At 49.6% G+C, this 56,996-nt stretch carries 56 protein-coding genes and 6 tRNA genes (2 of these 62 running past the window's edge); 37 read left to right on the forward strand and 25 right to left on the reverse strand.

Annotation, left to right across the window (positions count from 1 at the left end; all coding sequences use genetic code 11):
* The 3 genes from CDA54_RS06550 to CDA54_RS06560 all read left to right on the forward strand — a co-directional run.
* A protein-coding gene (locus CDA54_RS06550) for an efflux RND transporter permease subunit (RefSeq protein WP_099034189.1) crosses the window boundary here: on the forward strand, window positions 1-1,208 show its 3' end. 1,861 nt of this gene lie to the left of the window's left edge; only the last 1,208 of its 3,069 coding nucleotides appear in the window; its start codon lies off the left edge, out of view; it ends in the stop codon at window positions 1,206-1,208.
* On the forward strand, window positions 1,198-1,524 hold the full coding sequence (locus CDA54_RS06555) for a DUF3240 family protein (protein WP_099034190.1): 327 nt from the start codon (window positions 1,198-1,200) through the stop codon (window positions 1,522-1,524). The genes CDA54_RS06550 and CDA54_RS06555 overlap by 11 nt, the downstream gene beginning before the upstream one ends.
* Before the next feature lie 208 nt (window positions 1,525-1,732).
* The gene (locus tag CDA54_RS06560) at window positions 1,733-3,619 is read left to right on the forward strand and encodes a cation:proton antiporter (protein ID WP_099034191.1); all 1,887 of its coding nucleotides are present in this window, start codon (window positions 1,733-1,735) and stop codon (window positions 3,617-3,619) included.
* A gap of 27 nt (window positions 3,620-3,646) precedes the next feature.
* Here CDA54_RS06560 and CDA54_RS06565 read toward each other — a convergent pair whose 3' ends face one another.
* Together CDA54_RS06565 and nadA are read right to left on the reverse strand one after the other, a co-directional pair.
* Window positions 3,647-4,963, reverse strand: coding sequence for a M28 family metallopeptidase (locus tag CDA54_RS06565; protein WP_229748110.1), 1,317 nt, complete (start codon window positions 4,961-4,963; stop codon window positions 3,647-3,649).
* A gap of 194 nt (window positions 4,964-5,157) precedes the next feature.
* Window positions 5,158-6,216 carry a quinolinate synthase NadA gene (gene nadA, locus CDA54_RS06570; RefSeq protein WP_099034193.1) on the reverse strand — a complete coding sequence of 353 codons (1,059 nt, stop codon included), beginning with the start codon at window positions 6,214-6,216 and terminating at the stop codon, window positions 5,158-5,160.
* Window positions 6,217-6,421: 205 nt separating this feature from the next.
* Between nadA and CDA54_RS06575 the strand changes: the two genes are divergently transcribed.
* From CDA54_RS06575 to CDA54_RS06590, 4 genes are all read left to right on the forward strand, one after another.
* Entirely contained in the window at window positions 6,422-7,159 is a 738-nt protein-coding gene (locus tag CDA54_RS06575; RefSeq protein WP_099034194.1) for a ferredoxin--NADP reductase, read from the forward strand.
* Between the two features lie 264 nt (window positions 7,160-7,423).
* Window positions 7,424-7,499: transfer RNA gene (locus CDA54_RS06580), tRNA-Lys, on the forward strand.
* 143 nt (window positions 7,500-7,642) lie between these two features.
* A tRNA-Lys gene (locus tag CDA54_RS06585) sits at window positions 7,643-7,718 on the forward strand.
* A gap of 599 nt (window positions 7,719-8,317) precedes the next feature.
* A complete protein-coding gene (locus tag CDA54_RS06590) occupies window positions 8,318-9,163 on the forward strand; it encodes a hypothetical protein (RefSeq protein WP_099034195.1) in 846 nt (281 codons plus the stop codon).
* Window positions 9,164-9,269: 106 nt separating this feature from the next.
* Here CDA54_RS06590 and CDA54_RS06595 read toward each other — a convergent pair whose 3' ends face one another.
* From CDA54_RS06595 to CDA54_RS06615, 5 genes are all read right to left on the reverse strand, one after another.
* Window positions 9,270-10,076, reverse strand: a complete 807-nt coding sequence (locus CDA54_RS06595) for a PPK2 family polyphosphate kinase (protein WP_099034196.1) — start codon at window positions 10,074-10,076, stop codon at window positions 9,270-9,272.
* Between the two features lie 193 nt (window positions 10,077-10,269).
* Window positions 10,270-11,337, reverse strand: coding sequence for a 23S rRNA (cytidine(2498)-2'-O)-methyltransferase RlmM (gene rlmM, locus CDA54_RS06600; protein ID WP_099034197.1), 1,068 nt, complete (start codon window positions 11,335-11,337; stop codon window positions 10,270-10,272).
* A complete protein-coding gene (locus tag CDA54_RS06605) occupies window positions 11,331-11,702 on the reverse strand; it encodes a DUF423 domain-containing protein (protein WP_099034198.1) in 372 nt (123 codons plus the stop codon). Before CDA54_RS06605 ends, rlmM begins: the two co-directional genes overlap by 7 nt.
* On the reverse strand, window positions 11,699-12,313 hold the full coding sequence (locus CDA54_RS06610) for an alpha/beta family hydrolase (protein WP_099034199.1): 615 nt from the start codon (window positions 12,311-12,313) through the stop codon (window positions 11,699-11,701). The genes CDA54_RS06605 and CDA54_RS06610 overlap by 4 nt, the downstream gene beginning before the upstream one ends.
* Window positions 12,297-13,208 (reverse strand): transcriptional regulator GcvA, encoded by a 912-nt coding sequence (locus CDA54_RS06615; RefSeq protein WP_099034200.1) that lies wholly within the window; start codon window positions 13,206-13,208, stop codon window positions 12,297-12,299. Before CDA54_RS06615 ends, CDA54_RS06610 begins: the two co-directional genes overlap by 17 nt.
* 193 nt (window positions 13,209-13,401) lie before the next feature.
* Here CDA54_RS06615 and CDA54_RS06620 point away from each other — a divergent pair, with 193 nt between their 5' ends.
* Window positions 13,402-13,665 carry a hypothetical protein gene (locus CDA54_RS06620; protein ID WP_099034201.1) on the forward strand — a complete coding sequence of 88 codons (264 nt, stop codon included), beginning with the start codon at window positions 13,402-13,404 and terminating at the stop codon, window positions 13,663-13,665.
* A gap of 151 nt (window positions 13,666-13,816) precedes the next feature.
* Here CDA54_RS06620 and kdsA read toward each other — a convergent pair whose 3' ends face one another.
* The 8 genes from kdsA to hemA form a co-directional block, all read right to left on the reverse strand.
* A complete protein-coding gene (kdsA, locus tag CDA54_RS06625; protein WP_099034202.1) occupies window positions 13,817-14,668 on the reverse strand; it encodes a 3-deoxy-8-phosphooctulonate synthase in 852 nt (283 codons plus the stop codon).
* A complete protein-coding gene (locus CDA54_RS06630) occupies window positions 14,665-15,912 on the reverse strand; it encodes a DUF819 family protein (RefSeq protein WP_099034203.1) in 1,248 nt (415 codons plus the stop codon). The genes kdsA and CDA54_RS06630 overlap by 4 nt, the downstream gene beginning before the upstream one ends.
* Window positions 15,913-15,963: 51 nt before the next feature.
* Complete coding sequence (locus tag CDA54_RS06635; protein ID WP_099034204.1) at window positions 15,964-16,779, reverse strand: SirB1 family protein; 816 nt, start codon at window positions 16,777-16,779, stop codon at window positions 15,964-15,966.
* Window positions 16,780-16,867: 88 nt separating this feature from the next.
* On the reverse strand, window positions 16,868-17,245 hold the full coding sequence (locus tag CDA54_RS06640; RefSeq protein ID WP_099034205.1) for a SirB2 family protein: 378 nt from the start codon (window positions 17,243-17,245) through the stop codon (window positions 16,868-16,870).
* 157 nt (window positions 17,246-17,402) lie between these two features.
* Window positions 17,403-18,962, reverse strand: coding sequence for a DUF3369 domain-containing protein (locus CDA54_RS06645; protein WP_099034206.1), 1,560 nt, complete (start codon window positions 18,960-18,962; stop codon window positions 17,403-17,405).
* 102 nt (window positions 18,963-19,064) lie between these two features.
* Window positions 19,065-19,931, reverse strand: a complete 867-nt coding sequence (gene prmC / locus CDA54_RS06650; protein ID WP_099034207.1) for a peptide chain release factor N(5)-glutamine methyltransferase — start codon at window positions 19,929-19,931, stop codon at window positions 19,065-19,067.
* The gene (gene prfA / locus CDA54_RS06655; protein WP_099034208.1) at window positions 19,921-21,009 is read right to left on the reverse strand and encodes a peptide chain release factor 1; all 1,089 of its coding nucleotides are present in this window, start codon (window positions 21,007-21,009) and stop codon (window positions 19,921-19,923) included. Before prfA ends, prmC begins: the two co-directional genes overlap by 11 nt.
* A 7-nt stretch (window positions 21,010-21,016) precedes the next feature.
* Entirely contained in the window at window positions 21,017-22,270 is a 1,254-nt protein-coding gene (hemA, locus tag CDA54_RS06660; RefSeq protein WP_099034209.1) for a glutamyl-tRNA reductase, read from the reverse strand.
* 128 nt (window positions 22,271-22,398) lie between these two features.
* On the opposite strand from hemA, the gene lolB reads away from it, so the two are divergent.
* From lolB to CDA54_RS06720, 12 genes are all read left to right on the forward strand, one after another.
* A complete protein-coding gene (gene lolB / locus CDA54_RS06665; protein ID WP_099034210.1) occupies window positions 22,399-22,989 on the forward strand; it encodes a lipoprotein insertase outer membrane protein LolB in 591 nt (196 codons plus the stop codon).
* Window positions 22,974-23,843: a 4-(cytidine 5'-diphospho)-2-C-methyl-D-erythritol kinase gene (gene ispE, locus CDA54_RS06670; protein WP_099034306.1), complete on the forward strand. Its 870-nt coding sequence runs from the start codon at window positions 22,974-22,976 to the stop codon at window positions 23,841-23,843. Before lolB ends, ispE begins: the two co-directional genes overlap by 16 nt.
* 22 nt (window positions 23,844-23,865) lie before the next feature.
* Complete coding sequence (locus CDA54_RS06675; protein ID WP_099034307.1) at window positions 23,866-24,813, forward strand: ribose-phosphate pyrophosphokinase; 948 nt, start codon at window positions 23,866-23,868, stop codon at window positions 24,811-24,813.
* A gap of 592 nt (window positions 24,814-25,405) precedes the next feature.
* On the forward strand, window positions 25,406-25,795 hold the full coding sequence (locus tag CDA54_RS06680; RefSeq protein ID WP_099034211.1) for a hypothetical protein: 390 nt from the start codon (window positions 25,406-25,408) through the stop codon (window positions 25,793-25,795).
* 171 nt (window positions 25,796-25,966) lie between these two features.
* Window positions 25,967-26,620: a 50S ribosomal protein L25/general stress protein Ctc gene (locus tag CDA54_RS06685; RefSeq protein ID WP_099034212.1), complete on the forward strand. Its 654-nt coding sequence runs from the start codon at window positions 25,967-25,969 to the stop codon at window positions 26,618-26,620.
* A 5-nt stretch (window positions 26,621-26,625) separates the two neighbouring features.
* Window positions 26,626-27,204, forward strand: a complete 579-nt coding sequence (gene pth / locus CDA54_RS06690; RefSeq protein ID WP_373286085.1) for an aminoacyl-tRNA hydrolase — start codon at window positions 26,626-26,628, stop codon at window positions 27,202-27,204.
* Between the two features lie 16 nt (window positions 27,205-27,220).
* On the forward strand, window positions 27,221-28,312 hold the full coding sequence (ychF, locus tag CDA54_RS06695; RefSeq protein ID WP_099034214.1) for a redox-regulated ATPase YchF: 1,092 nt from the start codon (window positions 27,221-27,223) through the stop codon (window positions 28,310-28,312).
* A gap of 230 nt (window positions 28,313-28,542) precedes the next feature.
* Window positions 28,543-28,619: transfer RNA gene (locus CDA54_RS06700), tRNA-Met, on the forward strand.
* A gap of 8 nt (window positions 28,620-28,627) precedes the next feature.
* Window positions 28,628-28,712 (forward strand) — tRNA-Leu (locus tag CDA54_RS06705).
* A gap of 6 nt (window positions 28,713-28,718) precedes the next feature.
* Window positions 28,719-28,793: transfer RNA gene (locus CDA54_RS06710), tRNA-Gln, on the forward strand.
* Between the two features lie 31 nt (window positions 28,794-28,824).
* Window positions 28,825-28,899: transfer RNA gene (locus CDA54_RS06715), tRNA-Gln, on the forward strand.
* A gap of 320 nt (window positions 28,900-29,219) precedes the next feature.
* On the forward strand, window positions 29,220-30,650 hold the full coding sequence (locus CDA54_RS06720; protein ID WP_099034215.1) for an alanine/glycine:cation symporter family protein: 1,431 nt from the start codon (window positions 29,220-29,222) through the stop codon (window positions 30,648-30,650).
* A gap of 201 nt (window positions 30,651-30,851) precedes the next feature.
* Here CDA54_RS06720 and CDA54_RS06725 read toward each other — a convergent pair whose 3' ends face one another.
* The 4 genes from CDA54_RS06725 to CDA54_RS19840 form a co-directional block, all read right to left on the reverse strand.
* Entirely contained in the window at window positions 30,852-31,826 is a 975-nt protein-coding gene (locus CDA54_RS06725) for a Vgb family protein (RefSeq protein ID WP_099034216.1), read from the reverse strand.
* Window positions 31,827-31,938: 112 nt separating this feature from the next.
* On the reverse strand, window positions 31,939-32,565 hold the full coding sequence (ycaC, locus tag CDA54_RS06730; RefSeq protein ID WP_099034217.1) for an isochorismate family cysteine hydrolase YcaC: 627 nt from the start codon (window positions 32,563-32,565) through the stop codon (window positions 31,939-31,941).
* A 79-nt stretch (window positions 32,566-32,644) separates the two neighbouring features.
* Window positions 32,645-32,731 carry a pirin-like C-terminal cupin domain-containing protein gene (locus CDA54_RS19835; protein WP_342352407.1) on the reverse strand — a complete coding sequence of 29 codons (87 nt, stop codon included), beginning with the start codon at window positions 32,729-32,731 and terminating at the stop codon, window positions 32,645-32,647.
* Complete coding sequence (locus CDA54_RS19840; RefSeq protein ID WP_229748100.1) at window positions 32,725-32,889, reverse strand: hypothetical protein; 165 nt, start codon at window positions 32,887-32,889, stop codon at window positions 32,725-32,727. The genes CDA54_RS19835 and CDA54_RS19840 overlap by 7 nt, the downstream gene beginning before the upstream one ends.
* A 112-nt stretch (window positions 32,890-33,001) precedes the next feature.
* Here CDA54_RS19840 and CDA54_RS06740 point away from each other — a divergent pair, with 112 nt between their 5' ends.
* Window positions 33,002-33,910, forward strand: a complete 909-nt coding sequence (locus CDA54_RS06740; protein WP_099034219.1) for a LysR family transcriptional regulator — start codon at window positions 33,002-33,004, stop codon at window positions 33,908-33,910.
* 296 nt (window positions 33,911-34,206) lie between these two features.
* Here CDA54_RS06740 and CDA54_RS06745 read toward each other — a convergent pair whose 3' ends face one another.
* On the reverse strand, window positions 34,207-35,373 hold the full coding sequence (locus tag CDA54_RS06745; protein WP_229748108.1) for an FAD-dependent monooxygenase: 1,167 nt from the start codon (window positions 35,371-35,373) through the stop codon (window positions 34,207-34,209).
* Between the two features lie 195 nt (window positions 35,374-35,568).
* On the opposite strand from CDA54_RS06745, the gene CDA54_RS06750 reads away from it, so the two are divergent.
* The 9 genes from CDA54_RS06750 to CDA54_RS06790 all read left to right on the forward strand — a co-directional run bounded on the left by CDA54_RS06750 (window position 35,569) and on the right by CDA54_RS06790 (window position 44,622).
* Entirely contained in the window at window positions 35,569-35,889 is a 321-nt protein-coding gene (locus CDA54_RS06750) for a hypothetical protein (RefSeq protein WP_099034221.1), read from the forward strand.
* A 151-nt stretch (window positions 35,890-36,040) separates the two neighbouring features.
* Window positions 36,041-36,892 (forward strand): DMT family transporter, encoded by an 852-nt coding sequence (locus CDA54_RS06755; RefSeq protein WP_099034222.1) that lies wholly within the window; start codon window positions 36,041-36,043, stop codon window positions 36,890-36,892.
* A 190-nt stretch (window positions 36,893-37,082) separates the two neighbouring features.
* The gene (miaB, locus tag CDA54_RS06760; protein ID WP_099034223.1) at window positions 37,083-38,516 is read left to right on the forward strand and encodes a tRNA (N6-isopentenyl adenosine(37)-C2)-methylthiotransferase MiaB; all 1,434 of its coding nucleotides are present in this window, start codon (window positions 37,083-37,085) and stop codon (window positions 38,514-38,516) included.
* A gap of 9 nt (window positions 38,517-38,525) precedes the next feature.
* Window positions 38,526-39,590, forward strand: coding sequence for a PhoH family protein (locus CDA54_RS06765; protein ID WP_099034224.1), 1,065 nt, complete (start codon window positions 38,526-38,528; stop codon window positions 39,588-39,590).
* On the forward strand, window positions 39,587-40,048 hold the full coding sequence (ybeY, locus tag CDA54_RS06770; protein ID WP_099034225.1) for an rRNA maturation RNase YbeY: 462 nt from the start codon (window positions 39,587-39,589) through the stop codon (window positions 40,046-40,048). The genes CDA54_RS06765 and ybeY overlap by 4 nt, the downstream gene beginning before the upstream one ends.
* A gap of 52 nt (window positions 40,049-40,100) precedes the next feature.
* On the forward strand, window positions 40,101-40,976 hold the full coding sequence (gene corC / locus CDA54_RS06775; protein WP_099034226.1) for a CNNM family magnesium/cobalt transport protein CorC: 876 nt from the start codon (window positions 40,101-40,103) through the stop codon (window positions 40,974-40,976).
* Window positions 40,954-42,486: an apolipoprotein N-acyltransferase gene (lnt, locus tag CDA54_RS06780; protein ID WP_099034227.1), complete on the forward strand. Its 1,533-nt coding sequence runs from the start codon at window positions 40,954-40,956 to the stop codon at window positions 42,484-42,486. The genes corC and lnt overlap by 23 nt, the downstream gene beginning before the upstream one ends.
* An 85-nt stretch (window positions 42,487-42,571) precedes the next feature.
* Window positions 42,572-43,837: a Xaa-Pro dipeptidase gene (locus CDA54_RS06785; RefSeq protein ID WP_099034228.1), complete on the forward strand. Its 1,266-nt coding sequence runs from the start codon at window positions 42,572-42,574 to the stop codon at window positions 43,835-43,837.
* A gap of 152 nt (window positions 43,838-43,989) precedes the next feature.
* A complete protein-coding gene (locus tag CDA54_RS06790) occupies window positions 43,990-44,622 on the forward strand; it encodes a DUF2490 domain-containing protein (RefSeq protein ID WP_180237131.1) in 633 nt (210 codons plus the stop codon).
* A gap of 2 nt (window positions 44,623-44,624) precedes the next feature.
* On the opposite strand, the gene CDA54_RS06795 is transcribed toward CDA54_RS06790, so the two are convergent.
* Entirely contained in the window at window positions 44,625-45,536 is a 912-nt protein-coding gene (locus CDA54_RS06795) for a DMT family transporter (RefSeq protein WP_099034230.1), read from the reverse strand.
* Between the two features lie 98 nt (window positions 45,537-45,634).
* Here CDA54_RS06795 and CDA54_RS06800 point away from each other — a divergent pair, with 98 nt between their 5' ends.
* The gene (locus tag CDA54_RS06800; RefSeq protein ID WP_099034231.1) at window positions 45,635-47,077 is read left to right on the forward strand and encodes an aminotransferase-like domain-containing protein; all 1,443 of its coding nucleotides are present in this window, start codon (window positions 45,635-45,637) and stop codon (window positions 47,075-47,077) included.
* Window positions 47,078-47,234: 157 nt separating this feature from the next.
* Here the strand turns inward: CDA54_RS06800 and CDA54_RS06805 are convergent, their stop codons facing one another.
* The gene (locus CDA54_RS06805; protein ID WP_099034232.1) at window positions 47,235-47,906 is read right to left on the reverse strand and encodes a glutathione S-transferase; all 672 of its coding nucleotides are present in this window, start codon (window positions 47,904-47,906) and stop codon (window positions 47,235-47,237) included.
* A 55-nt stretch (window positions 47,907-47,961) separates the two neighbouring features.
* Entirely contained in the window at window positions 47,962-49,905 is a 1,944-nt protein-coding gene (locus CDA54_RS06810) for a RecQ family ATP-dependent DNA helicase (protein WP_099034233.1), read from the reverse strand.
* Window positions 49,906-50,168: 263 nt separating this feature from the next.
* Here CDA54_RS06810 and CDA54_RS06815 point away from each other — a divergent pair, with 263 nt between their 5' ends.
* Together CDA54_RS06815 and CDA54_RS06820 are read left to right on the forward strand one after the other, a co-directional pair.
* Window positions 50,169-52,091 carry a PrkA family serine protein kinase gene (locus CDA54_RS06815; protein ID WP_099034234.1) on the forward strand — a complete coding sequence of 641 codons (1,923 nt, stop codon included), beginning with the start codon at window positions 50,169-50,171 and terminating at the stop codon, window positions 52,089-52,091.
* An 18-nt stretch (window positions 52,092-52,109) separates the two neighbouring features.
* A complete protein-coding gene (locus tag CDA54_RS06820) occupies window positions 52,110-53,378 on the forward strand; it encodes a YeaH/YhbH family protein (RefSeq protein ID WP_099034235.1) in 1,269 nt (422 codons plus the stop codon).
* A gap of 97 nt (window positions 53,379-53,475) precedes the next feature.
* Here the strand turns inward: CDA54_RS06820 and CDA54_RS06825 are convergent, their stop codons facing one another.
* Entirely contained in the window at window positions 53,476-54,087 is a 612-nt protein-coding gene (locus tag CDA54_RS06825) for a PEP-CTERM sorting domain-containing protein (RefSeq protein ID WP_099034236.1), read from the reverse strand.
* Between the two features lie 257 nt (window positions 54,088-54,344).
* Here CDA54_RS06825 and CDA54_RS06830 point away from each other — a divergent pair, with 257 nt between their 5' ends.
* From CDA54_RS06830 to CDA54_RS06845, 4 genes are all read left to right on the forward strand, one after another.
* Window positions 54,345-54,971 (forward strand): hypothetical protein, encoded by a 627-nt coding sequence (locus tag CDA54_RS06830; RefSeq protein WP_099034237.1) that lies wholly within the window; start codon window positions 54,345-54,347, stop codon window positions 54,969-54,971.
* Window positions 54,964-55,710 (forward strand): DUF3307 domain-containing protein, encoded by a 747-nt coding sequence (locus CDA54_RS06835; protein ID WP_099034238.1) that lies wholly within the window; start codon window positions 54,964-54,966, stop codon window positions 55,708-55,710. The genes CDA54_RS06830 and CDA54_RS06835 overlap by 8 nt, the downstream gene beginning before the upstream one ends.
* Before the next feature lie 113 nt (window positions 55,711-55,823).
* Window positions 55,824-56,150 (forward strand): hypothetical protein, encoded by a 327-nt coding sequence (locus CDA54_RS06840; RefSeq protein WP_099034239.1) that lies wholly within the window; start codon window positions 55,824-55,826, stop codon window positions 56,148-56,150.
* Window positions 56,151-56,234: 84 nt separating this feature from the next.
* Complete coding sequence (locus CDA54_RS06845; RefSeq protein ID WP_099034240.1) at window positions 56,235-56,819, forward strand: CBS domain-containing protein; 585 nt, start codon at window positions 56,235-56,237, stop codon at window positions 56,817-56,819.
* A 70-nt stretch (window positions 56,820-56,889) separates the two neighbouring features.
* Here CDA54_RS06845 and CDA54_RS06850 read toward each other — a convergent pair whose 3' ends face one another.
* On the reverse strand, window positions 56,890-56,996 hold the 3' portion of the coding sequence (locus CDA54_RS06850; protein WP_099034241.1) for a saccharopine dehydrogenase family protein. Its footprint extends 958 nt past the window's final position; only the last 107 of its 1,065 coding nucleotides appear in the window; its start codon lies beyond the right edge, outside the window; its stop codon occupies window positions 56,890-56,892.

The following is a 56,996-nucleotide window of genomic DNA, read 5'->3' on the forward strand; positions in this document are numbered from 1 at the left end:
AGTGGCGATTTGACACTAAAGATGAGCTGGCCGGGGCTATCCGAGAAGTATTGCAGACCTTTCCTGGTATTAACTTTGGCTTTACCCAGCCGATTCAGATGCGCGTATCAGAAATGCTCACCGGCAGTACCGGCGATGTCAGTATCAAAGTCTTCGGTGATGATATTGCCGCACTCGCTACACTGACCGACAGCATTGCTGGCATTACCGGCAATACATCAGGAGCAGTAGATGTTAACGCCAGTATTATTGAAGGTGCCGAATTTCTGAATGTGCACCTCAAGCCTGAACTGGCCACCGAGTATGGGCTGAGTGTCGACGCGCTGGCACAGGGACTGCGCGCACAGGTTGAAGGCGTGCAGGTTTCTGAGCTGATACAGGGAAAGGTCAAAACTCCCATCATCATCGGTTATCAAGGCAACACCGCACAGCAACCGGCATCAACCAATGAGCTTGAAAATGCCATGCTCACGCTGCCAGATGGCCGTGTGGCAAGAGTGGGTGATGTGGCGTCATTGTCCTATGCCCAGGGCCCCTCGATCATTTCCAGGGAAAATGGCAACCGTTTTGCGGTCGTGACCACCAACGTCACAGGCCGTGACATAGTGGGTTTCGTCGAAGAACTGCGTGAGAATATTCACCAGCAAATCAGTTTACCCACCGGATACACCATCGAGTATGGTGGGGAATTCGAGAACCAGATACGCGCCTCTAACAGCCTGATGATGGTCATCCCCGCGGTAATATTACTGATCGTGATTATTCTGTTCAGTACCTTTCAGTCTCTCCCCCACTCCATGCTGATTCTGCTGAATGTGCCTTTTGCCCTGATGGGTGGCATTGTCGGCCTGTTTATCAGTGGTCAGTATCTCTCTGTACCAGCCTCGGTGGGCTTTATCGCCCTGCTGGGCATTGCCGTGTTAAATGGTGTGGTGATGCTGTCGCACTTTCAGCAATTACGGGCCAGGAGCCGCGATCTCAAAGAACTGGTATGCGATGGGGCCGCAGACAGACTCAGACCCATACTGATGACCGCCACCACAGCCATGTTTGGCCTGTTCCCTTTGGCGCTGGCCACAGGCCCCGGTGCCGAGATCCAAAAGCCGTTAGCCATTGTGGTGATAGGAGGTTTGTTAACCTCCACTATTACCACCCTGTATCTGTTACCCATGCTCTACTACAAACTGGAGAATAAACATGGAAAGTAAAGAACAAATACTCAACCTGATGTTATCCGAAGATCTTCGCGATGATGTGGTCGACATTCTCATCTGCCTCGAGGGTATCAGCGGCTTTAACCTTTATACCGTAGATGGATTCAGCCTCGAACATAGTCAGTTTGATTTAACCGAACAGACAGAAGGATATCGCAGGCTATATCGTCTGGAGCTGTTGCATGCGCCTGAGCAACTGGACGATATTACTCGCGCCCTGGCCCCCCTGGGCCAGGCAAGTTCACTGCGATATTGGGTTACCCCGGTCCTGCAAAGCGGTCGAGTAGGACAGGATAGTAAAACACCGTGAACTCAATATATCTTTCAGTACTATATATTTTTCTCACAAAACGTCGCTTCGGGCATTATCGACTAGTCTGGCATATCATACGGCTTTGCGCGACAACTCGCTTCACCCTTCTGTAAACAGCCAGAAAATCACAAAAGAGATTTGTTTCGCCTATCATTCCAGAGTAAGTTCTTAGCTTGATTCGAAAAACGGAGCAATACGGCTTTTTATGCATGTAGCCACCCTTGTACTGATTATTCTCTCCGCCGGTATTGCGAGCCAGTGGTTAGCCGCGCAATTGAAAATTCCGGCCATCGTAGTACTGATTGCCTCTGGTGTGACCCTCGGACCGATCACTGGCGTCATAGAACTAGGCTTGTCACAAACAGAAATCAGCGAACTGATCGGTCTGGGTGTAGCAATTATTCTGTTTGAAGGCGGCATGGATTTAAAACTCAGTGAGTTTCGCCGGGTGGGGCGTGGGATCCGTCGTCTGACCATCCTTGGCCCACCGGTAGGTTGGTTGTTCGGTGGCCTCGCAGCACATTATATTGCCGGGCTGAGCTGGCCAGTGGCCTGGGTCCTGGGTGCCATTCTGGTGGTAACAGGGCCTACCGTCATATTACCCTTGCTGCGTCAGGCTAAACTGAACCAGGAGTCCGCGTCTCTGCTTAAATGGGAAGGGATTGTTAACGATCCTATCGGCGTACTGCTGGCCGTGCTGACATTTCAGTATTTCACCCTCGCAGATACCGGTTGGGTCGGAGCCATTAGTGGTATGGGTGCGGCGATTTTTGCCGCCGCCTTATTTGGCGGGCTCGGCGGCTGGATAACAGGCTGGCTCTATCGCCGGGGCTCTGTACCGGTGCATTTGAAAGCACCGATGCTGATGGTGCTGGTGTTAATCGCCTACTGGGCAAGCAATCTTATTCAGCACGAAGCAGGTCTGTTGACGGTTACTGTGATGGGCGTTGTGATCGGCAATATGAATCTGGTGGAGCGCGAATCGCTGCAACATTTTAAAGAAAACCTGACGGTGATCCTGCTGTCGGTATTATTTATCATTATTCCATCGCAACTTAAATTCAGCCAGCTGGATGAAATTAACTGGCAGGTATTACTGTTTGTATTAGTCGTTCTGCTGGTTGTTCGCCCGCTGACTATTTTTCTGACCACACTGGGCGGTTCAATTCGTAAGCAAGACAAATTGCTGCTTGCATGGGTGGCCCCGAGAGGGATCGTAGCAGCAGCGTCCGCCGGCATTTTTGGTCCGGCACTGGTCAGTGCAGGCTACGCCGATGCTGAAAAATTACTGCCGATTGTGTTTCTGATTATTATCGTCACTGTACTGGCTCATGGTCTGACTCTGGGCAAACTGGCTCGTAAACTGGGCCTGGCTGCACAGTCAGAGAACGGCTTGTTGATCATCGGTGCATCCCGCTGGACCCAGGTTCTGGCGCAGGCCCTGAAAAAACTTAATATCGATGTATTGGTGGCCGATGGAGCCTATCATCGCCTTAAAGCGCTGCGTATGGACGGTACAAAAATCTACTACGGCGAGCTGCTCTCCGAACACGCTCGCCATGAGCTGGAAATCGAACATCTCAGTCACCTCCTCGCGGCCACTGACAATGACTATTACAATGCCTTGGTCTGTAAGGCTCAGGGGAATGAGTTCGGCCACCATCGCACGTTCCAGTTTGCTATCCATAAAGAGTCTAATCAGGCACAGAAGCGTTTATCTTTGCAACAGCGAGGCTACGGGGCGTTTAACCCTGACGCCACCTTTGAAGCTCTTCATCAATGGCTGGACGACGGTTGGACCATGCAAACCACTAAGCTCAGTGAGAGCTTTGGCTTTGATAAACTCAAAGAACGTCTCGGCGAACCCGGCAATGAATGGTTGCTGATTGGCGGACTGTCGTCTCAGGGCAAACTATGGCTACAAACCGCAGAGCGCAGTTTAAAACTCACTGCCGGAACGACATTGTTGTACTTTGCACCGAAAAACGTTGAAAAAGAGCTTAAAAATCTGAAAAAAGAAATCGTAGAGACTGAAGATTCAGACGACGCCGAAGACAACGCTGACCAGGCAACTAAAAAAGCCGGTGAATAACACCGGCTGTTCCACCTATACTCTTAACTACTCTCCAAACGAGCCCGCTGCCCCCGGAAATACCACAGGGCTTTCCAGCCCATTTTTTGCCACACTGGCTACACCGAAGAAGTAATTGTCAATAACCACATTCTCAAGAGTAAATTCCTTCACATTGCCCACATAGCGACTGAATTGCCATTGTGGCTGATCCGTATAACGCCAGTATATGCGATAGCCCCTTATCAGTTCTTTCTCGCTATCACGCACAGGTGCCCAGCTCAGAGTGGTGCTGGGTTTTACCGCCCCCTTTATTTCAACATTGGAAGGCGGCCCCGGGGCCCAGGCCATGCTGGCCAGTGACACCGCGTTAAGCGCGGTCAGCTTGGCGGCATAGTCAAAATCGACCCCACTGAGCGTATCTCCATATTCAGTGCCGTTTTCAGTGCGTAAGTCCTGATGCTGACGATCGTAATGCTCATTGGTTTCCATGATCCGAATTGCCGCAAAACCCTCGTCGTTGAAAGGCCGGTGATGACCGCCACGACCAAACCGGTCGAGACGATAGATCATCATTGTATTGAGGTTGGGAATATAACGATCCGCAATCTGATCAATATAGCGGGCCAGATTACGTGAGGGGGAGTCTACTTCACCACCGGTAAAACGGCGGATACGGGCTTCTTCAGCTGTTTCAGTCTTGCGGGTGCCCTCAGAGAAAAGCCGCGCGGTAGTATTATTGGTTACACCATTAATACCGGAGATATTACCAATCATGTCATTGTTCAGTACTGCTTTAACACGCCAGCCATCTTCTTTAGCTTTGCGGGCCATGATTTTACCGCCAAACAGCCCCTGTTCTTCACCGGCCAGTGCGGCATAGACAACAGAGCCATGAAACTGATACTGCGTCAGCACTCTTGCAGCTTCCAGCGCGCCAGCAACACCAGAGGCATTGTCGTTGGCCCCCGGCGCATCAGAAACCGCATCCATTACATCAGACACCCGTGAATCTATGTCGCCTGACATCACCACATAGCGGCCGGGGTCGGTCTGGCCTTTTTGTACCGCAATTACGCTTACCACTTCGGTGGCATCGGGGATCCGTTTCTCACCTTCAACCACATCGGACTGAAAGCGGACCTCAAGGCAGCCACCACATTTGGCTGAAATACGTTCAAACTCTGCCTTTATCCAACGCCGGGCCGCACCGATACCCCGTGTATCTGATTCAGTTTCAGACAGCGTGTGGCGGGTACCGAAACTCACCAGTTTACGAATATCCCGCTCAATGCGTTCAGAAGAAACGCTGGCGGCGATATTATGTAACTGCTGCTCATCTCCCCTGAGATCATCAGAAAACACTGGTGCGCTCAGTGCCAGGGGAAGTAACGCTAATGTAGAAAACCTGTTCAACACTTTTCACCTCAACTCATATTGGTTCAGGTAGCCAAGTTAGCATGAATAAAAAAACGAAGAACAGACGCAGAGATAAGAGGCGGGATTGGCAGGTTCAGCGCCAGCCAAACCTGCGACAGTGCAATTCAGGCAGATGTCATTCAGGCATTGCCTTTAACTTTCATTTTATGCGCGGCTGCAAAATCCAGCATCCTGTCCAGCGGAATCAGTGCTTTGAGGCGAGTGGCCTCATCCACAAACACTTCATGGCCGGTGTTATCGGTCAGAGACTCATGAATAGCCTCTAAACCATTCATGGCCATCCAGGGGCAGTGGGCGCAGCTACGACAGGTGGCGCCATTTCCTCCGGTGGGCGCTTCAACAAAGGTTTTACCCGGTGCGGCCTGCTGCATTTTGTAGAAAATGCCTCTGTCGGTGGCCACAATAAGATACTGATTAGGCAGGCTTTGTGCCGCCTGAATCAATTGTGACGTGGAGCCTACAGCATCTGCCATCTCAACCACATTGGCGGGTGATTCAGGGTGAACCAGTATGGCCGCTTCAGGATGCTGCGCTTTAAGCGCTTTAAGCGCCCTCGCCTTAAACTCATCATGTACCACACAGGCACCTTGCCACATTAGCATTTGTGCGCCCGTTTGCTTCTCAATATAGGCCCCTAAATGGCGGTCAGGCCCCCAGAGAATCTTCTTACCCTGGCTATCCAGATGCTCAACAATTTCCAGTGCGATGCTTGACGTAACCACCCAGTCAGCTCTCGCTTTTACCGCTGCTGAGGTATTGGCATAGACGACCACGATGTGGTCGGGATGCTGATCACAGAACTCGCTGAATTTATCCGCCGGGCAACCCAAATCCAGTGAGCAGGTGGCTTCCAGTGTCGGCATCAGCACCGTTTTCTCAGGGCTCAGAATTTTGGCTGTTTCGCCCATAAAGCGTACCCCGGCCACGATCAGCGTCTGTGCATCCGCATCGCGACCAAACCTGGCCATCTCCAGCGAATCAGCCACACAACCGTCTGTTTCCTCAGCCAACGCCTGAATCTCGGGATCAGTGTAATAGTGCGCCACCAATACCGCATTTTTCTCTTTCAGCAAGGCCTTTATTTGATCGCGATAAGTCGCTTTTTGCGCATCATCAAGCGGCCGCGGCTTTGCCGGAAAAGAATAATCAAGCGTGTCTATGGTCTGCATCTGGCTCATACTGCTGCCCGGTATCGGCTAAAATGGGCGCAGATTATACCGCTCCTGAATGGTAAATGGTATGGGGAGATAAACCGGATAATATGTATTTCTCCTTGTCTTGTATTACTGATGTCTTACCCTGAGACAACAAAGAAACAGAATTTCTCAATTTTTCCGGCCTGATGCAGTGATGACCGGTAATATCCCCTCAAGGAGTCGAATAATGTGGACACAAGGTAAGGTAGTAAAACGGATCGACTGGAACGATGAATTGTTTTCACTCTTTATTGAGGCACATATCGGCGATTTTACGGCCGGGCAATTTGTTAAGCTGGGACTGGACATAGACGGTAAACGGGTGGGCAGAGCCTATTCCCTGGTAAATGCCCCAGACAGCCCGCTATTGGAAGTATTATTGATCAGTGTTGAAGACGGTAAGCTCTCCCCTGCTCTGAACCAACTGCAACCTGGCGATAACCTGAATGTCAGTGCTAAAGCCAGCGGCTTTATGACACTCGACTGGGTGCCGGAGGCCAGTCACTTATGGTTGATGGCAACCGGAACGGCCATAGGCCCCTTTATTTCTATGTTACGCACGCAGGAACCCTGGCAGAGATTTAAGCAAATTGTACTGGTTTACGGTGTCAGGCTTGCAGCGGATCTGGCTTATGAACAAGAATTGCGTTCTCTGGCGACAAAGTACGGTGAACGTTTTACCTATATCGCCAGCATAACCCGGGAATCAGTCGCCGGAGCTTTGACATGCCGTATTCCCGATGCATTACAGCAAGGTCTGCTGGAAAAACGGGCAGAGTTAACCATCAGCCCGGAACATAGCCAGGTAATGCTATGCGGAAATCCAGCCATGATTGCCGATACCCAGTCGCAATTAACAGCCCGGGGGCTTACCAAGAATATGAAGCGCAAACCTGGTCATATCAGTATGGAAAGATACTGGTGATAACCCGCCCTTTTTCCGTATAGATAACTACTGATTTCAGCGCTTTGGTGCTAAATTTGTTCAATCAGGCTAGTTTTACAGCATTCAGACAGAAAAATGTCATTTAAATCCATAATTGGCTTGCACCAGGTCAGGATTTCAGTAATATATGCGCCCGTCGCGACAGACGGCAAAAAGTGTTAGCAAGTGGGTCGTTAGCTCAGGGAGTAGTGGACATTAAAAGTCAACTGCGGAGCCAACGGAGCGCAAAAAATTTTGAAATGTGGGTCGTTAGCTCAGTTGGTAGAGCAGTTGACTTTTAATCAATTGGTCGCTGGTTCGAATCCAGCACGACCCACCACTTCTTCTCCGGGTACTCAGCGGTGAAGATAAAACAAGATTTCTGTCCTTTCCAAGTAAAATTGTGGATCGTTAGCTCAGGGAGTGGTGGACGTTAAAAGTCAACTGCGCAGCCAACGAAGCACAAAAAAGTTGTCAGATTGTGGGTCGTTAGCTCAGTTGGTAGAGCAGTTGACTTTTAATCAATTGGTCGCTGGTTCGAATCCAGCACGACCCACCACATTCCTTCAAACATACGAATATTTCTCAAACAGCTCATTAGTCACATCAAGCACTTTGTCGTGCCGGATGAGAACCAGCGATCTGGTTCGACTAAAACGCCGGGAGCGTTTTTATTCGCTACATCCCTGTATCTCACCTGCTTCGCAGGCCAGCTAAAGCTGTTCTGTATTGTTCCTACAATACATGGTGAACAGCCGCAGGCTGGCCCGAAGGGCGGAGGACAGGATGTCCGGAGTAAAAATACAAACAAAAAGACGTTCTCACCGCTGAGTCGCGGAGTTCGCAGAGAAGAGAAGGGACAACGTCTCTGCGTCCTCTGCGGCTCTGCGGTAAATTTACCATCAGCAAAGGTCACTGGATGACCGATAACGACACTCGGGCATGACCAAACGTCTTTCTAGTTTTTGGAGAAAACCCATAGACATTTAAACTGAGCAGACAGAACAGTTTGCTTTGAGCTCCCGTCTTGCCTGGGGGTCTCTCCCTGGACAGTAAACATCATGAAACAAATTCTGCTGCGGATTAATAAAAAACCGCTGTTGAATCCGATCCGGGTACAATATCCTGTATCTACTGCAAATGGCTCAAGGGATCACCATGTTACGGATAAAAAACAGTCTCACTCTATTAGTATTGATTGGCACAATGCTGTGTTCGTCAACGAGTCTGGCAGATGGATTAACTGATTTACAACAAGCGCTGGAGAGTCTTAAGGGCACGACGCCAATAAGTGCCACGTTAACCAATACCTTCACAGAAAAACGTGGTGAAGGTAAGGATTTAAAAGAGCAGCAAGGCTCAGCAGATATACTGCTCAACGACAACGGACAAGGCCTGCAGATTACCTACAGCAAAGCCATACTGGATGCGATGGACGAAGAAGCCCGGCAGAAGTTAGAAGATGAAGACGTGCCGACGCCAACCCAGGATGCAGTGAACAACCTTGAAGCGAGCGAACTCAAAACAACACTCTCTGCGGCCGGGAACCTGCAACGGTTTATTCAAAAGGCTACTTTTCAGGGGGAAAAAGAGCAGCAATGCGAGAACGGCCAGATCCGTGAACTCAATTTTGACCTGCCCCTTGAGGCGGTAATCAGCAACAAAAAAGTACGCGGCTACGTGAATGATTTTGATGGCCAGTATCAAATCTGGATTGATAAAAAGGGCTTCCCGCTGAAATCCAGACTCAGCTTCTCCGGAAGTGGCCGTGCCTTTATCTTTTTCTCTATGCAGGCCCAGACTCATGCCACAACCTACTATCAGGTAGCTGGCAATCGTTTAGTGATTCTGGACCGGGAGTATCATCGTGCCTACGACTCGAGCTGGGATACCAGTGAGACACAGGGCAGGGAAAGTCTGGTGCTGCACCAACCACAAATCAGCACCGATAGTACCCTGGTTGCACAATGCAATGTTACTGATCAACAACGCTCACAGGGGTGACTCACAGAGTAAAAGAGTAGGCCTCGAAAACAATAAAAAGCGCTTTTAGTCCTGTCTCACCCTGTAAGGAAAACCTCAGGGCTCAGCCGATTACACAACTACTGAGTCAGATCAGTTCAATATCCCCGGGATCAAACTTCGGTTCCGGATACGTCATTTGCAACGAATCCAGTGCATCCACAACCGTCTGCAATACAATAAGATCCCGATACCATCGTCTTTCGGCCGGCACGACATAAAAGGGAGCGTTATCTGTAGAGCAGCTCTCAATTGCCTCACTATAGGCATGCATGTATTCATCCCAGTATTTGCGATCATTTATGTCACCGGGGTCAAACTTCCATACTTTGTCAGGACGATCGAGTCGTCGTTGTAAGCGCTCTTTTTGGTAGTCTTTAGAAATATGAAGGAAAAACTTCAAAATTAGCGTGCCCTCTGTGCTCAGCAACCGCTCGAAGGCGTTAATATGCTCAAATCGTTTCTGCCAGACTTCCTGAGGCTGGCGCTCTCTGACACGAACAGCCACCACATCTTCATAGTGAGAGCGATTGAATATTGAGATATAACCACGTCGGGGCGCGTGTTGGTGGATACGCCACAGAAAGTCATGCAACTGCTCTCTCTGGCTGGGCTGTTTGAAGCTTTTAACCCGCATACTGGATGGATCGAGTAGGCGAAATACCCTTCGGATGGTTGAGTCCTTGCCACCTGCGTCCATAGCCTGGAAGACCACCAGTAAACCCTGTGAGCGCTGTGCATAGAGTAACTCCTGTAACGCCGCTAGACGCTTAGTCAGCTCATGCACCATCTCTTTGCCTGTTTTCTTGCTAAGGCCCCCATCCTCGCGTGTGGCGAAATCGCACAGTTCTACCCTCTTTCCAGGGGCGATACGGTAGGGCCTGGTGTCTATCACTTAATCGATCTCCGGGCAAAACAGAAAATAAGGTCGATTCTTTTATGTTTCGCAGTCACAGGTTGAAGTTTGCAAAGGAAAGCCTAAACGCTGCTCTTACATTATGCAAAAACCGGCAGACCATTACATACCCAAACGGGTATGAGCGCTGACAAAACTGTGGTCAATTAAAACAGACTTAATGCACGTAGCGTCAGCGTCCACCACACAGGTGCAGCGTGATTTCTTCCCGGTCATGGTAAAGATGCTTGGCTCGCAGGCGGTAAGGTGTTGCATGTAACACTTCAGCGATTTCCCGCTCTGCCTGTTGCCATGATTCGTAACGCCGTTTCATCGGCAACTTGAGATTAAAAATGGCCTCCTGGCACCAGCCTTTTGTCAGCCAGCTGGCCATCAGTCTCGCCACTTTTTGTGGTTGTTCCACCATATCGCATACCAGCCAGTGGATATTCTTCTTTTTTGGTTCGAACTTAAAACCATCTTCGGCAAAGTAACGCACCTGACCGGTCTCCATCAGGCTTTGTGCCATTGCACCATTATCCACCGCCTGCACAAACAACCCCCGTCTGACCAGCTGATAGGTCCAGCCACCGGGACAAGCGCCCAGATCCACAGCCTGCATTCCCCCCTGCAAGCGGGATTGCTGTTCATTTTTACTCAGAAACACCTGGATCGCCTCATCCAGTTTCAGGCTGGAACGGCTGGGTGCTTCCGGTGGCGCTTTCAGTCGCAAAATACCCTGTGGCCACGGCGAGATCTGTCCAGGCTCTGCATAGCCCAAAAACACCTCATCACTTTGGGTAAAAAATGCGAAAAAGACATTTTCAGAGGAATTCTCCTTTTTACTCAAGGTGCCGGATTTTCTCAGGGCCTGGCGTAAAGGTACGGTAAACTTGCGACAGAATCGCGACAGTTCACGCCCCTCTGTGGTGTCAGGATATTCCACCCTGAGCTCTGAGCACTGAGGGAAGTTACTGCACGCCTCCAAAATAGGACTGATTCTATCCTGCGCATTCAGGCTCACCAGCCTGGCATCACAGACAAACATCTGCCGGGCGAAAACAAGTTGCTGCACTGAGTATTGCTTTGCCAGTTTCTGTGCATCACCACTTTGGTAGCATTCAAACAATACAAAACCACTTCCATTCTGGGTGCGGGCAAAACCATAGGCTTCTGCGCTCGTGGCTTTGTCCTGAAGCTCCTTGGCCAGGTCCCCTTCAAAACCCGGACGACAATAGGCCAGCAGTGACGCGGTCAAAATGTGCTCCGGATACTGGCAATCACTAGCAACAGCCAGCCGAAAATCATAATCAGCCCACCCAATGGGGTGATGGGGCCAAAAAAGCGCATACCGGTTAAAGCCAGCATATACAGACTGCCGCTAAACAGAACCACGCCCACCAGAATACTGATGGCGGACCATTGCAACATAGGCTGGGGCTGGTGACGGTATAACAACACCAAAAGAATCAATGCCAGGCTATGCCAGAGCTGGTATTGCACACCCGTCTGAAAGGCAGACATCAGGCTCTCGTCAAGACGCCCCTTCAGACCGTGTGCAGCAAAGGCACCCAACATGACACCGGTCATGGCCAAAAAAGCTCCTGACGTTAGGATCCAGTTCATAATTGCTCCTGAATGAAGTTGATACTTTGCTGCACAGCGAAGTCCATATTTTGCTGCAGAGATATTCCTGAAGCTTTACGTGGTTTAAAACTATGCTCACCGTCAGGCACATAGACCCGCTTTACACGAGAGTGCAACGGGTAACGCTCACTCTCAACTCTGGTGCCAAACGGATCCCTTTCACCCTGCAGTATTAACACCGGCTTGCCATCCTCAAGCAGATGCTCAGTGCGCAACTTTTCCGGCTTGCCAGGAGGGTGAAAAGGATAGCCATAACACAAACAGCCTTTGATATGCTCATGTTCACACAACATAGAAGCCACCCGGCCTCCCATAGACTTGCCCCCTATAAACAAGGGTAAATCGTGGCCTGCTTCAGCGATGGCTTCAACAAATTCAATTGTTAATTTTGGCACACGCTCAGGGGGGCGACGCTTACCTTGTGTTTCACTGCGCTGCATGTAGGCGAAATTAAAACGGTGCACTGTTACCCCCTGGCGGCACAATTGCTCTGCAATTTGCTGCATAAATTCACTGTGCATACCCGCACCGGCACCATGAGCCAGCAATACGCTGGCAATGGGACTTTCGGCTTTATTGGTCAATAACATCGTCTTGTTGTTCTTCCTGTACCTGATTGATCACCCACTGACGGAAGGTGGCAATTTTTCCAAGCTCAGCCTGAGACTCATGGCAAACAAGGTAATACGCATTTTTAGTTATCAGCTTCTCATCAAAGGGGCAAATCAGACGGCCAGCCTGAATCTCAGGCCTCGCCAGCACGCTATGGCCAAGCGCAATCCCCTGCCCCAGCGCTGCGGCCTGCAATACCAGCATGGAATGACTGAACACCGGCCCCTGGTTCACGTTGACACCCAGTACATTAAAATGCCGGATCCAGTTTTTCCAGGCTTCTCTTGAGGCATCATGCAATAAAGTGTGATGGCGCAAATCATCCAACTCTTCCAGCGGTTTACCTGACTGAAACAACATAGGAGAGCAGATAGGCGTGAGATATTCGGTATGTAATTTATCGGCATGCAGACCACCCCAACGGCCTTTCCCGTAATACACTGCAACATCGACATCGTCAGTCAGGTGACCCTCATCAAAATCCACTGCCTTGATGCGCACATCTATGTCCGGATGCTCGGCACTGAACTTATTGATTCGCGGCACCAGCCATTGAATTGCAAAGCTGGGGGGCAGAGCCACAGTGATGGCACCTTTTGCACCTCTTGCCAGCAGACGCTGGGTGGCGTCCTGCAATGAACTGAAAATATCCTTTATATCCAGATAATACCCCTGCCCCTCCTCTGTGAGCAGCAATGTTCTGTTTTTACGCAGAAACAGCTTCATCCCCAGGAAAGACTCAAGAGACTTAATCTGATGACTGACCGCAGCCTGAGTTACAAAAAGCTCGTCAGCCGCTTTAGTAAAGCTTAAATGCCGCGCCGCAGCTTCAAAAGCCTTAAGAGAATTCAGTGGTGGCAGTCTGCGTGACATAAGGGTGACACATCCATTAGTTTTTTTAATGAACTTGACTCAATTAATGTCAATTTAAGTCGAGTCAATAACAGGTTATATTTTAACCGTGAGAGAAAAAAAGCCTTAATGCTTAACCAGTTAAGAAAACAATATTTTAACAACTCCATCACAAAAGCGTAATTTTAACATTAATTTAACTAGAGGTTCGCAGATGAAAAACTTTACCAGACTTATTACCCTCAGCCTAGCGTTGATTGCTGCACAACAGGCCAGTGCTGATCAAATTACCAACAAAGAGTGGGTGCTACAACAAGGCAATGACTATATCAGGGAAGCCGTAATCAATCTGGATATTCCTGTTCTGGCAGAGCTGAAACGTCAGATTAAAACCACAGTAGTTGAAAAGAACTCATCTATGCTGGCCAAAAACGAAACACGTACAGCCCCCCCAGTTAAAACATCGGCGTCAGAATAACCTTCATTTCTGCAACCTGATGGAGACGAATAACAGATTCGTATTGGTATGGACACTTGTAGTTGCCCATTGCGTCCGCGTGATTGGTTGACTATCTGATAATTACGCGTTCAGGCGGACTGTTCTGTCCGTCTGAAACCTGTATCGCCAACTAATTTGCACTGGTATCCAGTGGTGCAAAGCCCTTGATCATGTCGTCCAAATCCTTCATTTGCTGCAGATAACCCTCTAATTTGTCGAGAGGTAACGCACAGGGCCCGTCGCATTTAGCCTGATTCGGATCCGGATGCGCTTCAATGAATAATCCAGCCAGACCCAGAGCCATACCACTGCGCGCCAGTTGCGCGGCCTGAGCACGACGGCCATCTGCCGAATCACTGCGCCCACCAGGCTTTTGCAAAGCATGAGTCGCATCGAAGATAACCGGCCCATAGGCCTTCATTTCATCCATCCCCAGCATGTCTACAATCAGATTGTTGTAACCAAAGCAACTGCCCCGCTCGCAAAGGATGATTTTGTCATTACCGGCCTCCATAAACTTACTGATGATATGGCGCATCTCATGTGGGGCCAGGAATTGAGGCTTTTTCACATTGATCACTGCCCCGGAGTTCGCCATCGCCACTACCAAATCAGTCTGACGGGCCAGAAATGCCGGTAGCTGTAGCACATCCACCACTTCAGCAACCGGTGCTGCCTGCCATGGCTCATGCACATCGGTGATCAGCGGTATATCAAACGTTGCCTTAATTTCAGCAAAGATCTTCAGCCCCTCTTCCATTCCCGGTCCGCGATAGGAATGCACCGAAGAACGGTTGGCTTTATCGAACGAGGCCTTAAACACGTAAGGGATGCCTAAACGCTGAGTGACCTCTTTATAATGTTCAGCGATACGCATGGCCAGATCTCTGGACTCCAGCACATTCATGCCACCAAACAGTACAAAGGGTTTATCGTTAGCCACTTCACGGCCAGCGATAGTGATCAGCTGCTGATTATTCATCCTGCCACTCCTTTCATAATAATCCCACACAGATAAGCCATGTAGGTGCCAAGGCCATAGCCAACAACAGCCAGCAGAACTCCTACTGGTGCCAGCGAAGGATGAAATGCTGCAGCCACAATAGGCGCTGAGGCTACACCACCGACATTAGCCTGACTGCCCACAGCCATATAGAAAACAGGCGCGCGGATTATCTTCGCCACCAGTAACATCAGGCCGGCATGGATCAGCATCCACAGAATCCCCAACACAAAGAAAACCGGTGTATCGACGATTTTCGTCACATCCATCTGCAAACCGATAGTTGTTACCAGAATATACACAAACAGGCTGCCAATACGGGATGCACCCACATGCTCTAACTGACGAACACGGGTAAAAGACAGTGCTATACCGATCGTGGTTGCAAATACAACCAGCCAGAAAAAACCACTATGCAGACTGAACTCTTTACCCCAGGGTGCATACTCCTGCATAAAGGGCACGGTCACATCGGATAAAAAGTGTGCCACTCCACAGGCACCAAAGCCCACGGCAAATATCATGATCATATCCCGCAGTTGCGGTATACGCATATTCTCAGTCTCAAACTTCTGTACTTTGGTGATCATCCCTTCAATAGCGGAGGTGTCAGCACCACTTTTTGCATCCAGCCGCTTTGCATTAGATGCCATGACCAGTAATACGGCCAGCCAGATATTGGCGATAATAATATCCACAGTAACCATAGTGGAGAAAATCCCCCCACCCACTTCGAAGATCTCTTTCATAGCGGCCTGATTGGCACCGCCACCGATCCAACTGCCCGCTATAGTAGTAAGACCGCGCCATACTTCATCCGGTCCCTGGCCTCCCATAGCTTCCGGTGCCACCGAAGACATAATTAACAGAGCGATGGGGCCACCGATCACAATGCCGATGGTACCGGTAAAAAATAAAATCAAGGCCTTTGGGCCAAGGTTAAATACCGAGCGCAAATCCATACTGAGAGTAAGCAGGATAAGGCACGCAGGGAGCAGAAAGCGCGACGCAACATAATAAGCGTTAGAGCTTGATGCATCCACGATACCAAAGGTGGTCAGCAAAGATGGCAGGAAGTAACAGAGGATCAACGTAGGCACAAAACGATAGAATTTCTGCCAGAAAGGATGAGAACTGCCGGCGGTGTAGAATACCCCCCCAAGAATTAGCGCAAGCAGGCCTATCACCACTGCGTCGTTAGTGATCAATGCTGTTTCTGTCATTTTAACTCCTTATTTTTTATTTTAAGCAGCACAGGATGGCCGTCGATGTCCTCAGTGCAGAATTTCTGATTTCAGACTGTGACTGCGCAACTGCAATTTCAGTAAATGGGCGGCAGGATCCTGCGGACACTGACGAATATAATATTGATAGTCGGCATACGCGCCGCCATAGCAGTTAAGTTGCTGTAACACCCAGCCCCTGCCCCGGCGTTCATAAGGATCATCCGGGTTCAGGCTCACCAGCAGCTCACTGGCGATCAGCGCTTGTTGAAACTGGTCCTGGTCGATAAACGCCGCTTTTAAATTCTGCACCAGACGCATCAACACATCGCGGCTACTGGCCGGCCTGACAACATCATCGCTGACACTCATTTCCGGCTCTTCAATGCTCATCTGGCGGTAAAGTTGCTCCAACTGGTTCCAGCTCAATTGCTTGCCGGTCAGCGCATCAAAAAACAGGCTTTGCTGCTCATTGACTTTCACCCTGTTCAGAAAATGCCCCGGAAAACTCACTCCTTTAACGTCAAGGCCTATGGCCCTGGCGAGATGGCAATACAGAATACTCAAACATACTGCACAGCCATTACGATAGAGTATTACCTGATCCATCAGTGCATAATCCGATGCCAATAAACTCCTGGGCTGTCCGGCAAAGGCCAGTTCAGTGAAGAAAAACTGGTTCAACGCTCGTACCTGCTCCTTTACCGGCCCCCGCAGATCGATTTTCAGACGCAGGCGTTGCTCCCACTGGCGGATCACAGAGATGTAAAAAGGTAACGAGATATCAGCATCAAACTTTTGCGCCACCAACAACGAAGCCGTCAACAAATCATCGTCGTCAAGAGCGAGCTGTATGGAAGTCATCATCGAAGAATTCTCACTTTGAGGAAATACACGCCGGGCTCAGAGATGCCTGATGAAACGCAGGAATCTCAGCCAGACCAAAGCTGTAATCTCAACCGAAAAGCAGGGGCTGCTTCATGATCGCCACTTTGGCCGCAAACACCAGCCAGGCCAGTGCACCAACAAAACCGACCCAACGAATGAAGACTGTACGCCCCAACTTAAGCGCGACCAGCCCCATCAGAATGTATAGCAGTACGGCAAGCAGTTTTTCGGTCACCCAGGCATGCACGAACGGATATTGGGCAATCAGAACACACAACCATATGGCTGTAATCAACAACAATGTGTCAATGACATGAGGCACTACTTTAACCCACTTTTTCTGCAACATGGCTGAGCCACGCATGGTCCAGAAAAAACGCAGAATAAACAGCGCAAGGCTGATGGATATAACAGTAAGATGAAGATGTTTAACCATAGCGTACATACAATGGACCTTATTATTCTAGTTATCTGAGCAGCAAATTTACTGTGTTCGGGAAGGAAAATCGAGTCAAGAATCAACCTTTACGGTTAATTCCATGCCTGACAGGTTAATTTATACCAATATCCGGATAAATTTAGCGCTGAAACCGACTGGTTGATTACTCCATATCCAGATCATCCGGATAGGCCAACGCTATTGCTTCTAACTTATCCTTGTTTGCAATCAGAATATCCACCAGCTTGGGATCAAACTGCTTACCCCGTTGCGCCTGAATATTATCCAACACTTTCTGCAGGGGCCAGGCCTCTTTATAAACTCGTCTGGCCTGCAACGCATCAAAAACATCCGCCAGTGCCGCAATACGGCTGAAAATAGTGATTTCTTCCCCCTTAAGTCCCTGAGGGTAACCGTTACCATCCCAATATTCATGATGATCTCTGGCCATTTTCGCCGCCGCCTGAATAATCGGTCGACGCGAATCTTTTAACAACTGATAACCAAATTCAGTGTGATGGCGTACCACCTCTTTCTCCTCCTCGCTCAACTGACCCGGTTTAAGCAGGATGGCCTCGGGGATTTTTAGTTTACCCACGTCATGCAGGGGAATCGCCAACTTAAGGATATTGATTTCCTCTTTTGCCAGGCCATACTCCCGGCCAAGCAGTTCACAAATCATGGTCATGCGCTGAATGTGCTTACCACCACCCATTTGGCGTTCAAGAGCCTGACCGAGCCTTTCGACAATCTCCCGCTGCGTATCTTCAATATCTTTGGTTAACAGCACATTATCGAAGGCAATCTGTACATTCTGAGAGAATATCTGCAGCAAATGCTTATCGGTTGCGGTCAGTTTGCGGGGTAAACCGGACAGATACAATAATGAACCATTGACCGTCTTACTATTGCAATAGGCCACCAGGTACTCGTCCTGATAAACAATGTCTTTTTCCTCCAGCGCCTTATTGCAGGACGCCAGTTGCTGACCATCGAGCACTTCATCCAGCGTTTGCCCCTCGCGCTCGGCAAAGTCCCCCTTACCGCTGAAAATGTAGAATTGCGACGACTCGTTGTTATCAATAGGTTTAGGCCCGGCAACGGCAGAGGTAATATAAGCAGCGTCCTGAGTGCCACCAATCAACGACGACAACTGCTGAACGATACCGTCGATAAAGTTTTCCAAAGAGTGGATACTGAAAAGGTCTGCGGAAGCGGAGATGATTTTTTCCAGCCCCTGACGGTTTTCCTCTATAACAATAATGTCCCGGTAAGAACGCAAAGTGGCAATCACCACGGTAAAGAGTTTTTGTGCCGTCAGCTCTGTCTTAGACTTATAATCGTTAATGTCATAGTTAATGATCACATCACGTTCAGGCGCCTGCCCCGGCTGCCCCGTACGCAGAATAATACGGGTGAAATGATTATTGGCTTCATTGCGGATAAATTCAGCCACCTGCAACCCCGCGTCATCGGTTTCCATCACCACATCCAGCAGCACGATGGCGATGTCGTTATGCCTGAGAAAGATATCTTTGGCTTCTGCGCCGGAATAGGCACTGATAAATTCAATGCCTTTATCCTGAAAAACGAAATCACTGAGTGCCAGTTTGGTTACTGCATGCACTTCCGGCTCATCATCTACAATCAGGACTTTCCAGTTGCTACGATCGCCGACTGCTTCATCTTCGGATTCATCCATAAATAACAACTCATCAGACATAGTGGAGGTCTCCTTATAATTCAAACGGCTAGCCACAACAGAAAAGGTGAAACTAATTTATAGTCGGGCCAGCTCCACTATGCCATTAAAATATATGGAATTTCACTTCTTTTTCAGCCACTTGCCAAAAGTAATGCGTTCAAGCCCTGCATAATCCCTTTCACTCCCCACTTCAGTAAAACCATGCAACAGCAGTGCATCCCGTACTTGCTGAGCTTGCTGAAAACCGTGTTCCAGCACCAGCCACCCAGCATCAAGCAGATATTTTCCGGCATGGGCAATGATATGCTCCAAAGCAGCCATCCCCTGCTGCTCAGCCACCAGTGCCGATAAGGGTTCAAAACGAACATCACCTTGCTCTAAAAAAGGACTGTCCGGCTCTACATAGGGCGGGTTGCTGACGATCAGCGAAAAATGATGGCCTTCAAGTTGTGCAAACCAGTCACTTTGCATAATGTGAACATTTGCAATGTTATTGCGCCGGGCATTGACCCGGGCCAGCTCTACGATATCGGCATCAAAGTCTGTTGCGGTCAGCTGCCAGTGGGGCCTTTCACTGGCCAGTGCCAGCGCAATGGCGCCGGTACCTGTGCCTAAATCCAGTACATCAAGGGGTGAGTCATAAAACAGCGATAGCGCCTTCTCCACCAGCACCTCTGTATCAGCCCGTGGGATCAGTGTCTTGGGACTCACCTGCAAAGACAAGCTCCAGAAGCCACGTTCTCCGGTCAGGTGGGCCACGGGAACCCCCTGCTTTCGTTGTTCAATCAGCTGCTGATATGCCTGCCACTGCTGCTTTGATAAGGTTCTTTCCGGCCAGGTATGTAAATACACCGCCGGCTTTTGCAGGCAATGACTTAACAGCGCCTTACTGTCAATCGTTGCATCCGCATCATTCGGTTGAGAGAGTTGTAACACCTTTTTGGCCCAGCTCAGCGCTGAGGCCAGTGTCGGTATTTCAGCTGTCATCAGATAGTGAGGCAAGGAGATCGGCCTGATGCTCCTGGCGAATCGGATCGAGTATCGTATCCAGTTCGCCCTGAACCACATCATCAAGCCGGTAAAGGGTCAGGTTTATACGATGGTCGGTTACTCTGCCCTGTGGGAAATTATAGGTACGGATACGCTCTGAACGGTCGCCACTTCCCACCAACAGGCGACGCGTACTGGCCTCTTCAGCAGTGCGCTTATCCTCATCCAACTGGTTCAGCCTTGCCTGTAACACTGACATGGCCTTGGCACGATTCTTATGCTGCGAGCGCTCATCCTGACATTCCACCACCAGCCCTGTTGGGATATGGGTCAGGCGAATGGCCGAGTCAGTTTTATTCACGTGCTGACCACCTGCGCCACTGGCACGATAGGTATCCACCCGCAGATCTGCCGGGTTGATGTCTATGGCTTCTGATTCAGGCAGTTCAGGCAATACGGCGACAGTGCAGGCAGAGGTATGAATGCGCCCCTGTGACTCGGTTTCAGGAACCCGTTGCACTCGGTGGCCGCCGGACTCAAATTTGAGTATGCCATAGCAACCTTCACCGACAATATTGGCGATAACCTCTTTATAGCCGCCGTGTTCCCCCTCACTGGCACTGACCAGTTCAACCCGCCAACCCTTGCTTTCGGCATACCGGCTGTACATACGAAACAAATCACCCGCAAAAATAGCGGCCTCATCGCCGCCGGCACCAGCCCGGACTTCAACAAAACAATTCAAATCGTCATTCGGATCTCTGGGCAACAACAGGATCTGCAGTTCACTTTCCAGCCGGGTAATGGTTTCCCTGGCCAGCCGGGCCTCATCTTCCGCCATTTCACGAATTTCAGGATCACTTTCCTGCTGCATCTCACGGGCGTTTTCCAATTCCTGCTGTGCCTGGCGGTATTCACGGAAACACTTAACAAGCTCTTCCAGCTGGGCATATTCTTTTGACAAACTGCGGAACTTGTCCTGATCGTTAATCACATCAGGCTCACTCAACAGCGCCTGCACTTCATCAAAACGTTCAATCAATGACTCGAGTTTGTGCAATACCGATTCTTTCATACCTTTCCTATACCTTGTCCAGGCCTAATGCCTGCCTGAGCAGCGCTAGTGTGCGCTTGTCTTTATCCACGGCCGCCTGCTTTATTGCCTTCGTGGGAGTGTGGATCAAACTGTTGGTGAGCTTATTGGCCAACTCGGTGATCACCACCTGAGGATCCTTGCCTTCCTGCAACTGCTTCAGAGCCCGATGTTGCAACTTCTGTTTGTGCGCTTCACTTTGCTCGCGATAAGAACGCACCAAATCTACAGACGCCAGCGAATCATGCCATTGCAGAAACTCTGTGACCCCCTGCTCAATCATTTCCTCGGCTTTTTCAGCAGCGGACTGCCGCGAGGCCCGGTTCTCCTGAACAATTTGCTGTAAATCGTCGACGGTATACAAATAAGCATCATCCAGTTCGCCCACTTCGCTTTCCACATCACGAGGCACGGCAAGGTCTACCAGGAACATAGGCTGATGACGGCGTTTTTTCAGTGCCCGCTCTACTACCCCTTTACCTAAAATGGGTAACTGGCTGGCCGTGGAGCTGATAATAATATCCGCTTCATGCAGATGATCCGGAATCTGAGCCAGCGTGATCACATCACCGCCCAGGGGCTGCGCCATATCACTGGCACGGCTCAGCGTCCTGTTGGCCACCCTGATACTCTGCACATGCTGCTCGTGTAAATGACGGGCCACCAGTTCAATGGTTTCTCCGGCGCCAATCAGCAGCACATTGACTTTATTCAGAGACGAAAATATATGCCTGGCCAATTGCACTGCTGCAAAGGCCACTGACACAGCATTAGCGCCAATCTCTGTGTCGGAGCGTACTTTCTTGGCCACTGAAAAAGTTTGCTGGAACAATCGCTCAAAGCCGCTACCAATCATACCGCTGTCCCGGGCGCTGGTGTATGCCTGTTTTACCTGGCCCAGGATCTGCGGCTCTCCCAGAACCATGGAATCAAGACCACTGGCGACCCGCATCAGATGACGTATTGCCTGTTCATGGGTGAAACAATAGCTGGCATTTTCAATCGCCGCTCCATCCAGTTGATGAAACGACGCCAGCCACTGACTCAGTTGCTCCCCTGACAGGTTAATATCAGCGTATATTTCGGTGCGATTACAGGTAGACAAGATCACAGATTCTTCACTGCCCAGCTGTTCTTTGAGGGCACGTAAGGCTTCAAGCTGGGCGTCTGTGGAGAAGGCAACTTTTTCTCTGACTTCCACTGGAGCCGTGTTGTGATTTATACCGAATGCAATTAGCGCCATTGGAGTCGTGTGTTAATGCCTGAGAGTGAGCGGTTACGGCGTGGCATTGTACGCAAAAGCCAAAACTATTGAAAGCATCGGCGCTTCTGTGTTCCCATACCGCTATTCCTATATTCCTCTGTAATCACATGCAAGCAGTTTACCTTTATCGCCTGTTGTTAGTTGCTGTTGTTCTGCTGCTCAGCGCTTGTGCAACCAGACCACCACCGCAGTACTCTGTTAATGCGCAGAATCATCAGCACCAGTTGCAACAAATCCGGGAATGGCAAATCAGGGGCAAACTGGCTTTTCGCTCAGAAAAAGACAAATTCAGCGCCAATCTTAACTGGCGCCAGCAGAATAAAAATTTTCACCTCAATCTGAGTACCTTTCTCGGCACCAATATTCTGTTGCTTGAAAAACAGCAGGGCAAGGTTGAATTACACTACGATGACAACCTTTATCACCACATAAACGCCACCGAATTACTCTATGAGTTGCTCGGCTGGAGCATTCCGGTGGAATCCATAAGTCGCTGGGTAAAGGGCCAGGCGAGTCATGAAGCCAATGCAGAATTTTCAGACAATGGACTGATCAGTAAACTGCAAACCGCTGATGGCTGGGTGGTCAGCTACAGCGACTATCGACTTACTGAAGCTGTTCTGCTCCCTCATCAGATTAACTTTCAGGCCGGACCAAACACAATCAGAATACGGGTGGATGCATGGCAAATGAACTGATTAGCTGGCCCTCTCCTGCCAAGCTAAATTTGTTTTTACATATTACCGGTCGCCGGCCTGACGGTTATCACCAGCTGCAAAGTTTATTTCAGCTACTCGATTACGGCGACACACTGCGTTTTGAAATTAACACTCGTACAGACATTGAACTGGTTTCCCTCCTTCCCGGCGTAGCAAACGAAGATAACCTGATTGTCCGGGCAGCAAGGTTGCTGCAACACGCAACAGGCACTAATAAAGGTTGTCGTATACACCTTGATAAACGCCTGCCTATGGGGGGCGGTATTGGTGGGGGGTCATCCAATGCCGCCACCACGCTGGTGGCACTGAATTATTTATGGCAATGCGGTTTAAGCACAGACAAATTGGCCGAACTGGGGCTTCGGCTTGGTGCCGATGTACCGGTATTTGTGCACGGTAAGACGGCGTTTGCCTCTGGGGTCGGAGAAACCTTAACGCCGGCTCCCCAAGGCGAGAAAACGTTTCTTGTGGTGAATCCGGGTATTGCAATTTCTACGGCCCAAATATTTAATCATCAGGATTTACCCCGCACCACAAAGCCCATTAGCTGGCGGGACTATGACTTTGACAACACCCAAAATGACTGTGAAAAACTGGTTTGCAACACGCATCCGCAAGTTGCAAATCTGTTACACTGGTTGTTAGAATACGCGCCGTCGCGGATGACGGGAACGGGATCGAGTCTGTTCGCCATTTGTGATAATCAGAACCAGGCAGAAAACCTGCTTTCTCAGCTACCAGAGGGGTGTCATGGCTTTGTCGCAACAGGGGTTAACCAGTCACCTCTGCAGCAAATGCTGGACAGATTGAGAAATGCCGACCAAAAAATTTAGACAGCTCATTGAGGATCCTACCGTGCCGGATATGAAGTTATTTGCTGGTAATGCCGTACCAGAACTCGCCCAGAAAGTCGCCGACAGGCTCTACACCAAACTCGGGCATGCCAGCGTAGGACGCTTCAGCGATGGTGAAATCAGCGTCGAGATTCATGAGAATGTACGGGGGTCTGATGTCTTTATCATTCAGTCAACCTGCGCGCCTACCAATGATAACCTGATGGAACTCATTGTCATGATCGATGCCCTGCGCCGCGCATCAGCCGGTCGCATCACCGCTGTACTGCCCTATTTTGGTTACGCCCGCCAGGACCGCCGCGTCCGTTCAGCCCGGGTGCCTATTACTGCGAAAGTGGTCGCCGATTTCCTGTCAAATGTCGGTGTTGACCGGGTACTGACAGTAGATTTGCACGCCGAACAGATTCAGGGTTTCTTTGATGTACCCGTGGACAATGCCTTCGGCACACCAATTTTGCTCGAAGATATGCGTGAACGGGAGTTCGTTAATCCTGTGGTGGTGTCTCCGGATATTGGCGGTGTGGTCAGAGCAAGAGCCCTGGCAAAAGTGATGAACGATTTGGATCTGGCCATTATTGACAAACGCCGTCCGAAGGCCAATGTCTCTCAGGTGATGCATATCATCGGCGATGTTCAGGACAGAGACTGTATTATTGTGGATGACATGATTGATACCGGTGGTACCTTGTGTAAGGCAGCCCAGGCCCTGAAGGATCATGGCGCTCGCAAGGTATTCGCCTATGCGACTCACGCCATATTCTCCGGTAATGCGGCGAAGAACCTGGAAGAGTCAGTGATGGATGAAATCATCGTCACCGACAGCATTCCTTTGTCACCACAAATAAAAGCATTGGGCAAGGTCAAGCAGCTGAGTCTCTGTGACATGCTGGCTGAGGCCATTCGCCGGGTCAGCAATGAAGAGTCTATTTCAGCAATGTTCGAGTACTAAGCAACATTGTATGATTTAAAGAGAATGCCGGACTCGCTCCGGCATTTTTGTTTAAAGCATTTCACCACGAAAAAACAATCCCCAAAATAATTACCTCTCGCGGAGGCGCTGAGACGCAGGGGCTTTATTGACCAACAACTCTGTATTTCTCTGCGTGCTCTGCGTCTCGGCGAGATAATGACATAGAATCAGCCCTGACCCGCAATCCGCTTCACTCCTTGCGGGCTACACCGTTGTCATGCCCGAATGTTGTTATCGGGCTTGTCCAGCACCTTTGATAGCACAGTGTTATCGAACAGCACATTGCTAATTCAATGGTTGCTGGGCATCCAGCGCCTTTGCGAAAGGTAAATTTCACCACAGAGTCACAGAGAGCACAGAGGTATCAACGGTTTAACCCCCCTTTTACTTCTCCGTGCCCTCCGTGCCTCTGTGGTTTAATTCTCTTTATATAAACCTGATAACTGAAAGCTGATGAATTTAGTAATCAGCCATCAGGATGACGAACTAGCGATAAAGGCCAGTGATACAATGACAGTGCCAGGACTATTGGGATAAGATGGCGCTCACAATGTGTTGCTAAGGATGCGCCATGAAAAACTCACTGATCGCTGTTATTTCTCTGCCGCTGATATTTGCCTGTCAGGCAGAGTCTAATGCATCGTCGCAATCACAACACGCCAGTCAGGCATCAGAAGATATGAATACGCAAGCACCTGGAAAAGACACTATTCGTTTTACCGCCGAAGTCGTGTTCAAGGATCTGGAAGGCGGCTTTTTTGCCCTGATTGGCAAAGATGGCAGCAAATATCAGCCTATGGGACTGGCGCTGGAATTTCGTCGCCATGGTCTGATCGTTGAAGTTGAAGCAGAAAAAGTCACAGACATGGTGACCTATCAGCAGTTTGGTACCCTTATACGCATCATTAATATCAGCATAGTGGACGAATCCGGCGTCCGGAGTAGCGGCAATACCCACTAGACCTTTGGTGGTGCATTCTGTCGGTTTCACTCCTCTCTTGTTTCACGCCGCGCCCGGTGTTAGAATTCGCCGCCCTTTTCTCGGGGCCTGCCTCTTCACAATGGACGAGGCCAGAGACTTTTCGGATTTTGGTCGCGAAGTCCGGATTCACTTAAATTTTGGAGTATTATTATGCCTGAAGCGATTTTCACCCTGGATGCAGAAGTCCGCACAGACATGGGGAAAGGTGCGAGCCGCCGCCTGCGTCATGCTGACAAAGTACCTGCTATCCTTTATGGCGCTGGCAAAGAGCCGGTTGCCCTGACTCTGGATCACAACAAAGTGAACCAGGCACAGGATTTTGAAGCTTTTTACAGCCATGTTCTGACCCTGAACATTGGCGGCAAAAAAGTTGAAGCCCTGGTTAAAGATATCCAGCGTCATCCTTATAAGCCTAAGCTGACTCACCTTGATTTTCTGCGTGTTGATGCCAAGCAAGCGGTTACCACTCATGTTCCTCTGCACTTTATCAATGAAGATAAAGCCAAAGCGATCAAACTCGAAGGTGGCCACGCAGAGCACCATATGGCTGACGTAGAAATTCAGTGTCTGCCACATGATCTGCCTGAGTACATCGAAGTGGATCTGCTTAACGTAGAAATGGATCAGACCCTGCATTTGTCTGACCTGGTCATGCCTAAAGGCTCCAGCCTGACTGAGCTGGCGAAAGGCGAAGACCACGATCTGGCTGTAGTTACTATCAAGGCAGCCAAAGTAGCGGCTCCTGAAGAAGACGAAGATACAGCAGCCGATGATGGCGAGGAAGAAGCCAAGACTGAGGAGTAATCCTCTTGGTAAAGCTGATTGTGGGCCTGGGAAATCCAGGCCCTGAATATGAAAATACCAGGCACAACGCTGGTGCCTGGTATCTAAATGCCCTCGCCAGACACTTTCATACTTCCCTTAAAGCGGAAGCCAAGTTCTTTGGGTATACTGCCCGTCTGACCATTGCCGGTCAGGATATCAGATTGCTCTACCCTACTACCTTTATGAATCGCAGTGGTCAGGCTGTATCAGCCCTGGCAAACTTCTATCGTATCGCTACAGATGAGATTCTGGTGGCCTATGATGAACTGGATTTACCGCCTGGCATTGTCAAACTGAAAACCGGTGGCAGCGCAAGTCAGAATGGTATCCGCGATATCGTCAGTAAACTGGGTAATGACAAAGGATTTCACCGTCTGCGTATTGGAATCGGTCACCCGGGGCACAAAAGCCAGGTTACCGGCCATGTTCTGGGTAAAGCCAGAGCCGAGGAGCAGGAAAAAATTGAAGCAGCCATCGATGAAGCGGTGCGCTGTACAGATATATTAATTAAAGATGGAATGACCAAAGCGATGAATCGCTTACATTCTTTCAAAGCAGATTAACGCAGAGGACACTTTCATGGGTTTTAAATGTGGCATAGTGGGTTTGCCAAATGTGGGAAAATCCACGTTGTTCAACGCCCTGACCAAGGCCGGAATTGAGGCCGCTAACTTTCCGTTTTGTACCATTGAACCGAATACCGGTGTAGTACCTGTGCCCGATACCCGCCTGGATAAACTGGCGGCGATCGTTAACCCTCAGCGTGTGATTCCCACTACCATGGAGTTTGTGGACATTGCCGGTCTGGTGGCTGGCGCGTCCAAAGGTGAAGGACTGGGTAACAAGTTTCTGGCCAATATCCGCGAAACCGATGCTATCGGCCATGTTGTACGCTGCTTTGAGAACGACAATATTGTGCATGTGGCTGGCGGTGTTAACCCGGCGGATGATATTGAAGTGATTAACACAGAACTGGCCCTGTCCGATCTGGATACCTGTGAAAAAGCACTGCTGCGGGTTGGTAAAAGAGCCAAAGGTGGAGACAAAGACGCCAAATTTGAAGTTCAGGTGCTGGAGAAAATCAAACCACACCTGGACGAGGGCAACATGTTGCGTTCAGTGGAACTGGAAAAGGAAGAGCTGGCGGCCATCGCCTACATGAACTTTCTGACGTTAAAACCCACTATGTACATTGCCAACGTTAACGACGATGGCTTTGAGAATAATCCTCACCTGGACAAGGTCAGAGCGATAGCCGAAGGCGAGAATGCAGTAGTCGTGGCTGTTTGCGCTGAAATTGAGTCTGAGATTGCCGAACTGGAAGAAGAAGAAAAAGCCGAGTTTATGGCTGATATGGGCCTCGACGAACCGGGACTCAACAGGGTTATCCGTGCAGGCTACGATCTGCTTAACCTGAATACGTATTTTACCGCCGGCGTCAAAGAAGTGCGTGCCTGGACGTTCCCCATAGGTTCTACCGCACCACAGGCTGCGGGTAAAATTCATACCGACTTCGAAAAAGGCTTTATTCGCGCCGAAGTGGTAGGTTATGACCACTTTATCGACTACAAAGGTGAGCAGGGTGCCAAAGATGCCGGTAAATGGCGTTTGGAAGGTAAGGAGTACATTGTGAAAGACGGCGATGTGATTCACTTCCGTTTTAATGTCTGACGAACTTGCTCATAGTGGATATAGCTTCCAGGCCGGTCACTGACCGGCTTTTTTGTGGCTCAGTTACTACTTTTACCTCTTTGTCTGTGTTTATTACGCCAAAACCCTGAAAGTTAATTTTTATCCAACTTGCTCAGTTCCTGCTCAGTCAGACCAAGGTTGTCAAAAAAGGGGTTGACCATCATCGGGCAGATCAGCATAATACGCGCCACTCAAAGCGAGTATCAAGTGGCTAAGTAGCTCAGTTGGTTAGAGCACAGCACTCATAATGCTGGGGTCGCAGGTTCGAATCCCGCCTTAGCCACCATTAATCTTGCGGAAGTGGTGAAATTGGTAGACACGCTGGATTTAGGTTCCAGTGCTTCACGGCGTGAGAGTTCGAGTCTCTCCTTCCGCACCATGTTGTTGGGGTATAGCCAAGTGGTAAGGCAACGGGTTTTGATCCCGTCATTCGTTGGTTCGAGTCCAGCTACCCCAGCCATCTCCCTTATTCGCGCATTGAGTCCAAAAATTGGGGTATAGCCAAGTGGTAAGGCAACGGGTTTTGATCCCGTCATTCGTTGGTTCGAGTCCAGCTACCCCAGCCATATATTTAAAAAGCCGCTCAAACGAGCGGCTTTTTTGTAATTAAAACAAAAGAAATTTCACCACAGAGAACACAGAGGTTTAAAAGCTTCTAACCGGTGTTGGAGTTTCTTTTTCGTGCTTTTCGTGTGGTTGGTGGTCTGTTTTTCTCTCGCCAAGGCGCAAAGACGCAGAGGTTTTAACTGTTTAAACCTTTTTACTTCTCTGTGTTCTCCGTGCCTCTGTGGTGAATATGCTCTTTCTAGTTCACAGCTTAGCTCTGGACAGCGCGCGTTATTCCCGACAGTATTAGCCCATCCTCAACAACAATAAGAATAACGCTGTGGTCCACGAACTTGTTTCCGCCATCAATGGTGTGCTCTGGGGCTGGTTACTGATTGTAATGCTGGTGGTAGCCGGTTTTTGGTTTAGCTTTCGCCTTGGTGGTGTTCAGATACGCCAGTTTACCCATATGTTCAGCCTGCTAAAAGGCAGTAGTAAAAGCGATAAAGCGGGTATCAGCTCATTTCAGGCTCTATGCACAAGTTTATCCGCACGGGTTGGCACCGGTAATCTGGCAGGTGTCGCCGTGGCCATCTCTCTTGGTGGTGCCGGTGCCATCTTCTGGATGTGGGTGATCGCTATTCTGGGTATGGCCACTGGCTTTGCAGAAAGTCTGCTGGGCCAGTTATACAAAGTACGAGACAGCAAAGGCGAGTACCGTGGTGGGCCCGCTTATTATATTCAGCAAGGCTTAAATAAGCGTTGGCTGGCTATTACCTTCTCTCTTTGTTTGTTTTTAGGCTACGGCTTTATTTTCAGTGCTGTGCAGGCCAACTCCATAACCGACGCGCTTAATCATGCCTATGGCATTGACACCTTTAGTGCCGGTGTGGTGATTATTCTGCTAGCGGGTGTGATTGTTGTTGGCGGTTTACGCGGCATTGCCCGTTTCGCCGAATGGATGATCCCCTTTATGGGTATCAGCTACGTTATTGTTGCCGTGGGTATCACGGTATATAACATCGACATGGTTCCCGCGGTGCTTGCCAATATCTTCAGCTCCGCTTTTGGATTACAGGAAGCCGGTTATGGTGCCCTCGGGGCGGCTATTAAGCATGGGATCCAGCGTGGTCTGTATTCCAACGAAGCCGGTTCAGGTAGTGTGCCCCATGCCGCTGCCAGCGCGACTCCAAATCCAAACCACCCTGCCAGCCAGGGATATGTGCAGATGCTCGGCGTATTTCTCGACACTATGGTGCTCTGTACCTGTACGGCTGTCATTATTCTGCTGGCCGGTGGCGAACAGGGCGAACAGATGGAAGGTATCCGTATGACTCAGGATGCCATGGCTTTTCACCTGGGCAATGGCGGTAATGATTTTGTTGCTGCCGCCATCAGTTTGTTTGCTTTTACCTCAGTCGTTGCTAACTACGCTTATGGTGAGAGCAACCTGCATATGTTTAAACTAGATAACAAAGCAGGGCGCAGTGTGTATACCGTCGGCTACCTGCTGATGATCCTCTGGGGCTCGATGGCCTCGTTGCCTCATGTCTGGGCACTGGCGGATATGGCTCTGGGACTGATGACCGTGATAAACATAATCGCCATTGTCTGGCTGACTCCCACCATTGTCGCTATTAGTCAGGATTATCTGAATCAACGAAAACAAGGCAAAGAACCTGAGTATCAGCATGGCAATTGCGAAATTCAGGGGGCCACCGAGGATAATATCTGGGATGGCGGCAATACCAACAAGTCGGAGCAGAGCTGACTGAAAGACTGGTTTTTTGTTGGGAGGGCAACGTAACCGGTGTTACTTGCTCTTTAAATTTGCCCTGCCGGTAACCTATCTGGTTGTTTCAGCTCCCGTGAACGTTTTGCCGGGTAAACCCTCTGGGAGCCGATAAGGGAAAACGAGATTCAGGTGCCGGAGACTGCCCATGGCCCACTAAATTCTGCAAGATGACTGCTGTCAGTTCTGCAGTCTTGCCTGCCCCAGCGTATTGGCATCGGTGCCAAACCACAGACTGTGGCTGCCAGGATCGTACACCATATGCCGCACTGTACCGCCGCCGCTTGGTATCGGCACGGGGTCGGTGAAGCTTTCGGTGGTGGGATTAAATCCAACCAGGCGATTCGGTTGCACGCCTGTTTCCACCAGCCATAACCAGCCTTTTTTATCGGAACTCATTGCATAAGGACGTGCCTGAGCCTTGGCCGGAGCCTGCCATTCCTTTACCTCACCACTGTCCGGGTTTAACCGGCCAAGATACCCTTCAGCGTAGTCCACATACCAGACATTACCGTCTTCAGTGACCGCAAGACGTCTGGGTAAGGTATTTTTGCGAGGCAACGTAAACACCTTCAGTTTGCCATCTTTTAAAGTTGCTACCTCGTTACTGGCAAAGTAAACAATCCAGGGCTGATCCTGATGCACCACCAACCCATAAGGCCGTGCAGCCTCAGTTTCTACAGAGTACAGAGTAAATTCCCCTGAATCGGTCTCCAGAAAACCGACTTTGTTACCCTGTTGAACCGTAAACCAGATGTCCCCCTGTGAGGTAAAGGCCTGGGTATGGACATCGCGGCGCCCCTTGCCCGGCAATTCGAAACGCCGGATATCGCCGTTTTGTGGGTTAATCAGACCGACATGGCCGTCACGGTTACCGGCATACCAGGCGCCACGTTTATCGACGATAACATTATGAGGCCCTGCCCCCTCAGGCAGATCGTAACGTTTGAATTCAGCGTCGGAAGGAACAAAGGTGGCAGCATAATCTGCTTTTTGACCCACAAACCAGATCAGGTCAGGGCCTGCAACATAGGGATCGCGGGGGCGGCTGTCGGGCCATGGCACTGTCCACTCCTGAATGTCCGCCACAGGATTGGCTAATGCCGTTAATGGCAAACTCAGCAGCGAAATCAGCAAGACTCTTATCGTTGTCATGTTCTCTCCCATTTTGCTTTTAAAAACAATAAAGTATAGAAGAAAACATGCCAGGGATGTGCAGTATAACCCGAGAAAACGGCCAGCCATCGGGGCTGGCCGTACACAGCGACTACTTTGCTGCCATCAGCGTCGCGTAACTGTTTATCAGATTGCGATAGTCAGGAATATGGTTTGAGAACAACTGCCCCAGGCCTTCCACATCATTTCGCCAGTCGCGGTGCAGTTCACAGGCCACACCGAACCAGGTGATCAGTTGTGCACCGGCCGAAGACATACGATCCCAGGCTGAATCCCTTGTCAGTTCGTTAAAGGTACCGGATGCATCGGTTACCACAAACACGTCAAAGCCTTCCGCCAGCGCCGATAGCGTCGGAAAGGCAACACAGACTTCCGTCACTACTCCGGCGATAATCAGTTGCTTTTTACCTGTGGCTTTAACCGCCTGCACAAAGTCACCGTTGTCCCAGGCATTGATCTGGCCCGGGCGGGCAATAAACGGGGAATCGGCGAAGGTCTCTTTTAGCTCTGGCACTAACGGACCATTAGGGCCATCTTCAAAACTGGTAGTCAGGATAGTCGGCAGTTCAAAGTACTTCGCCAAATCCGCCAGTGCCAGTACATTATTTTTAAAACGATCAGGATCGATATCCCGCACCAGCGATAATAAGCCTGTCTGGTGATCAACCAGTAGTACGGCTGCATCATCTTTGTTAAGTCGTTTGTAGGAATTGCTCATATCTAGCTCCTTTTGCTAATTTAAGGGCGATAATCGCCCAGTGGATCGGTGCCGCCGATGCTTCAGCGGCATCAATTTTTTAAGCGAAATCACCACGCTGAAAATCCCGGAAGGCCTGCTCGATTTCAGCATAACTGTTCATCACAAAGGGCCCCTGGCCTACCACAGGTTCATCGACTCCGCGGGCCCGGCGTGATCCAGTAATAAGAAGGGACTCAGCACCTGTGGATGGCTGCGATATGAGAACATTGAGCGCACCGGAAAGCCGTTTCCTACCCAGTGACGCCCTGCTTTACCACGCACTTCAAGAACTTTTTTCATCATTGCTGCTCCGATAAATACCTTCTGACTTAAGCTTATATTTGTATTTAAAAATGCAGTAGACTGATAATTTGCGATGCAGCGTTGCAATATTGCAACGACAAGAAGGAAAACGATGCAGGACTTAAACGACCTCTACTATTTCGTACAGGCGGTAAAATATGGTGGTTTCGCCCCTGCTGGCCGGGCGCTGGGTGTGGCCAAATCGCGGCTGAGTCGGCGCATAGCGGCGCTGGAGGAACGTCTTGGAGTGCGCTTAATTCAGCGCTCAACCCGACACTTTTTGATTACCGAAGTGGGACAGCGTTACTATGAGCATTGTCAGGCGATGCTCATAGAGGCAGAAGCCGCGCAGGAGACCATCGACAGTATCAAAGCTGAGCCTAAAGGGTGCATTAAAGTAACCTGTCCGGTGGGCCTGCTGCATTTTCATGTCGGTCAGATGCTGGCTGATTTTATGACACTCTACCCTCAGGTTTCAGTCTATCTGGAGGCCACCAACAGACGGGTTGATGTCATGGCAGAAGGCGTGGATATCGCATTGCGTGTTCGCCCCTTACCGCTTCAGGACAGTGATCTGGCATTACGGGTATTGTCTGACCGGGGTCAGTGTCTGGTTGCCAGTCCGGCGCTTATCGAACTACAGAACGGATTGCCACAACACCCGGAAGATCTAATCCGCTGGCCCAGTATGAGCCGCGCTATGCCCCAGGAACAGCACCAGTGGGTGCTGCAGCATAGGGATGGACGAAAGCAGCATATTGATTTTATCCCCCGCTACACCACCACCGATATGATGGCCTTAAGAAGCGCAGCCATTGCCGGGGTAGGTATCGTTCAGTTGCCTTTACTGATGCTGGGAGAACAGCTTGAAGCCGGTACATTGATAAAACTATTGCCGGACTGGGAGCCACGCCGGGAAATGATCCATATGGTGTTTCCCTCCCGCCGGGGCATGTTACCGGCAGTAAGGTCTCTGATCGATTTTCTGGTAGAGCGCTATGCGCAGATTATGGAAGACTGAATAAGCAGACCGATTTCACCTTACCTCCTCAGCGTGCTCCGCGCCTCTGCGAGATCATCAGGCTTTTTGGTTTTAGAACTCGCCGAGGCGCAAAGACGCGGAGGTTTGACAACCTTGTTCTGTTGTCCTCTTCGTACCCTTCGCAAAAAGCCAAATTTACCACAGAGGCACGGAGAACACAGAGGCTTGAATGGCTTAATTCCGTTTACTGCTCTGCGCCCTCCGTGCCTCTGTGGTTACATGCTTTATCACACTAAAATCACGCTGTTCACTGCCAACTGATAGCTGAAAACTACTTATAACCCCATGGCATAGCGGGTTACCTGCTTTTTCAGTGGCCCGGCATGCTGGGCCAGCCTTAAACCTAAGCGGCGCAGCTGTGTGACCGGCAGAATTTCGGTACTGAACGTTTTGTAGATCACATCCATGGCCGACATCATCAGCAGATTATCCGGCCTGCGTTTACGCTCATAGTGACTCAGAGCCTGGCCGAGCTGATGATTATCTTTAAGCCAGATTTTATCCTCCAGTTTCGCCAATAAACAGGCCACATCTTTAAACCCCAGATTCAGTCCCTGTCCTGCCAGCGGATTAATGGTATGAGCAGCATCGCCAATCAATACCGCGCTGTTGCTGACATATCCACTGGCATGCTGTCTGGTCAGCGGGAAAGATGCCCTGGAAAGGATATCAAAATCCATCAGCTCTGAGGGAAATGCCTGTTTAATCTCTGTTTTGAGATCGCTGTCCGACAAGGTTTTCAGCCGCTGAATCTGTTCGCTTTGGTGGTACCAGACCAATGACCCATAGCCATCATATAAGGGCAGAAATGCCATCGGCCCGGTGGCAACAAAATTCTGCCAGGTTATATCCTGCTGCGGTGCATCAGTTTTAATACTCACCGCCAATGCCTGTTGTTTATATTGCCAGCCAGATGTGCCGATACCCAGCTGTCTGCGTACTTTTGAATGAGCACCGTCTGCACCAATTAACAGGCCGGCTGAGAGCTCCGTACCGTCACTCAATGTCACCTGATTCTTATCCTGGCCACTTAAAGCCTTTAATTCAGCACTAAACCACTTTGTCTGGCTAAATTGTTGCAACGTTTCGTACAGCGCCCGTTGAATAAGCGTGTTCTCAATAATATGCCCCAGGTACGGTGCAGCTATATCATCGGCAGTAAAATCAGTGCGCGCATCGTCTTCCCAAACCGACAGGCGGCGATAGGGACAGACTCGCATGGCCTCAAGAACCTCCCATGCGCCAAGTTGTTCAAGTAGCAACCGGGAAGCAGCATTGATGGCTGACACCCGTATATCTGGCTGAGAACCGGCCTGATATGGATCAGGAGTAAGAGGATCAACAACCGCAACGGAATAATTCTGGCGGGCAAGCCCTAAGGCCATGGCAGAGCCGGTCATACTGCCACCAACTACAATTACATCAAACTCTTGCATCGTCATTTTCGTCACATTTATTCTGCCTGAAGCGTATCACGATTAGTGACATATCCCGACGACAAACAGCACAGATGTAACCGCTCGCGTCTGAAATGGCATTCTGACACACCTTATTACAACCGAAATACAACCTTTGGGCAGTTTCACGCTACATATAGTTCAGTAGTTCCAATTAACCGACAAAATGGTGAAGCCGATATGAAACAGTCCATCAAAGCCCTGTTACTGAGTCTGACATTAGCCGGTAGCAGTTTTTCCGCTTTTTCCGCCAGTCAGACCAATGAGTATATGCAATATACCTTTCACTACAGTTTTAGTGAAAAAGTGAACCTGGTACTGACCCATTACCTCCAGCTCAGGCAGGATATGGATCATCACCTGAACACAGATATTAATGAGCAAACAACCCGCTTTTTCAAACACTATGAACAACAAACATCATCACAACTGGCTTATCGCCCCATAGAAGCGAAAGACAGTCTGTCAGACAACGGCGGATCGCAGACGACCGTCAGATAACCCTGTTCCCTTGGCCACTTCCAATCCCAACCAACACACTTTCAGGAAGTGGCCTTTTTCACAGATCAATTGGGCGAATACCAATTGCACTAAATAACTGACAACGCTTCTGATAAAATGCCGCTCCTTTTTTTTGAGCATGCGGAATATCATGGGCTCACCCGTTGTTATTGGTGCCATTTGTCTGATCGTTGCCGAAGCACTGTTCGCCGGAATTGGCGCGCTGGTGAAACATCTCAGTACCGATATGAATCAGTATCAATTGGTCTTTTTCCGCAACCTTTTTGCGCTCATTGCGTTGATGCCCTGGATAATGAGAATGGGCCGGGTTGGAATCAAGACACAATATATTGGTCTGCACCTTTTACGCTCTACTTCCGGCCTGATCGCCATGTATTGTTTTTTCTATGTGCTTGCTCATATACCGCTGGCCCAGGCGATGATGGCCTTACTGGTTGCACCGTTTATTGTGCCGATTATCGCCCGTATCTGGCTCAAAGAATTAATCAGCCATAAGAGTCTTATGGCCATTGGGTTAGGGTTTATCGGCGCGGGCTTTATTCTGCGTCCCGAAGGGGAGAACATGAATCTGTACATCCTTCTCGCTCTGGTCTGCGCAACCCTGGTTGCCTTTACCAAGTGCACCATCCGAAGGCTCTCGGATTCTGAACCACCGGCCCGCATCGTATTTTATTTTACCTTTCTGGCCACAATCGTATCTCTGATTCCGTTGCTGGCAAACTGGCAGACTCTGCCGCAAGAGGTTTGGAAATGGCTAGGTCTGATGGGTGTAATGGCAGCGGCCGGTCAGTTATTGATGACCAAAGCCTTTCAGCTGGCATCTCCCGTGCGTATTGGACTGCTCACTTACACCAGCGTATTTTTCGCCGCCCTGCTGGGCTATGTTTTCTGGTCGGAGCCTGTTTCTGCGGGGCTGATTGCTGGAGCGATACTAATTGTCTGGGCCGCAAATATGACACTGCGCCAGCGCTGGCTATGGTAATACCAATCCGCGCAATTCTATGTGCCGGGTTTAGTGGCAGCTGAACTTAAATCATCATGAACAACAGCAGGCTTTGGCAGTACTGGCATAGAATCCCATTTGACGGTAAAATAGACGGTCTGATTTCAGATTTGTATCCTATTGGTGTCAGGAAGGTGAATAACCTTCCTTTTTTAGTTTTTAAGGCAGTATGAGCAAGAAACTTTTTATTAAAACCTGGGGTTGCCAGATGAACGAGTATGACTCGGAAAAAATGGCAGACCTGCTTGATTCAACCCATGGTTATCAGGCCACCGAGACTCCTGAAGATGCAGATATCATTCTGCTTAACACCTGCTCTATTCGTGAGAAAGCGCAGGAAAAGGTGTTCCATCAACTCGGACGCTGGAAAAACCTGAAAAAGACCAATCCCGGACTGATTATCGGTGTAGGTGGCTGTGTGGCGTCACAGGAAGGAGATCACATTCGTGATCGCGCCCCGTTTGTGGATATCGTATTTGGTCCACAAACTCTTCACCGGTTGCCGGAAATGATCAATCAGGTCAAAGGCAATAAAAACCCGGTTGTTGATATCAGCTTCCCTGAAATTGAAAAGTTCGATCGTCTGCCAGAGCCCAGAGCCGAAGGGCCTACCGCTTTTGTGTCGATTATGGAAGGCTGTTCTAAATACTGCAGTTTCTGCGTGGTGCCGTACACCCGTGGTGAAGAAGTCAGCCGCCCTGTGGACGATGTCATTTTTGAAATAGCCCAGCTCGCCCAACAAGGCGTGCGTGAGGTAAACCTGCTGGGGCAGAATGTGAATGCCTACCGCGGTGCTCAGTTTGATGACAGTATCTGCAGCTTTGCCGAATTGCTGCACTTGGTTGCCGCCATCGACGGCATTGATCGCATTCGTTACACCACCTCACATCCGGTAGAATTTACCGATGATATTATCCATGCGTACACTGAGATCCCTGAATTGGTGGATCATCTGCATTTACCGGTACAAAGTGGTTCTGACCGCATTCTTGCGCTGATGAAACGTGGCCACACTGCCATTGAGTACAAATCGAAGATCCGAAAACTGAAAAAAATCCGCCCGAATTTAAGCATGTCATCAGACTTTATTATCGGCTTCCCGGGTGAAACTGACGCCGACTTCGAAGCCACCATGGATTTAATCCAGGCGATGGATTTCGATCTCAGTTTCAGCTTTATTTACAGCGCCCGTCCCGGCACGCCGGCGGCCGATGTACCTGATGATGTCAGCGAGGCCACTAAAAAAGAACGTCTGCACCTGCTGCAACAACGCATTACCCAACAGGCCATGCGTATTGCCCGCAATATGCTGGGTACTGAGCAACGCATACTGGTAGAAGGCCCTTCAAAGAAAAATCCAATGGAGTTGTCCGGTCGTACAGAAAACAACCGCGTGGTCAATTTTGAAGGCACTCCGGATATGATCGGGGAATTTGTCGATGTAAAGGTGGTCGATGTATTTGCCAACTCCCTGCGCGGCGAATTGGCAAGACGCGAGCAGGAGATGGGCCTGCGGGTCAGCGTGGCACCACAAACCATAATCCGTAAGCAATCTGCCAGCCAGCCTGATGTGCTGGGTGTGGTTCAGCATAGTCCAACTTAGGAGTCCTCTTTGTCCAACAACCTGGTCAGTAATGAAATCATACTGGAACCCAATGATCACAAACGCTTATCCAGCCTGTGTGGTCCTTTTGATGACAATATCAAGCAAATAGAGCGCCGTTTAGGGGTAGAAATCAGCTACCGCAATAACCTGTTCAAGGTACTGGGGAAATCTCAACAAGCGGTGGCTACCTCTGAACTGTTAAAGTTACTCTATATCGAAACCCAGCCGATAAAAGGTCAGATCCCCGACCTGGCCCCGGAGAAGGTACATCTGGCTATCCAGGAAGCCAAATGCCTGGAGCAGGCTGAAGCCGGCAAACATGGCAAAGAAGTACATATCAAGACCAAGCGGGGCGTAGTTAAACCACGTAACCCGCACCAGTCTCAGTATGTGCAGAATATTGTCAGCCACGATATTTGCTTCGGTGTAGGGCCTGCGGGTACGGGGAAGACCTATCTGGCCGTAGCCAGTGCAGTCGATGCCCTTGAGCGCCAGGAAATCCGTCGAATTCTCCTCACCCGTCCGGCAGTGGAAGCGGGTGAGAAACTGGGCTTTTTGCCCGGTGATCTGTCGCAAAAAGTAGATCCCTACCTGCGCCCTTTATATGACGCACTATTCGAGATGCTCGGCTTCGAGAAAGTGGAAAAGCTGATTGAACGCAATGTGATCGAAGTGGCCCCGCTGGCCTACATGCGCGGCCGCACTCTGAACGACGCGTTTATTATTCTTGATGAGAGTCAGAACACGACGGTGGAACAGATGAAAATGTTCCTGACCCGCATTGGTTTTAACTCCAAGGCCGTGATCACCGGTGATATCACTCAGGTGGACCTGCCCCGTGGTGCCCGAAGCGGGTTACGTCATGCAATAGAAGTGCTCAAAGACGTCAATGACATCTCCTTTAACTTCTTCAATGCCAATGATGTGGTACGCCACCCTGTGGTCACCCGCATCGTCATGGCTTACGAAGAGCATGAGCGTGAACAGGAAATACTGCGCGAGAAAAAACAGCAGGCCATGCGCGAACAACAGAATAACAACCAGCCCTCTGGCGGAAAATCTTCCGGGTGAGCGCCTTACTGGATCTACAGGTTGCCTGCGAAAATGAGCAGCTACCCACAGCTGATCATTTTCAGCTGTGGCTGGATGCAGCACTGGACGGAGCCGACCATCCGGGGGCTGAGATCACCATACGCCTGGTAAACCGCAAAGAAAGTCAGCAACTTAACCATCAATACAGAAACCGCGACAGCTCCACTAACGTATTATCATTTCCTTTTGAAGCCCCGGCCGGTATACAAATGGATTTGCTCGGCGATCTGGTGATTTGCGCGCAAGTGGTCGAGCAGGAATCTCAGCAACAAAATAAGCCGGTTATGCATCACTGGGCCCATATGACCATCCATGGCACCTTGCATTTGTTAGGCTACGACCATATAGACGATAAAGACGCTGAAAGGATGGAGGCGTTGGAAATCGCCATTCTGGCAAAATTAGCAATTGACGATCCCTATCAGGATCGGGAATGATATCACTCCTGTAGAGAGTGATAACCCTCACTAATTAAAAAGATTGGAGCTCATGAGCGACGACAACCCCCACTCTAGTAACGGTTCTGCCAATAAGGGCTGGCTGGAAAAGATAGTTCAGACCTTTTCGGGAGAACCGCAAAACCGCGAAGAACTGGCCGAAGTAATAACTGAAGCCGAACAACGGGAGGTGATTGATTCTGCCACCCGGGAAATGATTGACGGTGTACTGGAAATCAGTGAGATGCGTGTGCGGGACATCATGATTCCAAGAGCACAAATTGTCACCATTGGTATTGAGCAAAGTGTAAAAGAGTTCTTGCCGGTGATGCTGGAATCCGCTCACTCCAGATTCCCTGTCATCAATGAAGATAAAGATCACATTGAAGGCATTCTGTTAGCTAAAGATCTTCTGACCTACGCCTTTTCACCAGAAAAGGAATTCAAGCTTAAAGATGTTCTCCGTCCCGCCATTATTGTTCCTGAAAGTAAAAGAGTGGACGTACTACTGCGTGAGTTCCGCGAAGAGCGCTACCATATGGCAATTGTTGTCGATGAGTATGGTGGGGTCTCCGGCCTGGTCACAATCGAGGACATTCTTGAACTGATCGTTGGTGAAATTGAAGACGAGCACGATGTCGACGAACAGGAACAGGATAATATCCGGCCACTGAATAAATATACGTATTCGGTCAAAGCGTTGACCTCAGTGGAAGATTTTAATCAGTTCTTCGAAACCAGCTTTAGCGAAGAAGAAGCCGATACCATAGGTGGTATTGTCCTCAAGGCCTTTGGTCATATGCCTATGCGTGACGAAGCTGCAGAAATTGACGGCATAGAGTTTCGTGTCGCCCATGCTGACAAGCGCCGTCTGATTCAACTGAAAGTGAGTTTACCCAGGCAGGATGACGACGATCAAAAAGGCTGACCGGCTAGTACCCTGCTCATTGGCTTTATTGGCCGGTGCGGGTTTAACCTTTACTTATGCGCCCTTTTCTCACTGGTATCTGACACCGGTATTGCTGGCTTGCCTGTTCTGGTTGTTAGCCAGAAAGGCTACCGAATTCCCAACCCTGTTGGGATTCTGTTTCGGTCTGGGCTGGTTTGGTGCAGGCATCAGTTGGGTGCATGTAAGTATTGCTGACTTTGGCGGCCTTCCACTGGCGGGCTCCATCGGCCTGATGCTATTGCTTTGTGCCTATCTGGCTGTGTATCCGGCGCTCGCTTGCAGGATTCTGGTGCGGGTATTCCGACCTCAGTACTGGCCTCTGGCTATTTCTTTTGTCTGGCTGGTCACTGAATGGCTGCGTAGCTGGGTATTAACAGGATTTCCCTGGTTATCCCTTGGTTACAGTCAGATAAACAGTCCACTTGCCGGCTGGATGCCACTTATTGGTGAGACCGGTGTCAGTGTATTGCTGGTGATGTTCGCCTGTACGCTGAGCCAGACGCTCCCCCGGAAAAAACTTCTTATCAGTGCCATTTTACTGCTGACGTTATACGGTGGTGGCTATCTTACCGGTCTGCACCAGTGGACAACGCCCAACAGCAAAAAAGCAGACGTGGTTATGGTTCAGGGCAATATCAAGCAGGAATTGCGTTGGATACCTGAACAGGATATCCCCACTATGAGCAAGTACTGGGCGTTGACTGAACTGCACTGGGATGCAGATTTAATTATCTGGCCGGAAGCGGCCGTGCCCAAACTCGAGCCACTTGCAGTTGATTTCCTGTCTGAGCTGGATCAGCAACTTGCAGCTACCGGGACGGGCCTGATAACCGGCATCGTTAACTATAACTTTGAATCAGAAAATGCCTACAATCAGTTAATTAGTCTGGGCAGCAAGAATGGCGAAAAGCAGGGCCATTATGCCTACCCCCACTCCAATCGTTATGCCAAACATCACTTGTTACCTATTGGCGAATTTATTCCTATGGAGGACTGGCTCAGAGGCCTCGCGCCGATCTTTGATCTGCCTATGTCGTCATTCAGCCGCGGTGACTATCAACAAACGAATCTGACCGCTAGTAGTCTGCGCCTGGCACCGGCCATTTGTTTTGAAATTGCTTTCCCAAGACAAATCCGGGCCAATTTACACCCCTATACCGATTTTATCCTGACAGTAAGTAATGACGCCTGGTTTGGTCGTTCTCATGGTCCTCACCAACATATGGAAATAGCCCGCGTCAGAGCAAAAGAATTCGGCATACCCGTACTCAGAGCAACGAACAACGGCATTACCGGCATTATCGACGCCGATGGTCAGATTCTGGCCCAACTCCCTCAGTTCGAAGCGCAAGCTTTGAGAGCACAGGTCCCCCTGTACAAAGGCACCACGCCCTATGCCCGTTTTGGTGAACTTTGGGTCACAATTCTCAGCTTATTGGCTGCAATTCTGACTCTGTGGTTACCTCGCAGCGATAAGTACTTGTCCTGAAGCTTTGCCGGTTCAAAGCAAACCTCTTGTTCATAGTTTATTTCAGCCTTAAGCTGACTGTCTGTCTAAAACCTGGAATAAATTTATGAAAATCAGAGTGTTCTTAAGCCTGTTCATGTTTAGTGCGGTACTGCAGGCGCAAACACTGGTGCTTAAAGCCGACGCCATGCTTGACGTCAATAGTGGCCAGTTGATCGCTAATACGCTGGTGCTGATCAAAGGTAACCGCATCCATCAGATTGGTAGCCAGGGTGAATTCAGTGTTCCAGCGGATGCCAAAGTGATAGAACTCAGCGGCCAAACGCTGTTACCCGGCCTGATGGATATGCACGTTCATTTAAACAGTGACGCCAGATTGCATGGCTATAAGCGTCTCGCCCAATCTCTGCCACGTAAGACCCTGACCGGCGTTACAAACGCCAGAAAAACCATAGAGAACGGCTTTACAACCGTAAGAAATGTCGGTGCACCCGGTTATGCTGATATCGCTTTACGGGACGCTATTGCAGAGGGGGAACTGACCGGACCGAGAATTTTTGCCGCTGGTATGTCGCTGGGGATCACCGGAGGCCACTGTGACAACAACCTTTTGCCCTACGAATATAAAGACAAGGCTGCTGCTGTAGCTGACGGCCCATGGCAAGTGCGTGAAAAAGTGCGCATGAACGTTAAATATGGTGCCGACTGGATAAAATTCTGTGCCACCGGCGGTGTATTGTCTAAGGGCACCAAGGTGGGTGCGCAGCAATTCAGTCAACAAGAAATGGATGCCCTGGTGGACGAGGCCAATCTGCGTGGCATTGGTGTTGCCGCCCATGCCCATGGCCTGAACGGTATCAAAACGGCTATTCGCGCAGGGGTAACCAGTGTCGAACATGCCAGCTTTTTAGATGACGAAGCCATCAATATGGCGCTGGAAAAAGGCACCTATCTGTCCATGGACATCTACACGACCGAGTATATTCTCGGCGAAGGTGAAAAAGCCGGAATACTGGAAGAAAGCCTGGCGAAAGAGCGGCTGGTAGGTGGCAAACAACGGCAGAGCTTCAGAAACGCGGTCAATGCTGGCGTGAAAATGGTATTCGGCTCAGATGCCGGTGTTTACCCCCATGGACACAATGCCAGGCAATTTTCCCGCATGGTCAAATATGGCATGACACCAATACAAGCTATACAGGCTGCTACAATTAACTCTGCAACCATGCTGCGTCAACAGGATAAACTTGGCAGCCTGGAGCAGGGTAAACTAGCGGATATTATCGCCGTACCGGGCAATCCTCTTAAGGATATTGCTTTACTGGAGAAAGTCAGCTGGGTTTTCAAAGAGGGGGTGCTGATAAAAAGCCCCTGAGTCCAGCAAGCACCTCCGAAAAAGCGCCACATAGCGCTTTTTCGGGTAATTTACAGCCTGATTGACCTGATCCTGTTCTTCCGTATAATACGCCGCCATACTTTATGACACTTTTATGTCATATTTATGTATGTTTTTTTACAGGCGGGCCTATGTTTCAACATACCAGTTGCAAAACTATCGCAACCATTTTGTTTTTCTCGATGAGCTTTAGCGCCGTCGCTAATCAACAATGGTGGAATGCGTTTAGTGCCAAAACTAACGTTGAAGAATACAGTCTGGGTCTTGAATCTGAGCAAAAATTTCGTGATGAAGGCAGTGCACTTTATCTGACCAACCTTAAACTGAGCATCAGTCGAACCTTGATTGATAAACTAAAAGGGGGGATGGCAGTGCGTTATGAAAATACTGAAAGTCTTAGTGGCTCTAATACCGAAGAAGTCCGTATAACCCCCTATCTGACCCACAAAATGTCTTTGCATCAGGATTGGGCCTTCGCCAGTCGTCTCAGAGCAGAAAACCGCTGGCGCCACGGCGACCACGCTTTGCGGGTTCGGTTGCGTGGTAAACTCAGCCGTAGCTTTGATACGTTCAGCCTGTTCGGCAGCTATGAATATTTTTATAATCTGACCGACAATAGTCGCTTTGACAAGTCCCGCAGTGCACTGGGCTACAGCACAGCGCTGAGTAAAAACTGGGGGCTGGACCTGTATTATTTATATCAGAACAATTCTAACAACACTTCCGAGAACGTCCTGGGCAGCAAATTCAGCTATAAATTCTGATATCAGGCTGGCTGATAACGGAGCATCCACCACTGACGGATTCGCCTCAGTGGCGTCAATACCAGCGCGTTACCCATCAGTACCAACGAAAAGCCACCAAGGGTATAGGCATTCCAGATAAAACCTTCGAACCAGGTACTCAGTGCCACCGCCACCAACGGAAATAAAACGATCACATAACTGGCCTTTTCAGGCCCGATATTTTTCAGCAAAGCAAAATAAGTGGCAAAGGCAATCACGGTGCCAAATACCGTTAGATAAAGCAGGCTCAGAACGTACGCCGGACGGAAATCAAAACTGAAACCTGCTCCACTTGCCCAGACCACGCAGGTCAGAATGAGAGCCCCGTACAACATGCCCCAGGCATTGCCCTGCAATATCCCCACATGACGCTTCGAATTGCGCACGCTGATCATGTTTCCAAAAGAGGCAATCAGGGTACCAGACAAGGCCATCACTAATCCGATTAACGTCGTATTGGCCAGATCAAGAGCCTGTAAGTCTTTATAAAACAGCATCGCAATACCGGCAATGCCCAGTAATGCACCGACGTATATACGACCGGCGATGGGCTTTCCAAAGAACAATCTGGTGTTAATGATGTTCATCATCAGCATGGTAGAGAAAGCAATAGATGCCAGTGCTGAGGATAGATGCTCCTGCGCCCAATAGAGCACAAGATAATTCAGACCAAAATTGCTCGCCGCCAGTAGCATAAAAAAGCCATGCTGCACCAGGCTATAGCGCATCGGCATTTTCCGATACAGGCAATATCCCCACATCAGCAGTGCAGCCATGGCAAAGCGATACACCAATGAAACTTCAGGCGCTACGATGCCTAACTGGAATTCGATGGCCAGCCAGGTTGAGCCCCAGATCAACACTGTCACAGCATAAAGAAGTATATTTTTCATTGAGTTAGAATTGAGTCTGAATTACAGGTAGCCATAGCTTAACGTTTATCTGTACACTTACCATATACAGTTTTTATAAAAGTAACCTATACAGTTTAATGGGCAGACAGATTGATCGTCAGGAAAGCCGCTACCTTTACCGCCAGGTCGCAGACCTTATCCGGGAAATGCGTGACACGGGTACATTGAGACCGGGAGATCGTATCCCCTCACTGCGTAAACTGGCAGAACGGCTGAAAATAAGTATCCCTACTATCAAGCAAGCTTACGAGGAACTCGAACGCATTGGCTTGCTGGAAGCGCGTCCTAAATCGGGTTACTACCTTACCAGCTCAGCTAACAAATCAAGCTCGCCACGTAAACCCCGTATGGCCGCCAGTGCTGTTCCCGTCAGCCGCCAGGAGTTAATTGAACAAGTACATAATGCAGTACACACTCCGGGAGCGGTGCCTTTGGGTATCAGCAACCCTGTTGGTGCTCTGCCCAATGACCGGGCACTGGCACGGTGGACGCGCAGGGTAATGGCAAGCGCCAGAGAACATGCTATTGGTTATGGACCTTTCGCCGGATTCGAACCTCTCAGACGCCAGCTGGTACTGCGCTATCTGGACATGGGCCTGAATACGACCCCCGAACAGCTTGTTATCACAAACGGCGCTCAGGAAGCCCTGGCTATTTCTCTGCAGCTGCTGGCTAAGCCCGGTGATATTATCGCAGTGGAATCCCCCTGTTACTTCGGCATTCTTGAACTGATCGAGAGTCTGGGGATGCTGGCTTACGAAATTCCCCTATGCGCTGACACAGGGCTAAGTCTGAATGATGTGGCCAACGCGATCGATAAACACCCGATAAAGGCCTGCGTTTTTTCTTCGTCCATAACCAACCCCATGGGTGCCAGACTCGACGAAGATAGCAAACAGGATCTGGTAAGCCTTCTGGAGAACCGAGGCATCGGCCTGATTGAAGATGATGTTTATGGCGATCTGTATTTCGACAGCCAGCGCGGTAAACCAGCTCAGTGTTATTCTCAAAAAGGGTTGGTGATTACCTGTTCCTCGTTTTCCAAAACCGCCGCCCCCGGACATCGGGTTGGCTGGTTGCTCAGTCCCGAATACGCCGGCGCAGCCGCGCGGCTTAAACGCGCATTATCCTGCTCTTCTGCACTTCTGAATCAATGGGTACTTGCCGAGTATCTGGTCAGCGGTGAGTACGACCGCTATCTGCGACAATTGCGTCAGGTTCTGTTTACCAACAAAGAGCGGATGCGAGCCTGTATTGCGGGCAACTTCGGCGACAATGTTCGTTTCACTAATCCTGCGGGGGGCGCTGTGCTATGGCTTGAGCTGCCAAAAAAAACCGATGGTAGCCAACTGTTTCACCAAGCGTTGGACGCAGGTGTCAGCCTGATGCCCGGCACCCTGTTCGCCCCTTCTGATCGCTACCGGCATTGTGTACGGCTTAGCTATGGCCTGCCTTGGACGGATAAGGTTGAAGAGGCATTGTTACGCCTTGGAAAAATAGTAGCATCTGAGCCCTGTTAAACAACCAACGCAGAAAGCATAAAACAATTCACCACAGAGTCACAGAGAACACAGAGGTCTTAAGGGTTTAATCCCTTTTACTTCTCTGTGCCCTCCGTGCCTCTGTGGTGAAATCTGCTTTTAGTGCTTTTCGGTTAGAACCACAATCGGGGAAACATCAGGCGTAGGCGTATTCACCGCCAGCCTTAAGGGCTTTTTGATACGCTTCGCGGCTATGGATCCTCGCCACATAAGCACAGATATTGGGGTGTGTTTGTTCTTCGGCCAGCCCACGTGCCACTGCGGCTTCAAGGGGAAAACTCATCTGTATATCAGCTCCTGTTGGCTGATTGCCCGCCAGCCACTGACGTCCTTCAAGTTGTTGCTCGACAAAAGCAAAATTGTTTTTAAGGTTTGGGCCGATAAAAGATTTCATCGACTTGTCGGCAATTTTTCTTGCAATTGGCCTGGCAAAAAACGGCATCGGACTGGAACGTACCTTATCCATAACCAGTTTAAGCAACATCGGCGGCATAAGTGAGCCTTCGGCAAAATGCAGCCAGTAGTGATAGGCTTCATGCTCATCGCTCGACTCTGCCGGGATCCAGTCCTGCTTGCCGTAGCGGCTGCACAGATAATGAATAATGGCGCCGGATTCGGCCAGCACCTTATCACCGTCGGTCAGAAGCGGCGATTTGCCTAACGGGTGCACAGCCTTAAGACTGTCAGGCGCAAGCATAGTCTTGCTGTCGCGCTGATAATGCTGAATTTGATAATCCAATCCCAGCTCTTCGAGCAGCCAGAGAATACGTTGTGACCGACTGTTATTGAGATGATGCAGAGTAAGCATGAAAATCCTTGTTGTAAGTATGATGGCTGGTAATACGCAAGCACTGACATTGCGATCAGTTTTGATTGCGTAATAACGACATGGTTTGCTTTACCTGCTCCAGCACCACAGCATAAGGATAGGCCTCAAGTCTTGCAAAGCCTGGCATCTTCGCAGCCTTGAGCAATGTAGTATCGGGAGTGCGGATACCACAGAGAAAACGCGCCAGCGCTTCGTTGCAGACCGGTTTTTGTGACTGCTCCGCTGCATTCAGATAAGGCTGGCACCAGTCAATCAGCGATGCCGACGGCAGGGGCGGTAAACTCCCGGGTGCTGGCAGCACTGCGGGCTGGCCCCGGCAAACGGAACAATGTCCGCAATGCTTTGGTGCCTGGTCGTCTGCGAAATAACTGGCCAGCGCCTGGCTCAGGCATTGCTCCCCCTCAAACAGTGCCAGCATCGCATCGATACGTTTTATTTCGCTGTTCTGACGGGTGACAAAGAGCTCATAGAGCCGGGATGACAATACCTCAACCTGCCAGTTGCTTTCGATAATCTCGTACACCTCGGTCATTTTGCTGCTTTGCAGCTCGATCCAGCGCTTATCACTGAAATACTCCAGTGCCGTCAGCGCGCGCTTACGATCCCCCTGGTATTGTTGCCAGAGCAAATCAAAATCCACACTGTGCCAGGTTTTCGCCTTCGCAGAAGCAGCAAACAGCTGGCTGACAAATTGCCGTCGTTCCCCTTCAAAATGGCTAATAATCTCATCTTCCGGCATCCGGGTTTTAAACTTGTATTCGGCGAAATAACTGAATTTGGGTGCGAGCACGCCTTGTAACTGCAGGTAAACCAGCAAAGTTTTCAACGGTAACTGGCGAATATTACTCTGGGCAGACAGGCTATATAACTGAATCGCCCAGTCACCGGATTGCTGCTTAATCTGTTCCAGTACCAGAGCAATACCCTGCTTATCCGGCGTGTCACCATAAACAAAATTCTGTAACAAGGTCAGGTGGCTTCTGTTTGCCAGCACAGTACAAAATGCGGTTTTGCCATCGCGGCCGGCGCGACCGATTTCCTGACTGTAATTCTCTATGGATTTGGGCAGATCGAAATGAATAACCCGGCGAATATCGGCCTTATCAATGCCCATACCAAAGGCAATAGTGGCAACAATACAAGGGGTTGCGCCTGACATAAAATCCCTTTGCACCTGTTCGCGCCGCTCACTGTCCATACCTGCATGATAGGCCTTAGCCCCGATGCCGGACTGCTTTAGCTGCTGTGCAACCTGCTCAGCAGTGTGTTGCAGCGTCACATAGACGATACTGGAAACCTTTGAGTCGGCGCCAAGTAAATCTTTTAACACCGCCAGCTTCTGCGCCTCGCCAACCCCCATCACAGACAAGTCCAGATTCTGCCGATAAAAGCCGGTTACCACCACATTGTCTTTAGCGATGGAAAATTTACTGCACATGTCTTCTATCACTGCAGGGGTTGCAGTAGCAGTGAGCAGCAGCACCTGAGGAATATTCAGGTTTTGCCGGTACTGTGGCAGTTTCAGATAATCGGGACGAAAGTTGTGCCCCCACTCAGAAATACAATGAGCCTCATCCACCACCAACAGTGACAGCGGCACCTGAGCAATAAAATGGCGGAAGCGCTCATTTTTAAGGCGCTCCACCGAAATCATCAGGATTTTCAGTTTACCGCTACGGGCGTCCGCCATCACCTGTTGTTGCTGGTCGTGACTCTGCTGTGAATCGATACTCCCGGCCGCAATGCCCTTTTGTTGCAAAAAGCTCAATTGATCCTGCATCAGTGCCAATAAGGGTGATACGACCAGGGTCAGATGGGGAAAATGCAGAGCCGGTAACTGATAACATAAGGATTTACCGGAACCAGTAGGAAAAATAGCCGCTGCCGACTGACCGTTGAGCACCGCTTCAACCACCTGTTGCTGACCCGGCCTGAGCTGATTAAACCCGAATATTTTTTGCAGGCTTTGCTGGTACATGATCCTTCCTTAGTTGTGACCGCGGTATGACCGCTAAGTATAACGCACTGTAAAATGGCAGAACTGATCTGTTTACACTGCCAATCTATATCCAGTTGAACACAGGCGATTTTTTTGTTCAGGAAAATCGCCTTATCCACAAACTAATTCGATAAATTGCAACACAGAGATGGCAAATAGGGTCTAACCTTTTAAAGACAACCTGTTAAAAAGGTGTCCTTATTTCCTGTTAGCAAGTCCAGTGATTATACCGGAGGTGGTTTATGGGTATTTTCGAACACTACCAACAACGATACGAAGCCCACAAGGAAGAAGAGTACAGCATCAGCGAGTTTCTCGAGCTGTGTAAGCAGGACAAGTCGGCCTATGCCAATGCTGCAGAGCGTCTGTTGCTGGCAATTGGCGAGCCTCAGACTCTGGATACATCAAAGGACCCTGCATTAAGCCGTATCTTCTCAAACCGTATTATCTCCCACTACCCGGCCTTCGATGATTTTTTCGGTATGGAGGAGTCCATAGAGCAGATTGTCTCCTATCTCAAACATGCCGCTCAGGGTCTGGAAGAGAAAAAACAGATCCTGTATTTGTTAGGCCCGGTAGGCGGCGGTAAATCCTCATTGGCAGAAAAACTTAAGGAGCTGATGCAGAAAGTACCGGTTTACTGCATCAAAGGCTCTCCGGTCAACGATCATCCACTGTGTTTGTTTGATATCAACGAAGACGGTGAGATTCTGGAAAAAGAATACGGCATTCCCGGCCGCTATCTGAAAACCATTATGTCACCCTGGGCCAGAAAAAGGCTGCATGAGTACAATGGCGATGTGTCGCAGTTCCGCGTAGTAAAAATGCATCCGTCAGTACTGGATCAGGTAGCTGTCGCCAAAACCGAGCCCGGTGATGACAATAATCAGGACATCTCATCTTTGGTGGGTAAAGTGGATATCCGCAAACTGGAGCAGTTTGCCCAGAATGATCCTGACGCCTACAGCTATTCCGGTGCTCTGTGCAAAGCCAATCAGGGACTGATGGAATTTGTTGAGATGTTCAAAGCACCGATTAAGGTGCTGCACCCTTTGCTGACCGCAACACAGGAGGGTAACTATAACCCCACAGAAGGATTTTCTGCCCTGCCCTTCGACGGCATTATTCTGGCCCACTCAAATGAATCTGAGTGGATGAGTTTTCGCAATAACCGCAACAACGAGGCCTTTCTGGACCGGGTTTATATCGTCAAAGTGCCCTACTGCCTGCGTATGACCGAAGAGCAGAAAATCTACCGCAAACTGATTGAAAACAGTGAGCTCAGTGGTGCGCCCTGCGCCCCCGGTACACTGGAAATCCTGTCTCAGTTCACTGTGCTGTCACGGCTTAAAGAGCCGGAAAACTCCAGCATTTATTCGAAAATGCGGGTGTATGACGGTGAAAGCCTTAAAGATACCGATCCCAAAGCCAAGTCTTATCAGGAATACCGTGACTATGCCGGTGTCGATGAAGGCATGGAGGGATTAAGTACCCGTTTTGCCTTTAAGATCCTCTCAAAGGTATTCAACTTCGACGCTCAGGAAGTGGCCGCCAACCCGGTACACCTGTTTTATGTGCTGGAGCGGCAGATTGAACGGGAACAGTTTCCACCGGAAACTGCCGAGCGTTATAAAGAGTTTCTCAAAGGTTATCTGATCCCCAAATATGTGGAGTTTATCGGCAAAGAGATCCAGACCGCCTACCTAGAGTCTTATTCAGAATACGGCCAGAACCTGTTTGACCGCTATGTCACCTATGCCGACTTCTGGATCCAGGATCAGGAGTATCGCGATCCGGAAACCGGCCAGTTATTTGACCGTGAAGCCCTGAATGCCGAGCTGGAGAAGATCGAAAAGCCCGCAGGGATCAGCAACCCCAAAGATTTTCGCAATGAAATTGTTAACTTTGTACTGCGGGCCAGAGCCAATAACAAAGGCAAAAACCCGGCATGGACCAGCTATGAAAAGCTGCGCACCGTGATCGAGAAGAAAATGTTCTCCAACACCGAAGACTTACTGCCGGTGATTTCCTTTAATGCCAAGAGCAGCGCGGAGGATCAGCAAAAACACGATGACTTTGTCAAACGTATGACCGAAAAAGGCTATACCAGAAAACAGGTCAGGTTGTTATGTGAGTGGTATCTGCGCGTTCGCAAGTCATCTTAAGGTGCACAGGAGAGCAGTATGGCGCACTTTATCGACAGAAGAGAGAACAGCAAAGGCAAGAGTACGGTCAACCGTCAGCGTTTTATCCGCCGCTATAAGCAGCAGATAAAAAAGGCGGTTTCCGATGCCATCAGTAAACGCAGTGTCACTGATGTGGAAACGGGCGAGAGTGTCAATATTCCCACCCGGGATATCAGGGAACCAATATTTCACACCGGTAAGGGTGGCGAGCGGGATATGGTACACCCCGGTAATGATCAGTTCAGTCAGGGAGATCGTATTCAGCGCCCACTGGGCGGCCAGTCCGGTGGCAGCGGAGAGGGTGAAGCCTCAGACAGCGGCGAAGGGGAAGACGACTTCGTATTTCAGATTTCCAAAGACGAATATCTGGATCTGCTGTTTGAAGATCTGGCTCTGCCCAATCTGAAAAAGACGCAACTGGACAAACTGGTCGAGTACAAAACCTATCGAAGCGGCTTTAAAACCGACGGCGTACCCAGCAACCTGGATATTATTCGTTCCCTGCGCGGCTCCATGGCCCGGCGTATCGCCCTAACCGGAGGTAAACGTCGCCAGTTGCGTGCGCTGGAAGAAGAGCTGGAAGCCCTGAAAAAGGATAAACATGATCATCAACTGGACATTACCCGGCTGGAGGCCGAAATCGCTGAGCTGAAAGCCCGTATCGCCAAGGTGCCGTTTCTGGATGCCATCGACCTGCGCTTTCGCAATTTTGAAAAGCGCCCGCTGCCCACCAGTAAGGCAGTGATGTTCTGCCTGATGGATGTATCCGGCTCCATGGATCAGGCCACTAAGGATATGGCCAAGCGTTTTTATATTCTGCTCTATCTGTTTCTGACCCGCACCTACAAAAATGTAGAGGTGGTGTATATCCGCCACCACACCCAGGCAAAAGAGGTGGATGAGCACGAATTTTTCTACTCACAGGAAACCGGCGGTACTATCGTCTCCAGCGCCCTGAAGCTGATGGATGAGATTATTCAGGCTCGCTATCCCGGTAACGAATGGAATATTTATGCTGCACAGGCCTCAGATGGTGATAACTGGGCCGATGACTCACCGCAGTGCACCGAACTACTGGTGAACAAATTACTGCCGGTGGTGCGCTATTACGCCTATATCGAAATTACCCAACGCCAGCACCAGAGTCTGTGGCGCCAATATGAAAACCTGACCGGTGTATTCGAGAACTTTGCCATAAAGCATATCCGCGATGTGGAGGATATTTACCCCGTATTCAGAGAACTGTTCAAAAAACAGGCCGCGTAAAACAACTCGTTTACAAGCATGAAAAAAGCCAGATAGAGTCTCTATCTGGCTTTTTCTGTTTTACGGCGGTCAAGTCAGACCGACATCAAGGCGCCGGTCAGTTGGCTGTCTGCTTTCTGCGTGTCAGTACCAGTCCGACTAACCCTAAGGCGAACAAGGTTAACGGCAGTGGCTCTGGCACTGCGATAACATCTGTCTCACCAAGTTCGATCTGGAACGTGGCACTACCACCCGTAAAGTCAAAACTGTCTGGTTGATAGTCATAACTTATATGCAGACTGTCGGCGGTAAAAGATAAATCCGCAGTCACACCGACATTAGTCAGGTTGTCACTCAGCAAACTGATGCCCATGATACTTTGCCCGGGCTGAGAGAAGACAATATTGCTTATCCAGGCATCAAAGGTTTTAAAATCCCAGGTATCCTGCGAATCTAAGGTCAGAATATTGGTGTCAGTATCGTAATCCATCCATACTTCACCGCCACCCCAGTTATCCGGGTTTTGCACAAAATGGGTACCATTTAGCTCGGCCCCGGCCCCAATCGACTGACCAAGGGTTTCATGTATCAGTGGCAGACCATTGCGGACGTCAGGAAGGTTCGCTTCAGTACGAAAATCAGCAGAAATCAGAGTGGCTTTTGCAGCAAAGCTAAGCAACAGAGTTAATCCCAAAACAGATCCCATACGACATAATTTGGTGACAGACATCTTTGAGTACCTCGTTAAGACTTAAAACAATTTTACAGTCACTAAAACAAAAGCAAATAGCATGCCACCCATAAATATCAATAACTTAAATTGATTAATGCGATTCTCTGTTAAATATTCCGACACTTTAGCCTGTATATCTGAGGCTGTTATTCAAGCCGGGAATAAACGCCCATGTAACCATTTTAGATTACATTTTACAATGTAATCTATTTGGGTTACTTTTATTTGACCATTTATCACTTTGACAAAACAATATGGCCGAATATGCGGTACTCACAGGGGATCTGATAGATTCAGGTAAAATCCCTTCTGAGCAGTATGATAACCTGTTATATCAGCTGAATCAGTTGCTTACCACAGTCAGTACAGCACAGGGCCGCTATAATATTTTCCGGGGGGATGCCTTTCAGCTATTACTACCAGCCCCTGACAGAGCAATATCAGGCATGCTGATTATCCGCCTGGGCCTGATAAGCCATGGGTGGGACGCCCGCATCAGCACAGGCTTCGGCGGTGTCAGTAATCCCAGAGCCGATATTAAAACCGCTACCGGAGAGGCCTTCACCCTGTCCGGTAAGGGGCTGGACAATATGACTACCCAACAACGCCTGAGCATTAACAGTTCAAATCAGCAATACCAGTTTCATATGCCCTTATTATTGCAATTTGCCGACACCCTTATCAGCCAAATCAGTAAGAGGCAGGCCTGCGCATTGTATGAATACTTTACTTTGACAGATAATAGTCACCAGGCCATTGCCCGGCGTCTGGACAGCTCAAGGGTCAATGCCACCCGATTACTGAATCAGGGTCACTATCAGTTGTTGCAGGAATTTGTTCTGCACAGCCAACAACTCTTTAAAAGGTGTTTTCATGGATGAATTACTGTTACTCGTTGCTTTGCTGATTGGTCATCTGCTGGCAGACTTCTATTTCCAGCCACTAAGCTGGATAAAGAATCGACAGCAATGCCATTACCGCTCAATAAAGCTGATCTATCATGGGCTGCTGCACGCATTTTTATCTCTGCTGATACTGGTATGCTGGCAAACCTGGTATGGCTGGGGTTTCACTCTGACTCAGCCGTTAATAATGGCATTCGTGCTGGGACTGAGCCACTACGCCATCGACCTGGTAAAATCCTACTGCCCAAGAAATCTGTATTTTTTTGTGCTCGATCAGATCCTGCATCTGCTGGTGCTGATATGGATATGGCTGCAGACATCTCAGGCCTGGCAGCTTACAGAACACTTCTGGCAACACCTGCTCAACCTCAACACCCTGCTGCTGTTAAGCGCTTATCTGATTGTTCTGCGTCCGTTTTCCTTCATGATTGCCATGGCACTGAAGAAGTGGCATACCGAAAGCGACAGCAGTCTGCCCAGCGCCGGCCACGTTATTGGCCTGATTGAAAGAACATTGATCCTGACTTTTGTTTTGTTAGAACAATATGCAGGCATTGGCTTTTTACTGGCGGCCAAGTCCATATTTCGCTTCGGTGATCTCACCCGCCAGCAGGATCGTCAACTTACCGAGTATGTGATGCTTGGTACCCTGCTCAGCACCACCATGACTATTCTGCTGGGCCTGGGTGTACGAGCCCTGATTAACTGGCAGTGACAGCGTTCACTAAAACTGCAAATCATCTTGATCTCTGTACTTTATAACTTGTCAGGGATTGTATTTTTCACCGCCATATCCATATTAGCAATAACACCGCAGATTTCGTCGGCATGATGAAGCAACATACCCAACACCGCAGTCGGATCCCTCAATGGCTCTTATTAAGCCTTAGTGCCTGGTTATGCCTGTTATATGTCGAGCCGGTCAATAGCAGCGGATTAACCGATGCCAGCAAAGCACTGCAGCAAGACCCGGTGCAAAACCAACTTACATGGGCTGAAGAAGAGCCTGACACTGATGATATCAATGTCAGCTTCAACACTGATCCTCCCTGTTTTGACAGTCTCTGGCAGATATCTGTCGCACAGACTTCCCATCAACAGCATTATATTCCTGGTTATCAGCCCCGGGCTCCACCACCGCAGCGTCACAGATAAACATTAATGAACCCGGGGGCGGTCGCCACTCTCTGCCTGTCAGACTGCCCGGGATACGCTGCTTGAATTGGTTGGAGACAACAAATGCTGTATAAAAAATTGAAAACACTGGGTCTGGATAAGATTGGTCAATACCGGACAGAACATACGAATCCCGTGCTGGACTTACAAAGCCCGGTATCTTCTTTACTCAACACCTTCTGCGGGGCTTCTCCCCTGATTGTGGATAAATACGCAGGAATCGATGACGTTGTTTTCCGCATGCAGAAAAACCAGAGCAAATACGCTTTGGTCAGTCAAAATCATTCAGGGATCATAGGGTTAATCAGCTATGCCGATCTCTGCAGCCGCAAGGTTTTGATCACCTGCGAATGCAAAGGCCTCAGAAGAACTGAGCTCAACGCCGAAGACATGATGATTCCCAGAGAAAAGTTACAGGGTATCCGATACCAGGAATTAGAGTCAGCCACAGTCGGTGAACTACTCCATACTATGCAACAATTGAATCAAGAGTTTGCGATGGTTGTGGATGAGCAGGATCAACTGTGTGGGGTCATCTGTATTCGGGAAATTCTGCGGGCAATGAAAATCCCTCAGAATACGAATATCACAGCCCATAGCTTCAGAGATATTTTCAATATCATCCATAACCACGCCGAGCTGACCTGAATAATAGATCAGAAATCAGCTGATGAACCCAGGCGCATTCGATGCGCCTGGGGTAATATTTTCTCTCAGGTCAGGCATCTACCCACTCCAGAGGGGTAACATCAGGCAGGCTCCAGACAAAGTCCTCACCCATTAACTGTGATGGTGTGATACTGCCTGTGGCGCTTACCTCGCTGT

This window comes from Lacimicrobium alkaliphilum (assembly GCF_002591895.1).
Taxonomy (GTDB): Bacteria; Pseudomonadota; Gammaproteobacteria; order Enterobacterales; family Alteromonadaceae; genus Lacimicrobium; species Lacimicrobium alkaliphilum.

What these genes read in the sequence shown, in the direction of transcription:
- CDA54_RS06555 (WP_099034190.1), top strand. Translation starts at nt 1,198, where the DNA reads ATGGAAAGTAAAGAACAAATACTCAACCTGATGTTATCCGAAGATCTT.
- CDA54_RS06560 (WP_099034191.1), top strand. Translation starts at nt 1,733, where the DNA reads ATGCATGTAGCCACCCTTGTACTGATTATTCTCTCCGCCGGTATTGCG.
- nadA (WP_099034193.1), bottom strand. Translation starts at nt 6,216, where the DNA reads ATGAGCCAGATGCAGACCATAGACACGCTTGATTATTCTTTTCCGGCA.
- CDA54_RS06575 (WP_099034194.1), top strand. Translation starts at nt 6,422, where the DNA reads ATGTGGACACAAGGTAAGGTAGTAAAACGGATCGACTGGAACGATGAA.
- CDA54_RS06590 (WP_099034195.1), top strand. Translation starts at nt 8,318, where the DNA reads ATGTTACGGATAAAAAACAGTCTCACTCTATTAGTATTGATTGGCACA.
- CDA54_RS06605 (WP_099034198.1), bottom strand. Translation starts at nt 11,702, where the DNA reads ATGAACTGGATCCTAACGTCAGGAGCTTTTTTGGCCATGACCGGTGTC.
- CDA54_RS06610 (WP_099034199.1), bottom strand. Translation starts at nt 12,313, where the DNA reads ATGTTATTGACCAATAAAGCCGAAAGTCCCATTGCCAGCGTATTGCTG.
- CDA54_RS06615 (WP_099034200.1), bottom strand. Translation starts at nt 13,208, where the DNA reads ATGTCACGCAGACTGCCACCACTGAATTCTCTTAAGGCTTTTGAAGCT.
- CDA54_RS06620 (WP_099034201.1), top strand. Translation starts at nt 13,402, where the DNA reads ATGAAAAACTTTACCAGACTTATTACCCTCAGCCTAGCGTTGATTGCT.
- kdsA (WP_099034202.1), bottom strand. Translation starts at nt 14,668, where the DNA reads ATGAATAATCAGCAGCTGATCACTATCGCTGGCCGTGAAGTGGCTAAC.
- CDA54_RS06630 (WP_099034203.1), bottom strand. Translation starts at nt 15,912, where the DNA reads ATGACAGAAACAGCATTGATCACTAACGACGCAGTGGTGATAGGCCTG.
- CDA54_RS06635 (WP_099034204.1), bottom strand. Translation starts at nt 16,779, where the DNA reads ATGATGACTTCCATACAGCTCGCTCTTGACGACGATGATTTGTTGACG.
- CDA54_RS06640 (WP_099034205.1), bottom strand. Translation starts at nt 17,245, where the DNA reads ATGTACGCTATGGTTAAACATCTTCATCTTACTGTTATATCCATCAGC.
- CDA54_RS06645 (WP_099034206.1), bottom strand. Translation starts at nt 18,962, where the DNA reads ATGTCTGATGAGTTGTTATTTATGGATGAATCCGAAGATGAAGCAGTC.
- prmC (WP_099034207.1), bottom strand. Translation starts at nt 19,931, where the DNA reads ATGACAGCTGAAATACCGACACTGGCCTCAGCGCTGAGCTGGGCCAAA.
- prfA (WP_099034208.1), bottom strand. Translation starts at nt 21,009, where the DNA reads ATGAAAGAATCGGTATTGCACAAACTCGAGTCATTGATTGAACGTTTT.
- hemA (WP_099034209.1), bottom strand. Translation starts at nt 22,270, where the DNA reads ATGGCGCTAATTGCATTCGGTATAAATCACAACACGGCTCCAGTGGAA.
- lolB (WP_099034210.1), top strand. Translation starts at nt 22,399, where the DNA reads ATGCAAGCAGTTTACCTTTATCGCCTGTTGTTAGTTGCTGTTGTTCTG.
- ispE (WP_099034306.1), top strand. Translation starts at nt 22,974, where the DNA reads ATGGCAAATGAACTGATTAGCTGGCCCTCTCCTGCCAAGCTAAATTTG.
- CDA54_RS06680 (WP_099034211.1), top strand. Translation starts at nt 25,406, where the DNA reads ATGAAAAACTCACTGATCGCTGTTATTTCTCTGCCGCTGATATTTGCC.
- CDA54_RS06685 (WP_099034212.1), top strand. Translation starts at nt 25,967, where the DNA reads ATGCCTGAAGCGATTTTCACCCTGGATGCAGAAGTCCGCACAGACATG.
- ychF (WP_099034214.1), top strand. Translation starts at nt 27,221, where the DNA reads ATGGGTTTTAAATGTGGCATAGTGGGTTTGCCAAATGTGGGAAAATCC.
- CDA54_RS06725 (WP_099034216.1), bottom strand. Translation starts at nt 31,826, where the DNA reads ATGACAACGATAAGAGTCTTGCTGATTTCGCTGCTGAGTTTGCCATTA.
- ycaC (WP_099034217.1), bottom strand. Translation starts at nt 32,565, where the DNA reads ATGAGCAATTCCTACAAACGACTTAACAAAGATGATGCAGCCGTACTA.
- CDA54_RS19840 (WP_229748100.1), bottom strand. Translation starts at nt 32,889, where the DNA reads ATGATGAAAAAAGTTCTTGAAGTGCGTGGTAAAGCAGGGCGTCACTGG.
- CDA54_RS06740 (WP_099034219.1), top strand. Translation starts at nt 33,002, where the DNA reads ATGCAGGACTTAAACGACCTCTACTATTTCGTACAGGCGGTAAAATAT.
- CDA54_RS06745 (WP_229748108.1), bottom strand. Translation starts at nt 35,373, where the DNA reads ATGACGATGCAAGAGTTTGATGTAATTGTAGTTGGTGGCAGTATGACC.
- CDA54_RS06750 (WP_099034221.1), top strand. Translation starts at nt 35,569, where the DNA reads ATGAAACAGTCCATCAAAGCCCTGTTACTGAGTCTGACATTAGCCGGT.
- CDA54_RS06755 (WP_099034222.1), top strand. Translation starts at nt 36,041, where the DNA reads ATGGGCTCACCCGTTGTTATTGGTGCCATTTGTCTGATCGTTGCCGAA.
- miaB (WP_099034223.1), top strand. Translation starts at nt 37,083, where the DNA reads ATGAGCAAGAAACTTTTTATTAAAACCTGGGGTTGCCAGATGAACGAG.
- corC (WP_099034226.1), top strand. Translation starts at nt 40,101, where the DNA reads ATGAGCGACGACAACCCCCACTCTAGTAACGGTTCTGCCAATAAGGGC.
- lnt (WP_099034227.1), top strand. Translation starts at nt 40,954, where the DNA reads ATGACGACGATCAAAAAGGCTGACCGGCTAGTACCCTGCTCATTGGCT.
- CDA54_RS06785 (WP_099034228.1), top strand. Translation starts at nt 42,572, where the DNA reads ATGAAAATCAGAGTGTTCTTAAGCCTGTTCATGTTTAGTGCGGTACTG.
- CDA54_RS06790 (WP_180237131.1), top strand. Translation starts at nt 43,990, where the DNA reads ATGTTTCAACATACCAGTTGCAAAACTATCGCAACCATTTTGTTTTTC.
- CDA54_RS06795 (WP_099034230.1), bottom strand. Translation starts at nt 45,536, where the DNA reads ATGAAAAATATACTTCTTTATGCTGTGACAGTGTTGATCTGGGGCTCA.
- CDA54_RS06800 (WP_099034231.1), top strand. Translation starts at nt 45,635, where the DNA reads ATGGGCAGACAGATTGATCGTCAGGAAAGCCGCTACCTTTACCGCCAG.
- CDA54_RS06805 (WP_099034232.1), bottom strand. Translation starts at nt 47,906, where the DNA reads ATGCTTACTCTGCATCATCTCAATAACAGTCGGTCACAACGTATTCTC.
- CDA54_RS06810 (WP_099034233.1), bottom strand. Translation starts at nt 49,905, where the DNA reads ATGTACCAGCAAAGCCTGCAAAAAATATTCGGGTTTAATCAGCTCAGG.
- CDA54_RS06815 (WP_099034234.1), top strand. Translation starts at nt 50,169, where the DNA reads ATGGGTATTTTCGAACACTACCAACAACGATACGAAGCCCACAAGGAA.
- CDA54_RS06820 (WP_099034235.1), top strand. Translation starts at nt 52,110, where the DNA reads ATGGCGCACTTTATCGACAGAAGAGAGAACAGCAAAGGCAAGAGTACG.
- CDA54_RS06825 (WP_099034236.1), bottom strand. Translation starts at nt 54,087, where the DNA reads ATGTCTGTCACCAAATTATGTCGTATGGGATCTGTTTTGGGATTAACT.
- CDA54_RS06830 (WP_099034237.1), top strand. Translation starts at nt 54,345, where the DNA reads ATGGCCGAATATGCGGTACTCACAGGGGATCTGATAGATTCAGGTAAA.
- CDA54_RS06835 (WP_099034238.1), top strand. Translation starts at nt 54,964, where the DNA reads ATGGATGAATTACTGTTACTCGTTGCTTTGCTGATTGGTCATCTGCTG.
- CDA54_RS06840 (WP_099034239.1), top strand. Translation starts at nt 55,824, where the DNA reads ATGATGAAGCAACATACCCAACACCGCAGTCGGATCCCTCAATGGCTC.
- CDA54_RS06845 (WP_099034240.1), top strand. Translation starts at nt 56,235, where the DNA reads ATGCTGTATAAAAAATTGAAAACACTGGGTCTGGATAAGATTGGTCAA.